General features: G+C 30.5%; 57 protein-coding genes and 1 other annotated feature (2 of these 58 cut by a window edge). Of the genes, 21 read left to right on the plus strand and 36 right to left on the minus strand.

All coding sequences use genetic code 11. From position 1 onward, the window contains the following. The 11 genes from PTZ02_RS13560 to PTZ02_RS13610 all read right to left on the minus strand — a co-directional run. Positions 1–728, minus strand: the 5' portion of a protein-coding gene (locus PTZ02_RS13560; protein WP_274228334.1) for a fatty acid desaturase family protein. Its footprint begins 292 nt before the window's first position; the window shows 728 of its 1,020 coding nt (coding positions 1–728); its start codon is at positions 726–728; the stop codon falls past the left edge of the window. 308 nt (positions 729–1,036) lie between these two features. Beyond that, positions 1,037–2,113, minus strand: a complete 1,077-nt coding sequence (locus PTZ02_RS13565) for an ABC transporter permease (protein ID WP_274228335.1) — start codon at positions 2,111–2,113, stop codon at positions 1,037–1,039. 2 nt (positions 2,114–2,115) lie between these two features. Beyond that, the gene (locus PTZ02_RS13570) at positions 2,116–3,255 is read right to left on the minus strand and encodes an ABC transporter permease (RefSeq protein WP_274228336.1); all 1,140 of its coding nucleotides are present in this window, start codon (positions 3,253–3,255) and stop codon (positions 2,116–2,118) included. Between the two features lie 2 nt (positions 3,256–3,257). Beyond that, entirely contained in the window at positions 3,258–4,202 is a 945-nt protein-coding gene (locus PTZ02_RS13575) for an ABC transporter ATP-binding protein (protein WP_274228337.1), read from the minus strand. Between the two features lie 154 nt (positions 4,203–4,356). Then, positions 4,357–5,010: a response regulator transcription factor gene (locus PTZ02_RS13580; RefSeq protein WP_274228338.1), complete on the minus strand. Its 654-nt coding sequence runs from the start codon at positions 5,008–5,010 to the stop codon at positions 4,357–4,359. Positions 5,011–5,033: 23 nt separating this feature from the next. Then, entirely contained in the window at positions 5,034–6,203 is a 1,170-nt protein-coding gene (locus PTZ02_RS13585) for a sensor histidine kinase (RefSeq protein WP_274228339.1), read from the minus strand. 135 nt (positions 6,204–6,338) lie between these two features. Next, positions 6,339–7,787 carry a MocR-like pyridoxine biosynthesis transcription factor PdxR gene (pdxR, locus tag PTZ02_RS13590; RefSeq protein ID WP_274228466.1) on the minus strand — a complete coding sequence of 483 codons (1,449 nt, stop codon included), beginning with the start codon at positions 7,785–7,787 and terminating at the stop codon, positions 6,339–6,341. Positions 7,788–7,826: 39 nt separating this feature from the next. Beyond that, positions 7,827–8,717: a D-alanine--D-alanine ligase gene (locus PTZ02_RS13595; protein WP_274228340.1), complete on the minus strand. Its 891-nt coding sequence runs from the start codon at positions 8,715–8,717 to the stop codon at positions 7,827–7,829. Positions 8,718–8,813: 96 nt separating this feature from the next. Further along, a complete protein-coding gene (tyrS, locus tag PTZ02_RS13600; protein WP_274228341.1) occupies positions 8,814–10,022 on the minus strand; it encodes a tyrosine--tRNA ligase in 1,209 nt (402 codons plus the stop codon). Positions 10,023–10,068: 46 nt separating this feature from the next. Beyond that, positions 10,069–10,350 (minus strand) — a binding site (T-box leader). A gap of 61 nt (positions 10,351–10,411) precedes the next feature. Continuing rightward, positions 10,412–11,383, minus strand: coding sequence for a 2-hydroxyacid dehydrogenase (locus tag PTZ02_RS13605; RefSeq protein ID WP_274228342.1), 972 nt, complete (start codon positions 11,381–11,383; stop codon positions 10,412–10,414). 52 nt (positions 11,384–11,435) lie between these two features. Then, a complete protein-coding gene (locus tag PTZ02_RS13610) occupies positions 11,436–12,680 on the minus strand; it encodes an MDR family MFS transporter (protein WP_274228343.1) in 1,245 nt (414 codons plus the stop codon). 211 nt (positions 12,681–12,891) lie between these two features. Here PTZ02_RS13610 and PTZ02_RS13615 point away from each other — a divergent pair, with 211 nt between their 5' ends. Together PTZ02_RS13615 and PTZ02_RS13620 are read left to right on the plus strand one after the other, a co-directional pair. Beyond that, entirely contained in the window at positions 12,892–13,461 is a 570-nt protein-coding gene (locus PTZ02_RS13615) for a sigma-70 family RNA polymerase sigma factor (RefSeq protein WP_274228344.1), read from the plus strand. Then, positions 13,454–14,497 (plus strand): DUF4179 domain-containing protein, encoded by a 1,044-nt coding sequence (locus tag PTZ02_RS13620; protein WP_274228345.1) that lies wholly within the window; start codon positions 13,454–13,456, stop codon positions 14,495–14,497. The genes PTZ02_RS13615 and PTZ02_RS13620 overlap by 8 nt, the downstream gene beginning before the upstream one ends. 32 nt (positions 14,498–14,529) lie before the next feature. Here the strand turns inward: PTZ02_RS13620 and PTZ02_RS13625 are convergent, their stop codons facing one another. Beyond that, positions 14,530–15,225 carry a cyclic nucleotide-binding domain-containing protein gene (locus PTZ02_RS13625; RefSeq protein WP_274228346.1) on the minus strand — a complete coding sequence of 232 codons (696 nt, stop codon included), beginning with the start codon at positions 15,223–15,225 and terminating at the stop codon, positions 14,530–14,532. 106 nt (positions 15,226–15,331) lie between these two features. On the opposite strand from PTZ02_RS13625, the gene PTZ02_RS13630 reads away from it, so the two are divergent. From PTZ02_RS13630 to PTZ02_RS13640, 3 genes are all read left to right on the plus strand, one after another. Then, positions 15,332–15,754, plus strand: coding sequence for a DMT family transporter (locus PTZ02_RS13630; RefSeq protein ID WP_274228347.1), 423 nt, complete (start codon positions 15,332–15,334; stop codon positions 15,752–15,754). Between the two features lie 13 nt (positions 15,755–15,767). Then, complete coding sequence (locus PTZ02_RS13635; RefSeq protein ID WP_274228348.1) at positions 15,768–16,238, plus strand: DMT family transporter; 471 nt, start codon at positions 15,768–15,770, stop codon at positions 16,236–16,238. Positions 16,239–16,400: 162 nt separating this feature from the next. Next, complete coding sequence (locus tag PTZ02_RS13640; RefSeq protein WP_274228349.1) at positions 16,401–17,351, plus strand: IS1/IS1595 family N-terminal zinc-binding domain-containing protein; 951 nt, start codon at positions 16,401–16,403, stop codon at positions 17,349–17,351. A gap of 138 nt (positions 17,352–17,489) precedes the next feature. On the opposite strand, the gene queF is transcribed toward PTZ02_RS13640, so the two are convergent. The 6 genes from queF to PTZ02_RS13670 all read right to left on the minus strand — a co-directional run bounded on the left by queF (position 17,490) and on the right by PTZ02_RS13670 (position 22,897). Next, complete coding sequence (gene queF / locus PTZ02_RS13645; protein ID WP_274228350.1) at positions 17,490–17,999, minus strand: preQ(1) synthase; 510 nt, start codon at positions 17,997–17,999, stop codon at positions 17,490–17,492. 12 nt (positions 18,000–18,011) lie between these two features. Beyond that, a complete protein-coding gene (queC, locus tag PTZ02_RS13650; protein WP_274228351.1) occupies positions 18,012–18,668 on the minus strand; it encodes a 7-cyano-7-deazaguanine synthase QueC in 657 nt (218 codons plus the stop codon). A gap of 18 nt (positions 18,669–18,686) precedes the next feature. Beyond that, a complete protein-coding gene (gene folE, locus PTZ02_RS13655) occupies positions 18,687–19,277 on the minus strand; it encodes a GTP cyclohydrolase I FolE (RefSeq protein ID WP_274228352.1) in 591 nt (196 codons plus the stop codon). A gap of 3 nt (positions 19,278–19,280) precedes the next feature. Continuing rightward, positions 19,281–19,943, minus strand: a complete 663-nt coding sequence (queE, locus tag PTZ02_RS13660) for a putative 7-carboxy-7-deazaguanine synthase QueE (RefSeq protein ID WP_274228353.1) — start codon at positions 19,941–19,943, stop codon at positions 19,281–19,283. Then, a complete protein-coding gene (locus PTZ02_RS13665) occupies positions 19,944–20,375 on the minus strand; it encodes a 6-pyruvoyl trahydropterin synthase family protein (RefSeq protein ID WP_274228354.1) in 432 nt (143 codons plus the stop codon). A gap of 506 nt (positions 20,376–20,881) precedes the next feature. Next, entirely contained in the window at positions 20,882–22,897 is a 2,016-nt protein-coding gene (locus PTZ02_RS13670) for a methyl-accepting chemotaxis protein (protein WP_274228355.1), read from the minus strand. Positions 22,898–23,247: 350 nt separating this feature from the next. Between PTZ02_RS13670 and PTZ02_RS13675 the strand changes: the two genes are divergently transcribed. The 5 genes from PTZ02_RS13675 to PTZ02_RS13695 all read left to right on the plus strand — a co-directional run bounded on the left by PTZ02_RS13675 (position 23,248) and on the right by PTZ02_RS13695 (position 28,670). Next, on the plus strand, positions 23,248–24,456 hold the full coding sequence (locus PTZ02_RS13675; protein WP_274228356.1) for an efflux RND transporter periplasmic adaptor subunit: 1,209 nt from the start codon (positions 23,248–23,250) through the stop codon (positions 24,454–24,456). Beyond that, positions 24,456–25,148, plus strand: coding sequence for an ABC transporter ATP-binding protein (locus PTZ02_RS13680; RefSeq protein WP_274228357.1), 693 nt, complete (start codon positions 24,456–24,458; stop codon positions 25,146–25,148). The genes PTZ02_RS13675 and PTZ02_RS13680 overlap by 1 nt, the downstream gene beginning before the upstream one ends. 10 nt (positions 25,149–25,158) lie before the next feature. Then, positions 25,159–26,379, plus strand: a complete 1,221-nt coding sequence (locus tag PTZ02_RS13685) for an ABC transporter permease (RefSeq protein ID WP_274228358.1) — start codon at positions 25,159–25,161, stop codon at positions 26,377–26,379. Between the two features lie 124 nt (positions 26,380–26,503). Beyond that, the gene (locus PTZ02_RS13690) at positions 26,504–27,955 is read left to right on the plus strand and encodes a sensor histidine kinase (protein WP_274228359.1); all 1,452 of its coding nucleotides are present in this window, start codon (positions 26,504–26,506) and stop codon (positions 27,953–27,955) included. A gap of 22 nt (positions 27,956–27,977) precedes the next feature. Beyond that, entirely contained in the window at positions 27,978–28,670 is a 693-nt protein-coding gene (locus tag PTZ02_RS13695) for a response regulator transcription factor (protein WP_274228360.1), read from the plus strand. 47 nt (positions 28,671–28,717) lie between these two features. On the opposite strand, the gene PTZ02_RS13700 is transcribed toward PTZ02_RS13695, so the two are convergent. Continuing rightward, the gene (locus tag PTZ02_RS13700) at positions 28,718–30,025 is read right to left on the minus strand and encodes a hemolysin family protein (RefSeq protein WP_274228361.1); all 1,308 of its coding nucleotides are present in this window, start codon (positions 30,023–30,025) and stop codon (positions 28,718–28,720) included. Between the two features lie 141 nt (positions 30,026–30,166). Beyond that, positions 30,167–31,741 (minus strand): multicopper oxidase family protein, encoded by a 1,575-nt coding sequence (locus PTZ02_RS13705; RefSeq protein WP_274228362.1) that lies wholly within the window; start codon positions 31,739–31,741, stop codon positions 30,167–30,169. Between the two features lie 131 nt (positions 31,742–31,872). On the opposite strand from PTZ02_RS13705, the gene PTZ02_RS13710 reads away from it, so the two are divergent. Next, positions 31,873–32,748 (plus strand): NAD(P)-dependent oxidoreductase, encoded by an 876-nt coding sequence (locus PTZ02_RS13710; protein ID WP_274228363.1) that lies wholly within the window; start codon positions 31,873–31,875, stop codon positions 32,746–32,748. 22 nt (positions 32,749–32,770) lie between these two features. Here the strand turns inward: PTZ02_RS13710 and PTZ02_RS13715 are convergent, their stop codons facing one another. Both PTZ02_RS13715 and PTZ02_RS13720 read right to left on the minus strand, forming a co-directional pair. Further along, positions 32,771–33,460: a response regulator transcription factor gene (locus PTZ02_RS13715; RefSeq protein ID WP_274228364.1), complete on the minus strand. Its 690-nt coding sequence runs from the start codon at positions 33,458–33,460 to the stop codon at positions 32,771–32,773. A 15-nt stretch (positions 33,461–33,475) separates the two neighbouring features. Continuing rightward, complete coding sequence (locus PTZ02_RS13720; RefSeq protein WP_274228365.1) at positions 33,476–34,663, minus strand: sensor histidine kinase; 1,188 nt, start codon at positions 34,661–34,663, stop codon at positions 33,476–33,478. Positions 34,664–34,893: 230 nt separating this feature from the next. Here PTZ02_RS13720 and PTZ02_RS13725 point away from each other — a divergent pair, with 230 nt between their 5' ends. The 4 genes from PTZ02_RS13725 to PTZ02_RS13740 all read left to right on the plus strand — a co-directional run bounded on the left by PTZ02_RS13725 (position 34,894) and on the right by PTZ02_RS13740 (position 38,169). Next, positions 34,894–35,808 carry an ABC transporter ATP-binding protein gene (locus PTZ02_RS13725; protein WP_274228366.1) on the plus strand — a complete coding sequence of 305 codons (915 nt, stop codon included), beginning with the start codon at positions 34,894–34,896 and terminating at the stop codon, positions 35,806–35,808. After that, complete coding sequence (locus tag PTZ02_RS13730; protein WP_274228367.1) at positions 35,808–36,635, plus strand: ABC transporter permease; 828 nt, start codon at positions 35,808–35,810, stop codon at positions 36,633–36,635. Before PTZ02_RS13725 ends, PTZ02_RS13730 begins: the two co-directional genes overlap by 1 nt. 350 nt (positions 36,636–36,985) lie before the next feature. Further along, on the plus strand, positions 36,986–37,285 hold the full coding sequence (locus PTZ02_RS13735) for a hypothetical protein (RefSeq protein ID WP_274228368.1): 300 nt from the start codon (positions 36,986–36,988) through the stop codon (positions 37,283–37,285). Positions 37,286–37,356: 71 nt separating this feature from the next. Then, positions 37,357–38,169: a DNRLRE domain-containing protein gene (locus tag PTZ02_RS13740; protein ID WP_274228369.1), complete on the plus strand. Its 813-nt coding sequence runs from the start codon at positions 37,357–37,359 to the stop codon at positions 38,167–38,169. A 123-nt stretch (positions 38,170–38,292) separates the two neighbouring features. Here the strand turns inward: PTZ02_RS13740 and PTZ02_RS13745 are convergent, their stop codons facing one another. The 6 genes from PTZ02_RS13745 to PTZ02_RS13770 form a co-directional block, all read right to left on the minus strand. Next, positions 38,293–40,071, minus strand: coding sequence for a tetratricopeptide repeat-containing glycosyltransferase family 2 protein (locus PTZ02_RS13745; RefSeq protein ID WP_274228370.1), 1,779 nt, complete (start codon positions 40,069–40,071; stop codon positions 38,293–38,295). Between the two features lie 96 nt (positions 40,072–40,167). Then, on the minus strand, positions 40,168–41,046 hold the full coding sequence (locus PTZ02_RS13750; RefSeq protein WP_274228371.1) for an NAD-dependent epimerase/dehydratase family protein: 879 nt from the start codon (positions 41,044–41,046) through the stop codon (positions 40,168–40,170). A gap of 23 nt (positions 41,047–41,069) precedes the next feature. Beyond that, positions 41,070–41,774, minus strand: a complete 705-nt coding sequence (locus PTZ02_RS13755) for a sugar phosphate nucleotidyltransferase (protein WP_274228372.1) — start codon at positions 41,772–41,774, stop codon at positions 41,070–41,072. A gap of 82 nt (positions 41,775–41,856) precedes the next feature. Beyond that, entirely contained in the window at positions 41,857–42,975 is a 1,119-nt protein-coding gene (locus PTZ02_RS13760; RefSeq protein WP_274228373.1) for a glycosyltransferase, read from the minus strand. A 148-nt stretch (positions 42,976–43,123) separates the two neighbouring features. Then, positions 43,124–44,167, minus strand: coding sequence for a hypothetical protein (locus PTZ02_RS13765; protein WP_274228374.1), 1,044 nt, complete (start codon positions 44,165–44,167; stop codon positions 43,124–43,126). Between the two features lie 11 nt (positions 44,168–44,178). Then, positions 44,179–45,666: an MBOAT family O-acyltransferase gene (locus PTZ02_RS13770; protein ID WP_274228375.1), complete on the minus strand. Its 1,488-nt coding sequence runs from the start codon at positions 45,664–45,666 to the stop codon at positions 44,179–44,181. 205 nt (positions 45,667–45,871) lie between these two features. Here PTZ02_RS13770 and PTZ02_RS13775 point away from each other — a divergent pair, with 205 nt between their 5' ends. The 3 genes from PTZ02_RS13775 to PTZ02_RS13785 all read left to right on the plus strand — a co-directional run bounded on the left by PTZ02_RS13775 (position 45,872) and on the right by PTZ02_RS13785 (position 48,667). Continuing rightward, a complete protein-coding gene (locus PTZ02_RS13775) occupies positions 45,872–46,456 on the plus strand; it encodes a DUF6143 family protein (protein ID WP_274228376.1) in 585 nt (194 codons plus the stop codon). A gap of 1 nt (position 46,457) precedes the next feature. Next, the gene (locus tag PTZ02_RS13780; RefSeq protein WP_274228377.1) at positions 46,458–47,027 is read left to right on the plus strand and encodes a DUF6143 family protein; all 570 of its coding nucleotides are present in this window, start codon (positions 46,458–46,460) and stop codon (positions 47,025–47,027) included. A gap of 350 nt (positions 47,028–47,377) precedes the next feature. Next, entirely contained in the window at positions 47,378–48,667 is a 1,290-nt protein-coding gene (locus PTZ02_RS13785; RefSeq protein ID WP_274228378.1) for a VTT domain-containing protein, read from the plus strand. Here PTZ02_RS13785 and PTZ02_RS13790 read toward each other — a convergent pair. Then, positions 48,626–49,129, minus strand: a complete 504-nt coding sequence (locus tag PTZ02_RS13790) for a MerR family transcriptional regulator (RefSeq protein ID WP_274228379.1) — start codon at positions 49,127–49,129, stop codon at positions 48,626–48,628. The two genes, PTZ02_RS13785 and PTZ02_RS13790, sit on opposite strands and share 42 nt — an antisense overlap. A gap of 171 nt (positions 49,130–49,300) precedes the next feature. On the opposite strand from PTZ02_RS13790, the gene PTZ02_RS13795 reads away from it, so the two are divergent. After that, positions 49,301–50,284, plus strand: a complete 984-nt coding sequence (locus PTZ02_RS13795) for an oxidoreductase (RefSeq protein WP_274228380.1) — start codon at positions 49,301–49,303, stop codon at positions 50,282–50,284. Positions 50,285–50,342: 58 nt separating this feature from the next. Here the strand turns inward: PTZ02_RS13795 and PTZ02_RS13800 are convergent, their stop codons facing one another. Beyond that, positions 50,343–50,966: an HAD family hydrolase gene (locus tag PTZ02_RS13800; RefSeq protein ID WP_274228381.1), complete on the minus strand. Its 624-nt coding sequence runs from the start codon at positions 50,964–50,966 to the stop codon at positions 50,343–50,345. A 114-nt stretch (positions 50,967–51,080) separates the two neighbouring features. Beyond that, positions 51,081–51,827, minus strand: coding sequence for an EFR1 family ferrodoxin (locus PTZ02_RS13805; RefSeq protein WP_274228382.1), 747 nt, complete (start codon positions 51,825–51,827; stop codon positions 51,081–51,083). A gap of 117 nt (positions 51,828–51,944) precedes the next feature. Here PTZ02_RS13805 and PTZ02_RS13810 point away from each other — a divergent pair, with 117 nt between their 5' ends. Continuing rightward, a complete protein-coding gene (locus PTZ02_RS13810) occupies positions 51,945–52,484 on the plus strand; it encodes a TetR/AcrR family transcriptional regulator (RefSeq protein ID WP_274228383.1) in 540 nt (179 codons plus the stop codon). Between the two features lie 51 nt (positions 52,485–52,535). On the opposite strand, the gene PTZ02_RS13815 is transcribed toward PTZ02_RS13810, so the two are convergent. The 3 genes from PTZ02_RS13815 to PTZ02_RS13825 form a co-directional block, all read right to left on the minus strand. Then, positions 52,536–53,162, minus strand: coding sequence for a flavodoxin family protein (locus PTZ02_RS13815; protein WP_274228384.1), 627 nt, complete (start codon positions 53,160–53,162; stop codon positions 52,536–52,538). A gap of 119 nt (positions 53,163–53,281) precedes the next feature. Then, positions 53,282–54,730 carry an MDR family MFS transporter gene (locus PTZ02_RS13820; RefSeq protein ID WP_274228385.1) on the minus strand — a complete coding sequence of 483 codons (1,449 nt, stop codon included), beginning with the start codon at positions 54,728–54,730 and terminating at the stop codon, positions 53,282–53,284. Between the two features lie 158 nt (positions 54,731–54,888). Further along, complete coding sequence (locus PTZ02_RS13825; protein WP_274228386.1) at positions 54,889–55,311, minus strand: pyridoxamine 5'-phosphate oxidase family protein; 423 nt, start codon at positions 55,309–55,311, stop codon at positions 54,889–54,891. A 118-nt stretch (positions 55,312–55,429) separates the two neighbouring features. Here PTZ02_RS13825 and PTZ02_RS13830 point away from each other — a divergent pair, with 118 nt between their 5' ends. Further along, positions 55,430–56,365, plus strand: coding sequence for a helix-turn-helix transcriptional regulator (locus PTZ02_RS13830; RefSeq protein WP_274228387.1), 936 nt, complete (start codon positions 55,430–55,432; stop codon positions 56,363–56,365). Positions 56,366–56,448: 83 nt separating this feature from the next. Here the strand turns inward: PTZ02_RS13830 and PTZ02_RS13835 are convergent, their stop codons facing one another. Together PTZ02_RS13835 and PTZ02_RS13840 are read right to left on the minus strand one after the other, a co-directional pair. Further along, a complete protein-coding gene (locus tag PTZ02_RS13835) occupies positions 56,449–57,534 on the minus strand; it encodes a hypothetical protein (RefSeq protein WP_274228388.1) in 1,086 nt (361 codons plus the stop codon). An 11-nt stretch (positions 57,535–57,545) separates the two neighbouring features. Further along, on the minus strand, positions 57,546–57,671 hold the end of the coding sequence (locus PTZ02_RS13840; RefSeq protein ID WP_274228389.1) for an SPFH domain-containing protein. 1,017 nt of this gene lie beyond the right edge of the window; the window shows 126 of its 1,143 coding nt (coding positions 1,018–1,143); its start codon lies beyond the right edge, outside the window — the gene reads right to left on this strand; its stop codon occupies positions 57,546–57,548.

Below are 57,671 nucleotides of genomic sequence, written 5' to 3' on the forward strand. Positions count from 1 at the left end.
TTTATATCTACTAGAGGATTTAATCTATGATTTGTTGATATATATGCCATTACTATAAAGTTTCCTATCATCGCCGGTAATAGATAAATAAATGTCCACTTAGTTACTCCTACATAAAATAATAATCCTATCCAGACTGTCCAAGGTACTATGAATTGTACCCAAAGTGTCAATTTCCCTTTTTCTTTTATATCTATAATATATTCCACAAACATTCTTGTTGAATGAATTGTAAAAGTAATGCTTAATGATATAAAGCTAAAAAGAGACCTTAATTGTAAAGGAATTTTATATATTAATATTATAAATGGTCTTTTTAAATACTTCTCTAAACTCATCCACGCATCTGGATCCTTTTCTTCGTTTTGAGTATAGGCATGATGATTCATATTATGCCACTTTACCCAAAGTTTCGGCCCAACACTAAGAGGGAAAAAAGCAATAGCACCCAAGAAATTTTTAAGCCAAACAGTTTTAACTACTGACCCATGAAGAATTTCATGTCCTAAAAATCCCATTGCTGCAAAGCTAAATCCTAGTATAATTGATATCATAAAGTTACTGATTAAATTCATCTTTGTTAAAACTATAAGTAATATTCCTGTTATTATAACTACAGCATACGCAAGCCCTCCCAATAGTCTAGTGGGAACAGTTTTAAATACCTTCTTAGGTAACTCAGGAATTATTTTACTTGCATACCAACTTATATTATGAAGATTATTCATTGTCATTTCACCTCTTGAAAATTAAAATTCCAGCTAATACTTTGATTATCAAAGTATTAACCTTTAATTATATGATAATTATTTTCAATCATTGTGTCAATAATTATTATCTATTAATATATAATATCACTTGTCTCTGTAATTTATTCCTGTTTTTTAATAACTACTAGAAAACTGTTTGCAGGAAGTGTTGATGAAACTCATCAACACTTCCTGCAAACAGTTTAGTAATACAAAAAATATCTATAACTTACTATTAAAAGAGCCAAGCCCCACATTCAATAAAAGTGTTGCTTGGCCATTATTTTTTATTCTACAAAATTCTTAACTTTAAAGGTACCTGCTGTAAACAAAACTACTGCGAATAAGATTACTACTATTGATAACCACGCATTACCTGTATTTATAGATTGTAATGCCCAATATTGTGGTGTGAATTTTGAAAAAACAGTTATACTTTTAGGCAAATATTCGATTGGCATGAAGCTTCCTCCAATAAAGCAAGTAACCGAAATAACTATTTGTAATACTGCTTGTAACATACTCTCATTCTTAATTATTCTTGATACAAATACACCAAGACTTAAGGATACTAATGATAATGCTGCTATATTAATTAATATAACTGGTGCTTCAGAAGGATCTCCTAATGAGTTTATAGTTAAGTTTGCTAGATATACAATCCCATATCCTATTGTGGCTAAAACAAACATTGCCACTAAAACTCCGCCAATTATGGTTTTTGAGGTATTTGAGGTAGTAAAGCTTCTTGATAAAATATTCTGTTTCTTAAGTCCTAAAAGTTCTATTGTTATTCCTATAGCTCCAAACAGTACAAAGCTTATTATCATATTTAGCATTACTATGTCCCCAGTTGTTTTTGCATTTTTACCAGTAACTTCTATATTAGATTTATTATAACTTAAATCTTCTAAGGAAACTTTTTGTCCACTCTTTTCAAAATTTTCTCTCAAAAGCATTTTTGTAACTATTGAATTAGCATTAAACTCAAAATTACTTTGTCCACCACTTTCTAACTTTACAGCTTGAATTTGTGGCTTTTCTCCCTTAGATATCTCCTCAGTAAAATTCTCTGGAATTTCATAGTATACTGAGATTTGTTTTTTCTTTAGTTTTTCAATTCCTTCTTCTTTAGAATATTCTTTAATCGAATTACTCTTACTATACTCCTTTATAAACTCACTTCCATAGCTTCCCTTGTCATTATTTACTATAATACTTTGATTATCACTACTTGAAAATTTATTAAAAGCATAACCTAGTGCTAAAGTCAAAGTTAGCGGTATTAAAAAGCTTACAGCAAGATTTCTTTTATTTTTTAACATTCTTTTTAGGTTGCTTTTTAGTATTATTAAGAATCTCATAACTAATCCTCCCAGCTAGTTTTAACTTTAATTGTACTGATTGCTAATAAACATACTGATAACCCGATCATTACTACTATTTGAGTTAATGCTCCACTATAGCTTCCAGTTATAGATAGTCCTTTATATGCATTTAATATAAGTGAATTAGGTGCAAAGTTAGAAAGTACTTGAAGAACTTTAACCTCCATAATGTCAGCGCTATAGAATACTCCACCAAATATCATTGGTAAGAAAATCAATATAGTCATTACTCCATTTGCAACTTTATCACTTTTAACTAATGCTATTATTGCTCCTATTACAGTAGCCTCAAGGATGCTTTGAAGGAATATTATCATTAGCAAGCATAGGTAATTTCCTGTAAATGCTGTTCCTAAAAATCTATTTATAGTTACATAAAGTATATTAATAACAAATGCCATAATTGCTGTAAAGCTTACATATCCATAGAAGTAATCTAATTTGCTATTCGGTGTGGAAAATACTCTTTTCAATATTCCCTTTTTTCTTTCATTATAGAATCCCTTAATTAATAAACTAATAAGCATAATTGAAGTGAAGCTAAATAATGATATTGTATAATATTCTCTTGAACCTAGAGTTCTATAGCCTTCTACTATCTTTTCTTTTACAGCTGGTGTATTAGAGTTCTTTTGTAAGCTCGTAATGATCTTGCTTGTCACTTGATTTTTATCCATAGGTGACAAATTAAGTTTATCAACGTTTGTTTGAATTATTTTATACTGATTTATACTTTCACTAAATTCTTTCATAAAGGTTTTTATCATTTCAGTATCACTATCTGAGCCTTTTAACTTTTGTATATTTACATCATTGAAATCCTTACTGATTGTTACTTTACACTTAAAATCATCAGTGGCATCACTATTAATAAAGTCCTTTACTTCTTTATTTTTTAGAATAGACGTTAATACTTCTCCTTCATTACTCCCTTTATCATAATTAATTTCAACCTTTATAGGCTCAAAAGCACTTTTTCCAGTAAACATATCCTCTTCCATGATTCCATAAATATATGCCATTACCATAGGGAAAAGGAAGAAAGCTATAATAATTGTCATTTTATTTGTATTAATGTAGGATAATAAGTTTCTTTTTATATGAGGAAATAATTTCATCACTATTCCTCCTTATCTCGTAAATTTTTACCTGTTAGGGTTAAAAATACTTCTTCTAAATTAGGTTCTTCTATGCCAATATTTCTTACCATAACTTTGTGCTTTGAAATAACATCAAAAAGTTCATTTAAACTAATATTATCCTTAGCTACAATCTTAATTTCCATATCATTTATATCTACTCCCTTTACAGAGTTTAGTTTTCTTATATCAAACATTAAATCTTGTATTTCTCCATCTGCTCTAATCTTTATAACCTTATCACTTACTACCATTCTCTTTAACTCATCCTTACTTCCATAAGCCAATTCCTTTCCTAAATCAAGAATCATTATATTGTCACATAATATTTCAACTTCCTCCATGTAGTGAGATGTATAAATTACGGTAGTGTTATTCTCTTTATTCATCTTCTTAACCACATCAAAAATATGATTTCTGGATTGAGGATCAACCCCTACAGTAGGCTCATCCATTATCAATATTTCTGGATGATGCATCATAGCTGCTACTATATTTAATCTTCTTTTCATTCCACCAGAATATTTTTTAACTGGTTTTTTCAAATGTTCTTTTAATGCAGCTAACTCTAATGCTTCATTTATTCTTTCTTTTAATAAGCTTCCTTTTAATCCATATAGTCCGCCCCAGTATTCAAGATTTTCTTTTGCAGTTAAGCTCTCAAAAAGAGCTATCTCTTGAGGTACTAACCCAATTTTTTGCTTAGCCTTTAAAGGATCTCTTTTGATATCATACTCTCCTACAGTAACCTCACCTTTGTCCATTTGTATAAGTCCTACAATTAAGTTTATAAGTGTAGATTTTCCTGCACCATTTGGACCTAACAACCCAAAAATCTCACCTTTTCTTATTTCAAAAGATACATTATCAAGAACTAATTTATCATTAAATCTTTTAGTCAAATTTTTCACTTCTATAGCTTTCATATTTATTACCTCCATCAATCTTATGTATTAATTATATTTTGTTTTAGCTCATTCTCCTATTAGCCTAGGTCATTAAGTACGATGACTTAAGTCATTTTGTTCAATGAAAAAAGCATGCCCATTGGCATGCCATTTTACATATTTCAAATTATTACTAGACAAGATTATTTTTAAATGCAAATATAGCTATTTGTGTCCTATCTCTCAAGGATAATTTTGATAGTATGGTAGTAATATTATTTTTAATAGTTCCTTCAGTTAAATACATGACTTCTCCAATTTCTTTATTAGATAATCCTTTGGCTATCTCTACAATTATTTGAATCTCTCTATCTGTAAGACAGGTAGTCTTCTTTAACTCATCTATGTTCTTTTCACCTTCTATTTTTTCCTCTTTAACTACAAGCTTTGAAACAATATCTGGGTGAACTACTACATTGCCTCCATATACAGCTTTAATTCCACCATATATAAGATCATACGAACTATCCTTAAGCAAATAACCAGATGCTCCATTCTTAAGAGCTTCCTCTATATATTCGCTATCTTTAAAAGTTGTTAGCATAAGTATCTTTGTCTTATCACATACTTCTTTTATTAGCTTAGTTCCTAGCACTCCATCACATACTTCCATTCTTATATCCATTAATACTACATCTACATCATTATCTCTGCAAAATTCAAAGGCTTCTTTTCCATTTTCACATAAAGTGACTACTTCTATATCTTCATAGGTTGAAAGTATTATTTTTAAACCTTCCCTTATTAATTTTTCATCATCTACAATTATTATTTTTATCTTATTCATATTTAAACTTCTCCCCAAAATAGTTATACTTCATCTAAGCTAAGCTTCGATTTTTCCATTGTCACAATAAGTTCAAAACCTTTATCTTCATTTGTATGATATTCCAAGGTTCCCGCCCATGCTGTAACTCTTTCCTTAATACTTCTAAGTCCTACACCTGGTACTACTTCCTTTGAACCAATACCATTGTCCTTTAAATGAAGCCTTAATCCATCTTCCAAGAAATTTAAAAATATTCTAACTTCAGTAGCTTTCCCATGCCTAATAGAATTTGAAAGGAATTCTTGTATAATTCTATATATAACCATAGTTTGATCTGCATTTAGCTTCCATACTTTATTTGAAACTCTAAATTTTACGTTCACTGAAGTTAACTTTTCAAAGTTCTTAATCATCTCTGAAATAGCTACAATACCTTCATATTCTTCTAATTCTCTTGGTTTCATAGCCCTTACTGCGCCTCTAACTCTTGCCATACTTTCTTTTGCAAATTCTCCAAGATTATTAGCCATTTGTGACGCTTCATCGCCATTAACTTTTGCTATTTTCTCTATTGCTCCAAGTTGAATTATAATAGTTGAAAGAGCGTGTCCCACATTGTCATGAATTTCTCTAGATATTCTATTCCGTTCTCTTAATAAAGTGATTTCCTCAATAGTATTCACATAAGATTCTAATTCCTTGTTAGCCTTCTTAAGTTCTTCATCTTTTTTTCTTAGCCTGTCATACAAATCCTGAGCTTCGACCTTTCTTTCCTCTTCATCCTTAATTCTGACTAATAGAACAATAATTGGAGCTACGCCTACAACCCAATATACTATTGAGTCAATGTTTTTTGTATATACTAACATTAATGAAATAACAAATACAAAAATATATGAAAATATGCTATTAAACTCATATATTATATCCATTAAAATTAAGATGAAAACTATACTGCCATAGCTTCCTGAGAAATTAAACAAATAATATGCCATTATAATTTCCAACATAAATGATGGTATTGAGTACGCTAGCTTCTTCGGAAATATAAAATATCTTAACTGATTGTTAATTATAAAAAACAATATGATAACTATATGATTTATTCCAAGCTTATTACTATTTTCTCTTATAAAAGAAAATAAGAATATTAGTATGTATCCATATCTTAAGAAAAGCATATACTTCTCTTTGTTTAGCTTTTCGAACATATATCCTCCCAATTTGCTATTATTTAAACTTATGAATTATTTTTCCTCTTATTATATACTTTAACATCAAATTACTATTTATTGCAAAAAAAGTTAATAAAAAGAGAGGCCTTAAATTGCCTCTTCCTAAAACATCTATTTATCTTCTAAAATTTCTTTTATAGTCTCTCCTATTATCCTAATTCCCTTTTCTATATCCTCCATGCTAACTCTAGAAAAACCTATTCTTAACGTTTCTGTCCCCTTATTATCCGTATAAAAAATATCACCTGCAGTAAATACTACCCCTTTTTTATAACACGCCTCTAGGACTCTTCTTGAATTAACACCTTTTAACTTTACGAAGATGTGAAGTCCACCTTCTCCCATAATATATTCATATGGGACGTATTCTTTTATTTTATCAAGAGTAAAATTATATTTTTCTCTATAGTGTCTTCTTACCTTTTTCACATACTTTCTAAAAGAATCGCTTATCATATAATTATAAAATATCCCTTGATCTAAAAAAGAAGTATGAATATTTCTTGTTCTTTTAACACTTTCTAAAGTGCTTATAAGCTTCTTATCCGCTAGAATCCAACCTAATCTCAAACCTGGAAATAGGATTTTAGAAAAACTTCCTATATAAATGACTCCATTTCCGTTGCTGCATAAGCTAGCTATTGGAGGAACATGAGAACTTGAATATAAAAGTTCCTCGTTAAAACCATCTTCTACTATTGGAACAGAGTATTCTTGGAAAAGCTCAAATACTTCCTTTCTCCTTTCACCCTTCATTACTATCCCAGTTGGATTATGGTAAGAAGGTATAATATATGCAAGCTTAGGAGGATTACTTCTTAATTCTTCTCTTAATTTATCTATATTAATTCCTTCCTCATCCATATCTACACCAACAATATCAAGCTCCCGTGCTCTCATTATCTTTAAAGCTGTATTATGAGTAGGATTCTCACAAAGAATTCTATCACCTGGTACTGTTAGCGAATTAATTACTATATCAAAACCCTCAGTAAAGCCATTTGTTATTAAGATTTCTTTCCCCTTTGTATTAACACCTTTGTTCTCCATATATTTCATTAGATATTCAATGAGAGCCTTATATCCTCTTGCATATCCATAATTTAATAATTTCTCACCTTCAAGGGACCATGCATTTAAAAAGGCTCTTTTAAATTCATCTAAATCAAATAAGCTTTCATCCGGTGCTATGCTCTTAAAAGAGATCATCCCTTTTTCCCAAGGAATCTCTGTTTTAATGATATCTAGTTCTTCACAGGTGTGGGCATAGCCATTAACCTTTGACTCCCAATCTATATTAAAGCTCTTTTCTGCTACTTTTTTATTAGATGTTACAAAGGTACCTTTTCCTTTAGTACTTTTTATTTTTCCCTCACTTTCTAGTATCTCATAAGCAGTTACTACAGTACTTCTGCTTACCCCCAATATACTACTTAATTCTCTTGTGGAGGGCAGTTTACTTCCATTTTGAAGAATTCCTTTTTCAATATTTTCTTTTATATGATTTTCTATTTGAATATAAATAGCCTCTTCTTTATTAAATTCAAAGGATGAAAAAATCAAATACAAACACCTCTTATACTCTAGGTTTTTTATCACTTACAAGGAGTATTCAATAATCTTATCTAATAACTCACTATACTCCATATTTACCCCTTTTGCACTTTTAGGGAATAATGAATTCTTCGTCATTCCTGGCAAAGTATTTAATTCCAATACATAAGGAATACCATCACTTACTATAATATCAATTCTAACATAAGCCTTGCAATTAAAAATATCCCAGCACTTTTCCCCAATTTCTTTCATCTTATTCTGCAAATCCTCAGTCAATTCTGCTATAGCTTTTTCAGAGCCTCCATCTGTATACTTAGAATTATAGTCATAAAACTCTCCACTAGCTTTTATTGATAGTATTGGAAATATCTCTCCATTTAAAACAGGTATAGTATATTCATTTCCCGGCAAATATTTTTCTACCATAACTTCTTTATCAAACTTTAATGCTTCAGTGATTGCTCTTTCAAGTTCCTGATTATTCTTCGCTAAGAAAGTTCCAACACTAGAACCACCACCATTAGGTTTAACTACAATTGGGTAACCAAGTTCTTTTATTTTTTCCAAGTCAAAAGGTTTATCTTTTCTTACTAAAACTTCTGGTGCAACTGCTATGCCCTCACTCTTTAGTATCCTTTTGGTTTGCTTTTTATCCATACATAAAGCACTGGTTAAAATACCGCAGCCAGAGTAAGGCATATTTATACTTTCAAGTATAGCTTGAACTGCTCCATCCTCGCCAAAAGCTCCATGTAAGGCAATAAAAATAAAGTCCATCCCTTTAACCTTCTCAATCAATTCCTCTTTTGCATCTATAACAATAGGGAATACCTCATATTTATTTCTATCTAAATATTCCACTATACCTTTTCCAGAATGTAATGAAACTTCTCTTTCTGAAGAAACTCCACCCATTAATACTCCTATTTTCATATATATCCCTCCTTTTTCTAATATTATTATATTAATCTCAGAAGGGATATTTAACGTCCACCAATTAAGGAGTTTTGTAAACAAGTGGTAAGGTTCTTATTGTACTCTCTTAAGCTTTAAAAAAATCTTCTTTCCAATTTGTATAATTGCTTCATCCTTTATATCAATGGAATTAATATTATTTATTTTATCGTTATTAACTTTTATTCCTCCTTGTTCCACTAGTCTTTTTACTTCCTTTTTACTTTTTATAATTTCATTATCTACTAGAATTTCAGCTAAATTTATTTCCTCTAATGTCACTTCTATCACATCAATGTCTTCTGGTATTTCTCTTTTTTGAAAAACTATCTTAAATCTCGCTTCTCCTTTTTGAGCACCTTCTTCCCCATGATATAGTTTTACTATTTCTTTTGCTAAAGACATCTTTATATCTCTTGGATTCACAGTTCCCTTTTCTAGTTTCACTTTTATATCACTTATCACATCTGGATGTATATCAGTAACTAGTTCAAAGTACTTGATTATTAGCGAGTCTGGAATTCTCATAGCTTTTTCAAACATTATTTCTGGTGCTTCATCAATACCTATATAATTTCCTAAACTTTTGCTCATTTTCTCTTTTCCATCTGTACCCTCTAATAGTGGCATAAATATTGTTGCTTGAGGTTCTTCTCCATAATGCTTCTGTAGCATCCTACCCATTAGGACATTAAATCTTTGATCAGTTCCTCCTAATTCAATATCTGACTTTAATTCTAATGAATCATACCCTTGCATCAATGGATAAAAGAATTCATGTATTGATATTGGCATATTACTTTCATATCTCTTTTTAAAATCTTCTCTTTCAAGCATTCTTGCAACTGTAGTTGTTGCAGCAAGATTAATTACATCTTGAAAGTTTAACTTTGATAACCACTCGCTGTTAAATCTCACTTCTGTTTTATCTTTATCTAATATCTTAAATATTTGTTCTTCATAAGTTTTGGCATTCTCTAGAACCTCCTCTCTAGTAAGGGCTTTTCTAGTTTTTGATTTTCCTGTAGGATCGCCAATCATACCAGTAAAATCACCTATAACTATAATTGCCTTATGTCCTAAATCTTGAATTTGCTTTATTTTTCTAAGAACTACTGTATGCCCTAAGTGTATATCTGGTGCACTTGGATCAAGCCCTAACTTTACAATAATTTGCCGTTTCTCTTTATTTGCTTTTAGTAACTTACTTTTAAGCTCCTCTAATCCTATTATCTCATCTGCCCCTTTCTCAATAATTTTTAATTGTTCTTCTAAATCATTCATTATATTTATACCTCCTTAAAATAAAAAAAGCTCTCATCCTTTATTAACAAAGGACGAGAGCATTACTCACGTGTTACCACCTAAATTCATTACTATTTCACAATAGTAACCTCTTCAAGTACGCCAATTATAAATTGGTTATACTCTAGCACTATAACGGGTGCAAAATCCGGAAACTGCCTACTAGATTTCTAGAGCTTTTAAAACCCTCTATCTTTCGGAGTACTGCTCAGAGATGTATTCACATTAACTTATCTTGCCCCTCTCACCTACCGGGAACTCTCTTTAAGACTCTGCTTATGCTACTCTTTCTCCTCAACGCTTTCATTTATGAATTTATATAATTCTATACCAAATTAAATTGCTTGTAAATACATTATTTAACTTTTCTATTTAAGCTCAGGAACTACATTAGGAGGTACTTCTCCTTGCACTCCCTTAACTAGGTTCTTAACTGCTACTTCAAACATATCTCTTCTAGTTTCTTCAACTGCAGAACCAATATGCGGAAGAGTTATCACGTTATTCATCTTTAGTAATGGATTATCCTTTTCTACTGGTTCTATTTCAAAAACATCTAATCCAGCCCCCAGTATTTTCTTATTTTCTAGAGCTTCTATTAATGCTTTCTCATTTATAGTTTGCCCTCTTGAGGCATTTATAAATATTGATGATTTTTTCATCAAATCAAATTCTCTGTAACTTATAAGTTCCTTAGTTTCCTTTGTAAGAGGTGTCATAAGCACTATAAAATCAGAAGTTTTTAATAGCTCATCAAATTCACAATATCTTACACCTAAGTTTTTTTCAACACCTAACTTTCTATTCCTATTATAGTAGATAACATCCATATCAAAGCCTAATTTTCCTCTTTTAGCAACAGCTTCTCCTATTCTACCCATTCCAATTATCCCTAAGGTTCTGTGATGTACATTTACTCCAAATAAATCATCATCCTCTTGAGGTTTCCACTCTCCATTTTTTACATATCTATCTAACTCAGGAATTCTTCGTGCTGAAGAAATAATAAGTCCAAATATTAAGTCTGCCACTGTATCATCTAATACATTTGGAGTATGAGTTCCAATAACTCCTCTTTTTTTCATAACTTCTAAATCAAAATTATTATAACCAACTGAAATATTGCTAACTATTTTTAACTTAGGTGCGCGATTTAATAATTCCTCATCAATCTTTGTCCCAACAGTTAATAACCCTTCTTTATCAGAAAGTCTATCTAATAATTCTTCTCTAGTTATCTCTAAATCCGAATCCCAAGTCTCTAAATCACAGTATTTTTCTAGATATTCTTTATTTTCATCTAGTATCTTTCTTGCTATAAAAACTTTTGGCTTATCCATCTTTATCCTCCTAGTTATATATGCTTTATTATAAGCTTATCGGAATACTTTGTTAATTAATTTCCTCTACAGCTTTATTTTTATTATCAGCAAATTCTAATCCAAACATAGAAATAGTTCCTATTATTGCTACAGATGCAATTACTACCCAAGAGCTCATAATGCTATGTGTCTCCATGAAGTTTCCCATTATCATTGGTCCAAAAGCAAAACCTGCTCCAGATATAATTGGTAATACTGAGCTTATCCTTCCTCTATGTGAAGCTGGTGTATGATTGGCCACAAATGCTCCATTATTTATAGCTATAAGTATTTCTCCAATTGTCATTAAAAATACTCCAAAGAAGAATAATGGCAATGCTTTTATAAATCCAAATAATCCAAAGGATAGTGCATATAATGCCCCTCCTATTGCCATAGTTTTAATTGGATTCAGTTTCTTTGTAATAGCTGTTAATAATGGAGTAAATGCTATAACTACAACTCCATTTAGGCCACCCATTAGTCCATAAATTCTAGCTCCATCTTGCCCTAAAATGTTTCCCATTTGTATAGGAAGTGCAAAACCCCATTGAGAATATGCAAAAGAATAAGCTAGCATTATTAAAGAGAATATAAGTAATATAGGTCTTTGTAATAGAACACTAATTGCAGATCCCTCAACATGGCTTTCTAGTGTCTGCTCTTCTTGAACGTTAACTTCTTCTTTTTTAATCATTGTCTCTTTTATAAATATTACAAAAAGACATAAAGAAATTAATGTTGTTACTGCATCCCCAATGAAAACAAAAGTTAAGAATTTTTTATATAACATACCACCTATAATAGGTCCTATTGCAAATCCTAGATTAAAACCCATATATAATAGTGAATATGCTGCCTGTCTGTTTTCTGGTGTTGTAAGATCAGCATTTAATGCATCATAGGCCGGTTGAGATATTGCATAGAAGCACGATGCTAATATAATAATATAAGTCATAAAAATTGAAGGTTTCATAAACCCGCAGGAAATATATGCTGCTGCACCTAATAATTGAAATAATATAATAACCCTTCTACGGCCAATTGTATCTGCAAGTTTTCCTCCAAGCATTAAACACGGTACCTGACATACTGCAAGTAATGTAGCAAATCCTCCTGCTTGTCCACTAGACATACCTATCTTTTGTGTTAATATTAATGCCAACAATGGAAAAACAAAAGAACCCATGCTGTTAACCATTCTCCCAATGAATAAAATATACATCTCTTTGGGCAGCCCCCTATATTGTTTAAACATATTTTCTAAAAATTTCATTTTATCCCCCATCTATCCTTAATAAAAAGAATATAAAATATTTATCATTCATAAACACTTAAATTATACAGTTATTTACCATGTATTTCAAATTCATGTAAATTATAATATAATTAATTAAATTTTATTATGTTGAAACTTTTTACACACTCAGTATCTCTAATATGTGTAACATCGATGTTTAAATATATTTTTGATTTAAAGGAGTACTATGGAAAACTTAATTGAGCTTAACGTTAAAGAAACTAATAAAAATGCTCTTGAGCTAAAACTTATAAAAAAAGCAGTTAAGGGAGATTCTTCTGCATTTATTGAAACTATGAAAGTTTACAAAGGCTATCTTTATAGAACTGCCTATGCTTATGTTAAGAGTGAAGAAGGTGCTTTAGAAGTTTTGCATGAATGTACTTATAATGCATTTCTTAACATAAAAACTCTAAGAAACGCACAATACTTTAAAACATGGATTACTAGAATATTGATTAATACAGCTATTAAGTACTTAAGAAGAAATGAGAATATTTCATATATTAATGACACAATGGTACTTAAAGAACCAACATCAAATGTTTCCATAGAGGAAAAACTCGATTTGTATAATGCCATTGATTTGCTTAGAGAAAATTATAAAACTGTTATAATCCTTAAATATTTCAATGATTTATCCATAGAGGAGATTTCTTCTATTATGGATATACCTCAGAATACAGTTAAGACTTATCTAAGAAGATCAAAAGATAATTTAAGTAAAATATTGATGGAGGGATACTTAGATGATTAATGAAAATTTTAATAATATACAAGTACCTGATGGTATAGATTCAACTATAGAAAATGCTGTTTTAAAAGCAGTTAATGATAAAAAGTTAAGAAAACCTAAAAAGATTAAAATTGCTTCCATTGCTGTTTCGGCAAGCTTTGCCGTATTATTTACCCTTGGTTATAGTAACCCTGCTTTTGCTGCAAAACTCCCTATAGTAGGAAGCGTTTTTGAATCTATCGAAAAAAATATATATTTCCCTGGAAACTATTCCGAATATTCTACTTCTGTAAATAAATCCGCAGTTTCTAATGGAATTAAAATAACCATGTCAGACATTCTTTGCGATGGTCAGTCACTATATGTAACCTATAAAATAGAAAGTCCAACCAAGTTTAAATATACTTCTTGGGGCGACAAACCACTCACAATGAATCAACTAATGACTTCTGAAGCATATAAAAAAGTTAGTTTTTCAAACAAAGAATTAGATGATTCTGGATTTGCAGGACTTGAGGGGAAATTCCTAGACGAAAATACCTTTATAGGAATGGAGAAATATAATTTAGATTCTTTAGGTACGGATATACCAGACAATTTTGATTTTCAAGTAAAACTAACTACTGTAGGAACTCACGGATTAAATATGAATGATAAAGATCAATATTTTGATGGTACATGGGCATTTAAAGTTCCTGTTAAGGTGGATAAATCTCTTATAAAGAATATAACTATTTCTGATGCTGAAGCAAATGGTCAAAAGATTCAATCCATTTCTACTACTCCATTTCAGCTAATGATTAAAACTTCTCATCCAAAAAATGATGCTGGAACTTTTAATGATATCAGAGTATATGATGATAAAGGAAATGAATTTAGACCTGATAGTGGCAGAATCGAAGATGGTATAGAAACATCTTTATTCGCTGCTCCAAGTAAAGATACTAAGAGTATTAGGATTATAATTTATAAAGGAACTCTTAAGGAAGCCAGTTCTAATAATCCTAAAAATTTAAAAGATTTAATATTATTAGATAAAACTGTTCCACTAAACTAAATTATAAAAAGCCAGGCTCATATGCCTGGCTTTTATTTATATACATCAGAAGAAAGACTCTCTAAAAGTTTTTCATTTATCACTTCATAATAAGTATTCTTCTTTTTTATTACTCCCTTATTACACAAAATATTTAAAGTTCTAAGTAAATGCCTATAACTTGTTCCTAAAAGCTCAGCTATTTCTGTAAGATTTTCTTGAAATTTAAGTACCTCTTCTCCATCTATATTGGCTTTTTCTTTAGTCTCTAATATATATCTAGCAAGCCTATTTTCTAGCGGATAAAGCAAATTAACTGAACTCTTTTTAGAGGAAACATGTAATTTTTCACTTAAGGATTCGCAGGCAAATCTTAAGAAATTCACATCATTTAATAGCTCATCCTTTGCTTTATTTAGAGGGATTCTTATGCAATAAGTATCTGATATAATCTGTACATTTGTGGATGCCCCTATAGAGTAAAATAATTCTAGGTCACCAAGTACTGCAAAATCTTCACAGAAGCTAAGTAGCAAAGATTTTCCGTTACTTAGTGTAGTAAACACTTTTGCTTTTCCTGATATAAATAGATATATACTTGTGAATTCCTCTCCTTCTCTACAAATATATTCCCCTTTTGTAAAGAGTATAAGCTCCATGTATCGTCTCATATCTTTAGAAAATATTTTATTAATTTTATATTTATGAATTAACTTATCTAATTTTTTTATGTCTTCTATTTTTATCATCATTTACTTCCTTAATGAAAATATTCTTTCTTTTAATATGACATATGTCCTACTTATTTTCAATAATACCATGATAAATTAAAGTTATAAATTAAGGAGGAACAATATGAATAATTTATACGCTACATTATTTGGCATCCTAGCATCTATAATGATTCTTTTTAATGGAACCTTGGGGAATCTGACTGGAAACTATACTTCAAGTGTAATTATACACTTAGTTGGACTTATCTCTATTTGCATTATTCTTTTAGTTAACAAAGCAAAGTTTAAACTTCAAAAAAGCACTCCCCTATATCTTTATTGCGCTGGAGTTATTGGAGTATTTACTGTACTTTTTAATAACGTAAGTGTTTTAAATCTTGGTGTTGCTTTAACTTTAGCTTTAGGATTGTTAGGACAATCCTTAACTTCAATAATATTTGACCATTTTGGTTTTATGGGTACCAATGTCGTGAAGTTTGAAAAGAAAAAAATTATTGGATTTATAATTATTGCTTTAGGAATATTTATAATGACAGTTTATTAATGGAGGTTTTTTTATGCTATATATAATTCTTTCAGTTTTGGCTGGAGTTTCTATAGTTCTCTCAAGAGTCATAAACTCAAATTTATCCAAAAAAATTGGCCTTTTTCAAGGAACTTTTTTCAACTACTTAACTGGATTAAGCTTTTCAGTAATTATACTAGTTATTAGTAAAGATGGCTTTAATACAAATGCTATTTTCTCAGGAAATATTCCCTTCCAAGCCTATCTTGGAGGTTTTTTAGGAGTGCTATTTGTTGCTTTTTCAAGCTATATAACGCCTAAAATGTCTGCTTTTTATTTAACATTATTTACATTCGTAGGGCAATTACTTGGAGGAATAGTCATTGATTACTTCTCATTAAATATATTATCTATGGGAAAAATTATAGGCGGTGTCTTAGTTCTTATAGGACTTTCCTATAACTTGTTTATAGACAAGAAAGCTGAATCTGATGTAATTGCTGGTACAAGCTCTGCAGAATAATATGTGCGTATTATCACCAGTTCCTTTTTATACAAATGTGTTTGCATTAAGTGTTGATGGTGCTTCCCTTATAAATTTATACAAGCTAAAAATATGCTTTATTGATTAACCTCATCGATCTATGTCAAGAATTCAAATAGATGATTTTAGGAGATGATTTATTTGAATCACTTGGCTACATATTTCAGAAGAATGTTTCTAAAAGCTGAAGACATTTTTACTAAAGTCCAAATTGATGAAATCATGAAAAGTATTAAGCCTAACTATCCCCATGAATGTCCTAGATGTAATAGTAAATGTATAAATAGAAACGGCAAAACAAAACTTAAAAGGCAACGATATATTTGTAAAGCCTGCGGAAAGAGCTTTTCAGAGACAACTGGTTCTCCATTTATGTATAGCAAGAAACCTCTAGAAACTTGGATAAAATATATATTTTGCATTAAAGAAAACCTACCTCTTAGAGATACTTCAAGGTTACTTGGAATTAACTTAAGCACAAGCTTCTTCTGGAGACATAAAATCTTAAGCGTCGTTGGTGCGGAATTAGAAAGTCCATTTCTCTCAAATGTTATAGAATTACACGAACTAAAATTGAAAGAAAATTTCAAAGGAAATCATTCAAGAAAACTACTACCTCCACTTAATGAAAGAGATTCCATATTAATATTAAGTTCTAAGGATTCATTTAACAATTCACTCTTTAAACCCTCATGTAAAAATGTAGTTACAAGAGAGGTTTTAGATGATATTCTTGTTCCCATTATTAAGAATGGTACAATTCTTGGAACACCAAGGAACCCTTTGTACATTAAGTTTGCAAAAGATAATAATCTTAAACTTTCAATGTATGGAAGTCTTTCATATTTGAGGGATGGAGTAAATTTGGGTAATGCTAAAAAACAATCTATAGATTTCAAGCGTTTCTTATATGTTTATTCTGGCGTAGCTAGTAAGTATTTAAGTTACTATATTAACTTATTTATTTTAAAATCTATCGATGCTGAAAATTTAGTAAAAGAAATATTTAATAAGCTTTTATTTGGTCTAAGGCAGCTGAAAATTAATTGTTTTGATAAGGTTCAATATAGTGGTGCCTTGAAGGCTTCTTAAAATGTTGGTGATGGTTTTGAATCTAAATTTATCAACACTTAACGCGAACAGAATTGTATAAAGCAAAGCAAGAGAAAATAATAGCATAAATAAAGAACCCCTGAAATTACAAATAATTATCAGAGATTCTAAATTTAGTTATCTATTATCTATTTTTTCTGGGTACATATCATGTTGGAATAGACGATTCTTAGCCATTTCTTCAAACATTGTACCTTTTTTGCCATAATTGCAATATGGATCTATGCTTATTCCACCTCTTGGTGTGAACTTGCCCCAAACTTCAATGTACTTTGGATCCATTATCTTAATTAAATCTTTCATTATTATGTTTACGCAGTCCTCATGGAAATCTCCGTGATTTCTGAAGCTAAACAAATATAACTTTAAGGCTTTGCTCTCCACCATCTTTTGACCAGGTATATAGCTTATATATATTGTTGCAAAATCTGGTTGACCAGTCATAGGACAAAGACTTGTGAACTCTGGGCAATTAAACTTTACAAAATAATCATTGTCTGGATGTTTATTATCAAATACTTCTAAAATACTTGGATCATATTGTGTTTTATATTTTGTACCTTGATTTCCTAGTAAACTAATTCCTTCTAGTTCTTCTTTACTTCTGCCTTCAAATTGCTTTTCCATAAATCAAGCCTCCTACTTATTTTTTGAATTTAAATAATCATCTAAGCCTCTTTTTCTAAGCTTACAAGATGGACATTCTCCGCAACCATCTCCAATTATTCCATTGTAGCAAGTTAATGTTTTTTCTCTTATATATTCTAATGCTCCCATTTCATCTGCCATCTTCCAAGTTTCTTCTTTATTAATCCACATAATTGGAGTGTGAATTACAAATTGATAATCCATTGCAAGATTTAAGGTTACATTTAATGACTTGATAAAGATATCTCTACAATCTGGATATCCACTAAAATCTGTTTCACATACTCCTGTAATTAAATTACGTGCACCCTTTTGCTTTGCAAAAACTGCTGCAAAGGTTAAAAATAACATGTTCCTTCCATCCACAAAAGTAGTAGGAAGTTCTCCTTCTTCTCCTGCTTTTATTTCAATATCACTTCTAGTTAATGCATTTGGAGCTAACTGTCCTAATAACTTCATATCTAAGATATGGTGCTCTACCTCTAGTTCCTTTGCTATGTTTTTTGCACATTCAAGCTCTAAAGAATGTTTTTGATTGTAATCAAAAGAAACTGCAATTACCTCTTTAAAATGCTTCTTTGCCCAAAATAAACAGGTTGTGGAATCTTGTCCACCACTAAAAACTACTACTGCTTTCTCATTTCTCATCTTCTCTTATCTCCTTCACTAAAGTAATAATAAAAATTCTTGTCTTAAACTATCCTTTTTATCAAATTCTCCTCTAAATACTGTGGTTTTAGTAACTGACCCTGGCTTTTTAACTCCTCTTGAAGTCATACAGCTATGCTCACCTTCTACAATTACTGCAATATCCTTAGAATCTGTAGCCATTTCAATAACATCTGCAATATCCATAGCTATTCTTTCTTGAAGCTGAAGTCTTTTTCCAACCATCTCAGCAATTCTTGCAATTTTACTAAGTCCAATTACCTTTTCATTTGGTATATATCCAACTGACACTTTCATATTGTACATAAGGGCTATGTGATGCTCACAGTAACTAAATATAGGAATATCTTTTACAATAACCATATTTTTATGCTTCTCAAGAGCAAAATCCTCTTCCTCAAATGTAACTCCAAACTTTTCAGCTATCTCTTCATTGGAATAAAGCATTCCTTCAAAAACTTCCTCAAACATTTTTGCCACTCTCTTTGGAGTATCCTTTAATCCTTCTCTGTCAGGATTATCTCCTAGGGCAATAAGAATTTCTCTTATATTTTTCTCAATAGACTTCTTATCTATTTCCTTCTTCATATTCTAAACCCCCCTAGTTTCTGGTGACCATATTATCTTATGTAATTGAATTTGTAACCTTATGTTATTCATTTTATGTTCTTTCATAAACTCGACTATTTCTACTGGCTTAATTTTTGTAGTTATCGGACTAAAATAAACTAAACAACTTTCAATTAATTTATATTTCTCTACTACTTCTCTAGCTTTTTCTAGATCTTCCATTGATTCAATAACAAATTTGCATACGTCTATATTTCTAAGATTTTCATAATTCTTAGTATCCATCTTTTGTTCCATTTTACTACTTGGCAATTTATAATCTAAAATAAAAATTACATTATCTATTTTTTCATATTTGTAAACTGGCATTGAGCCATTTGTTTCTATATGAATTAACAATTCTTTATCCTTTGATAAAAAATATATAAGTTCTTCTATGCCTTCTTGAATTAATGGTTCTCCCCCTGTCAGGGTAACATTTTTAGCTCCATTATCTTTTATAAATTGGTAGATATCTTCTTTAGTTAAAGCTTCCCCTTTTACAGACTTAGGAATGGAATAAGCTGTATCACACCATAAACATGCAAGATTACATCCTCCGAATCTTATAAATGTTGCAAGCTCTCCAGCAGTTGGCCCTTCTCCATCAATTGATAAGAACTTTTCAATTACGTTATATACCATCTACTCATCCTCCCTATAAATACAGCTATTAGTAGGAGTTTCAAAAAGTTCAACTTCGTAAATATCTATTCCTTTTTCCTTTATCTTATTAAAAATATCTCTAGACATTTCTTCAGCCGTAGGTCTATATGGTACTAAGAAGTATTCAAAATTTTGTGGTGTTCCTTCTAAACGCTTGATTAAATCCCTACCAATTTCATCGTCTTCTATGATTAACTTGTGATCGAATAAATCGTGAATCTCCTTAAGTGCTACCTTTATATAATTGAAATCTTCAACCATTGCACGATTTGTTCCAGATTCCTTTAACTTATTACCCTTAACTTTTATAACTAATCTATATCTATGTCCATGTATATTGGCACACTTGCCATTGTATCCTCCCAAATAATGCGATGAATCAAATCCAATTTCACTTTTTAAAATAAACATAAAATCCTCCAAATTTTAATTTTTACAAATAAAAAAGGGCGCAAGGGCGCCCAAATAATATGCACAAAAAAAAGAGAAAACACCTACTTCATACAATAGTATGAGGAGAGCTTTCCCACTTTAAACACGTCAAAAATAACTATTTTGTTCATATAAATAGTAATCGCCTAGTTTTATTTTACGACAGGAAGCTTACGAACTGTCCTATTTAGTTTTAAATTAGTTATACCAGAAAATTCATAATTAATCAACGGTATAAATTAACATATAAAAAATCGTCAAGGCGATTATGAGCCGTCGATTTTTTCCTCGCATCTGCCTTTCCAAACGCATGTGAGGAAAAACTGGCAGGCGACTAATTCTATTTTTTACTCTTTAGGGGAAATCCATAATTTTTTTATAGGAAATTTATAATGTTATCCTCCACCTTAAAATAATATAAATTCCTAAAGAGTAAAAAAATATGGGGGCCAATAAATTATGACCCCAATAATTATTTAGTAAGATTAAATATTAAACTTATCTATAGCTTCTTCTAATTTCTTTGCTAAAGAACTTAAACTATTTGTATTTGCTTCAATTTCTTCCATAGCACTTAGTTGTTCTTCAGTTGATGCAGCTACTTCTTGAGTTGATGCAGCTGATTCTTCTGATGCAGCAGCTATATTTGTAATTACATTTACAATTTCATCTTTCCTGCTGTCCATTATATGGCCATATCTATCAATTTCATTCATTTTAGAACTTAATTCTTGTATTAAGCCTGAGATCTTTTTAAATAATTCTCCAGTTTCCTGTACAGCTTCATTTTGCTCATTTACAACTTTTTCTGCAAATCTCATCATATCTACTGCAGTTTTAGCTTGTTTCTGAACCTCATAAATTAATGCACTTATCTCATTAGCTGATTCTGAAGATTGCTCTGATAATGTTCTAACTTCATCAGCTACTACTGCAAAGCCTTTACCTGCTTCACCAGCTCTTGCTGCTTCTATTGCTGCATTTAATGCTAGGAGATTTGTTTGTTCTGCTATTTGTCCTATTGCCTCAATAATAGCTCCTATCTTATTAGCACTATCATTTACGTCATCGATAGTAGCGCTAACCTCCTTAGTCGCCTTATTATTTTCTTTTGTCTTTTCCATTAACACATTTACAGCTTCTAAGCCTTTGTCACTTGTTGTTTGCGCATTTACAGAAATATTTTTCATTTCAGAAGTTGCAGTACCTACAAGCTCGATATTTTCTGCTAATTCATTCACTTTAGCTGCTCCGCTTTCAGTTTGTCTTGCTTGATCTTCTGCTGTTTTAGATATTTCTTCTACCGCATTTGCAACTTCATCAGTAGCTGTAGCCACTTGAGTCGCAGTATTAGACAATGCATCTGATGAGCTAACTATAACATCATTAGAATCCTTAATTTCTTTAATTAATCCGCTAATGCTATCAACCATTTCATTAAAGCCATTAGCTATTTGACCAAATTCATCATTTCTATCTAATATCTTTCCATCTATAGGTGCATCCTTTAAATTTCCACCAGCAGCTAAGCTAATTTTCTTTTTAATATTAACTAATGGGTTTGTTATATATTGAGCTAATTTATATGATACATATACTGCCAATAATAATATGAAAAATACTATTGATACTATTGTCCATATTAATGAAGTAACCCCTTTATTAGCTGCAGAAGAATCCATTTCTACTACAAGCCCCCAGTTTGCTATTTCAATTGGTTCATATGCTGCTAGAACTTTCGTTCCATTATTATCATACTCAACAGTTCCTTGTTGTTTTTTAATAACATTTTGAACTGGTAATAACTTTGAATAGTCAGAAGTTTTTTCTACTAAACTTTTATCTTTATGTGCAATAACTTTCCCTGTTTTATCTACTATGAACGCCTGTCCATCATGTCCTTTCATTGCATCTGTAACAATATCACTAAATTTATCAAGACTCATATTTGCATTCAATACACCAATAACTTTATTATCTTTTTTTACAGGTGCATAGCAAACAACTATTGGCTTATTAGTTGATTTTGAAATTAATACATCTGAAAAACCAGATTGACCATTCATTCCAGCTTTAAAGTAATCTCTATCAGATCTATCTCCTAATTTATCCTTACCTAAGGAATTATACACTTGCATCCCGTTAGGACCAACAATTCCTGCATCTGAGAATATCGGATTTTCTTTAAGCAGTTCTTTCACATAAGCATCAGCTTTATCAAAATCCATGGATTGTACACTCTCAGAACTTGCAACAATATTTACAACACCTAGTGCCTTTTCTAGTGCGGCATTACTCTGCCCAATTATTAAATCAGCATTCATTAATTGAGTATCAGAAACATTACTTTTAACTTGCATAACATTTTTCACACCTAAATATCCATTAGATGCTACAAGTGGTATCAATGTTAATGCAATTATTAATAAAGTAACTTTAAGCCTAAAGCTTTGTTCTTTAACATTTACATTCATGTTGATTTTTAGCTTTTTTCCTTCCATGAATCTTACCCCCACATAATTATTGTTAAACTTTTGTCTAATATTTTTTTCGACAAAAATTCTGCTTTCTTTACATATTCCTACAAATATATGTAAATAATATTATTTCCCTTATTAAATTATCAATTTGAAAATTACACCCTTTAACTAATATATTTTTTTAATTTCAACTGTTAAACCTAGAATTCTTATAGGTTTACGGTTATTTTACAACCCTTTTATATTGCATTTTATAAATATTTTATTATTAGTTTAGAAATATTTAATAATTGCTTTAAATATCATTTATACTTACCTCTTACAATATAACTATGGTTTTAAAACAGAAAAATTTTGGAGGTTTTTATTATATGAAAAAGAAATTAATTACTTGGATTATCATTGTAGTTGTTGTTGGTGGAATAATAACTGTTGGTACCTTAGGAAGAAAAAATAAGAATAATTTAGTAAGTGTAAAAACATCAACAGCCTCTCAAGGAGAAATTAAGGCTTATCTTTCAACTACAGCTACTATAAAATCAAAGAATAGTAAAGATTATTTTCCTATTCAAGGACAAGTTAAGAAAGTAAATGTAAAAGTAGGTGACTCCGTTACAAAGGGACAAGTTTTAGCTGAGTTTGATGTGGCTGACCCAAATGCAGCCGTTAAACAAGCACAATTAGCATATGATAATGCTGTACTTACTAAACAAAACCAAATAAATAGCAATAATGATGCTAAGAACAGCATTGCAGATATTGATAACCAGATTTCAAATATTGATAAACAAATAGAAACATTAAAAAACAATCCTTCACAAGCTGCTCAAGTTACTCAGCTAGAAAATCAAAAAGCAACACTAATGAATAAAAAAGACTCATTAAAGGTTCCATTTTCAAATGAACAATTAAAACAATCAGATAATAATATAGCTCTTCAAAAAATATCTTTAGATACTGCTAATGCTAATCTTTCAAAGAGCAAAAATACAATTGTTGCTGATTTTGATGGAGTAGTAACTGCTGTAAACCTAACTGAAGGTGCCACTTCTTCAATGGCTACTCAACCAGCTATTACTATACAGGATGTTAATAATTTGAAAGCTGTTATGTCTGTAGGCAAATATGATGCTTCTAAAATTAAAATAGGACAAGATGCTGTAATTAAGAATGGTCAATCAGAATTAAAAGGAAAGGTATCTTTCATAGCTCCTACAGCTGAAAAAACTGCTTCTCCTACTGGATCTGATACTACTCTAAATGTAGAAATTGACATCACAGATAAACCTGACGGATTAAGGATCGACTTCGATACTGATGTTGATGTGCTATTAGGTAAAGTCAATAATGTTATTAAAGTTCCTGCCGAAAGTATTGTTACTGATAAAACTGGTAAAACTTTTATATACACAGTAGCGAATAATAAGGTTGTTGAAAAAGATGTAACTCTTGGTCTTCAATCAGATATGGAAGCTCAAATAGTTAACGGTGTACAAGATGGTGACAAGGTTATATTAAATCCAAGTGGGGATATAAAAACAGGTGAACTAGTTAAAGATTCTACAGGAGATGGTAAATAATGATTGAAATCAAAGATGTGGTTAAAAGCTATGTTAATGGTGAAATTAACTTCAAAGCATTAAAAGGTATTGATTTAAAGATTGAAAAAGGAGAATTCACCTCTATAATGGGTCCTTCTGGTTCTGGGAAATCAACTATGATGAACATATTAGGCTGCTTAGATAGATTAGATGAAGGTTCTTATATTCTCAATGGAAAAAATGTTTCTAATTTAACTGATAATGAACTAGCTTTTATTAGAAATAAAGAAATTGGCTTCGTATTTCAAGCATTTAATCTACTACCGAGAATGACTATTTTAGAAAATGTCGAGCTACCTATGGCATATGCCGGAGTACCACTAAAAGAAAGAAGAGAAAAAGCTCTATCAGCATTAGATAAGGTTGGACTAATTGATAGAATAAAACATAAGCCTAATGAGATTTCTGGAGGTCAGAAACAAAGAGTTGCAATTGCTCGTGCTATTGTTAACACACCTGCTGTAATTATGGCAGACGAACCTACTGGAAATCTAGATACTAAGTCCTCAGTTGAAATAATGAAGATTTTTCAAGACTTAAACAATGAAGGTGCCACAATAATAATGGTTACCCATGAACCTGACATAGCAAACCATACTAAAAGAGTTGTTAGATTTAGAGATGGTCAAATAGTTGATGATTATGAAGTAAAGGATAGAATTATTCTATAAGGGTGCACGTATGAATATATTAGCTAATTTAGTAGAAAACTTTAAAATGGCCTTAGATAGCATTATTTCAAATAAAATGCGCTCCTTTCTCACAATGCTTGGGATAATCATAGGCATAAGTTCAGTTATAACCATAGTTTCACTTGGACAAGGTGGGCAAAACTCCATAACAGGTGAATTTGAAAAGTTTGGTTCCTCAACAGTAAATGTATCTATTGATTCTTCAAAGGCAGAACAAAGTGATCGTATTACTTATGAAGATATTAAGCAAATTAAAAACAAGGTAGATACTGTAAAATATGTTGCTCCTTTCGTTTCAAAATCTGGTGTCGCAATCTCTGATACTGAAAATAAAAGAGCAAACATTACTGGAACAAATACTGATGGTTTAACTATTCAGAATTTAGAATTTTTGTATGGAAGGTCATTTAATGAAAGAGAATATTCTGAAGGTAAAAATGTTGTAATAATAGATGAGATAGCTGCTAAAGCTTTATTTGGCTATAGTGATGCTACTGGAAAAACAATAAAAATAGGTTCATCACAATCTCCTATAAAGGCAACCATAATAGGGGTAACTTCTTCTCCTATGGCTTCTTTTGGTGGGATGAATAACCAAAGACCTGCAATGGTTTATGTTCCTGCTACTTTGCTTCAAAATATGTATTCTAATGAATTTTCAATTGATAGAATTAGTGTTATGGCAACTGATAAAAATTCAACTGAAGATGCTGGAATAGGTGCTAAAAACATACTGGAAAGCAGACATAATAATAGAGGTAAAGATATGTATATAGCAGAGAATGCTATTAGCCAAATAGACCAAATTAATAATGTACTTGGAATTTTCACAGCATTTATTGGAGCTGTTGCTGCTATATCTCTTATTGTAGGTGGAATAGGTGTTATGAATATAATGTTAGTATCAGTAACTGAAAGAACAAGAGAAATAGGTATAAGAAAAGCTATTGGTGCTACCACAGGTGCAATTCTACTTCAATTCTTAACTGAATCAGTAATAATATCACTTTTGGGTGGAATCATAGGCATGATAATTGGAATTGCAGGCGCATATGGAATAGGTCAGTTTGCTAATATTACTCCTTCGTTGTCTCCAATTGTTATTATAGGTGCAATATTATTCTCCTCTGCAGTTGGTATATTCTTTGGAATTTACCCAGCTAGAAAAGCTGCTAGCTTAGACCCTATAGATGCACTACGATATGAATAACCCTTTGTCTTTAATTGTATATACCCTTGTGATAATATAAATATAATATTTACTTAAAACTTAATGAGCAAGTCTATCTAGTCTTGCTCATTTTTCTAAGCAACTTGAATGGAGGAAGCTTACAATGTCTATTAAGTCACGATTAAAATTTAGCTACGTAGCTATGCTACTTATACCTTTTATTCTTATAATATTTATTAGTAATGTTTTTGTATCTTATACTACTGAAAGTTCAAAGTATAACTTAAGTGGTAATACTGCAATAAACAGTGCAGCTATATTTGGTAAGATCATTTCATCAAATACTAAGCTTTTGAAAAAGGTAAATAATCAACTTCTTGATAATCCGGATAAATTCTTAGATAAAGACTACCTTCTTCAACTAGAAAGAAGCGTTGATTTTAATTATTCAGGAATAATCGTTAGGAAAAATGATGAAATAGTATATTCTTCTGACTATATAAAAGATATTATAAATAGCCCATCATTACCTCCATTTAAATCAGATGTAATTAACAAGAGCAATAAAGACATACACATTTTGAGTCAGCAAGATTTTTATTTTAAAGATGGCAGCCAAGGAAGTTTATTTTATGTTGTGAACATGGACGATTTTAAAGATATGCTTGCTCGAAATGCTATTATTGTAGTAGTTTCCGCACTAATTATTCTAATTCTTACTAATGGAATATTAACCTATCTTACATCTAAAAGTATACTTATTCCTTTAAAGGAACTAGAGAATGCAGCAAATAAAATAAAACTAGGTGACTTAGATTATAAGATAAATATTTCCACTAAGGATGAAATAGGCGAAGTAGGAAATTCCTTTGAAGAAATGCGCATGCAACTTAAAGAATCACTCGAATTACAGAACCAATACGAGGAAAATAGAAAAGAGCTAATCTCAAGTATATCTCATGATTTAAAAACTCCTATTACATCCATAAAGGGGTACATTGAAGGAATACGAGATGGAGTTGCAGATACTCCTGAAAAAATGAATAAATATATTACAACTATATATACTAAAGCAACTTATATGGATAGCTTAATTAATGATTTATTTCTATTCTCTAAGCTTGATTTAGGAAGAGAAGCTTTTAACTTTCAAATGGTTGATATACGAAATTATATAAATGATTGTGTTGAAGAAATTAATTTCGATCTTGACCATTCCTTAATTGATTTAACTTCCAAAGTTCCTAAGACTCCAATCTTAGTAAATATTGATGTTCATCAAGTTAAGAGAACAATTATGAATATAGTTGGGAACTCTATAAAATATAAATCTAATGAAAAGTTATTAATAGACATAATTGTAACGGAAAACTCTGATTATGCTGTTATTGAAATAAGAGATAACGGCAAAGGAATCGATACAGAAGCCTTACCTTATATTTTTGACAGATTCTATAGAGCAGATTCCTCTAGAGAAACTTCTATTGGCGGAAGTGGACTAGGCCTCGCTATAGCAAAAAAAATAATAGAAGAACATGAAGGTTCTATATGGGCTGAAAGCACCCCTGATAAAGGTACCTCTATCTTCTTTTCCTTAAAAAAGTATGAACAATAAACTTATTTAAATGGAGGTCACTATGAAAAAGATATTAATAATAGAGGATGATATAAGTATTGCTGAATTAGAAATGGACTATCTTGAGATAAATGGATTTCAGGTTGAAATAGAAAATAACGGAGCTAAAGGACTTATAAAGGCTGAAAATGAAGATTATGATTTAATAATTTTAGATTTAATGCTTCCAAATATAAGTGGTTTTGAAATATGCAAGAAAATTAGAGCTAAAAAAGAGGTTCCTATTATCATAGTATCTGCAAAAAAAGAAGATGTTGATAAAATGCGTGGTTTGGGCTTAGGAGCAGATGATTATATGACTAAGCCTTTTAGTCCTACTGAACTAATCGCAAGAGTAAAAGCTCATATTGCAAGATATGAAAGATTGATAGATAAAGATAAGGTATCAAATAAAGATATAATTGAAATTAGAGGTATATCAATTGCAAAGCCCTCTAGAAAGGTATATATAAATGGAAAGGAAGTTGAATTTACATCTAAAGAATTCGATTTGCTACTTCTTTTAATAAGCAACCCTGATAGAGTTTTTTCAAAAGAAGAACTATTTGAAAGAATATGGGGGCTCGATGCAATAGGTGGAATCGCTACAGTAACGGTGCATATTAGAAAAATCAGAGAGAAAATTGAGTTTAACCCATCTGACCCAGAGTATATAGAGACTATATGGGGTGTTGGCTATAGATTTGGGAAATAATAATAACTCTTTTAGTCCTTAGTTATATAGACTAAAAGAGTTTTTTATTATTCAGTAACTTCTCCTGCAGATACTTTCTTAATTAAAATAGAACTTACCCTTCTATTATCACATTCTGTTACTATAAAATCGTACCCTTTTAAAGTTACCTTAAGGTTAACCTCAGGATATGAATCTAATTGAGAAAATACCCATCCGCCAATAGTATCAATATTTTCTTCATTAATCTCAGTTCCTAATAAATCATTGATATCTTCAATCAATACTTTCCCATCAACTAGATAGCTATCCTCTTCTATTTTTATTATTTCATCACTTTCTTCGTCAAATTCATCTTGAATTTCTCCAACAATCTCTTCAAGAATGTCTTCTATGGTTATTAGTCCTGCTGTTCCTCCATACTCATCTATAATAATTGCCATTTGTTCTTTTTCTTTCTGAAACATTTTAAACAAAACACTTATAGACATGGATTCAGGGACAAATTTTATCTCCCGTATAATGCTCTCTATATCTTCACTCTTTCCTTCTATTTTCTGCTTATATAAATCCTTGATATGTATAAATCCTATAACATTATCCTTACTGTCTCTACAGGCAGGATATCTAGTTAATTGTTCTTCTAAACATGTTTGTATTATCTCCTCAAATGAGTCTTCCAAGAAAATGCAAGCCATATCAGTACGTGGTATCATTATTTCCTTAACAGTTTTCTCTGAAAAATCAAATATATTATCTAGAAAAGTTAACTCTGTTTTATCTATTAGTCCATGCTTATAACTTTCTTCTACTAATATTTTTATCTCCTCATCTGTATGAGCAGCCTCATGTTCATGAACTTGAGAGATTCCAAATATTTTTAATACTAAAGTAGTGCTGTGGTTAAATGCCCACATAATTGGGTAGCTGATTTTATAGAACATAATTAGTGGAAATGCAGTATGCATTGCTATACTTTCCGCACTAATAATAGCTAGAGATTTAGGTGCAAGTTCTCCAAGAACTATATGAAAACCAGTTATTATTGCAAATCCAAGTATAAATGAAATTGAGTGAACTGTAACTTCTGATAAGTTAAATAACTTAAATAAAGGTGCTAACATTTCTGCAACTGCAGGCTCCCCTACCCAGCCTAAACCTAGCGATGCTAAAGTTATTCCAAGCTGACACGCTGATAAATAAGAATTAAGATCATTTACTACCTTTTGAGTATCTTTTGCTTTTTTATCCCCTTCTAAAACTAAGGTATCTATTCTTGATTTTCTTACCTTCACCATGGCAAATTCCGTTGCAACAAAAAAGCCATTCATAGCTACTAATAAAAGTACAACTATGATATTAAATAAAATAATCATGTACTTTTCCCCTTCCATAGTGAGATTATATTAAGATAGATTATATCATATTTATTAACCCTCATAATTATATATTATCTCATAAATTTAAATATTATATTAATAGAGGATAAAGTTTTAACTTTATCCTCTTAAATTGTTTTAATCTTTATTTTTATCACAAACTTTTTTTACTACTTTATATGGTCTCATCATATCATGATCCTCATGCTCTAAAATATGACAATGCCATGGATATACTCCTAAATATCCTTCAAATCTTGCTATAATCGATGTGATTTCACCTGGATTAGCCCTTACTGTATCTTTCCATCCTCTCTCATTTGAATCTGGATATCTAGCTGGTCCTGTATATCTTATTTCTCCTGTTGCATTATAGTATGCTAAATCATAAGGTCGCCTCTCTAATATCTGGAATTTTACTAGGTGTAAATGAATCGGATGGGTATCAACAGTTGTATTTATAAATCTCCATATCTCTATACTATTGATTACAGGTGTTTCAGTAATTGGATCATTCCAGTTCTGCCCAGTTAAAAGAAGCAATAGCCTGCCATATTCATCTGTACTTTCTTCAAGTGTAAGATTTCTTATCTTACGTGCACACTCAGGGTCCAGTCTCTCAACTTCAGCTAATCTTTGTGGAATAGTGTTATTTTTATAATTCTTAACAATATTACCAACTCTAAACTCCATAACATTGGCAGTTGTATTAGGATCTGGATCTTGACCCATTGGGAATGGTGTTGGCGCACTGTTGGATAGTATAAACTCTAAATCATCAAGACCTGTGAAATCTACTAATAAATCTGCTCTCTCTGCTGGAGCTAAAGTTAATTCCATTAAATGAACTGGCCTCTCTAGCAATCCTTGATCTGTTCCTATCTGCACAATATGAGGAACCTTGCCATTGACAGAGTTAAATTTAAGGGTATAAAATCTCGAATTAGATCCATTTAACAATCTAATTCTATATAATCTTGGTTCAACGTCACAATAAGGCCAAACCTTTCCATTTGCTAATATTGTGTCCCCAAAGAATTCTGGAACTATTGATGGATATACATCTGGAACTGGTGGAGTTGGTTCCGCTGGATAGTATAAACTTCCATCCTCATTAAAACTTCTATCTTGAATAACTATTGGAATTTCATAATCCCCTTTTGGAAGATTGAGAGATAACTCCTGTTTATCACGTATCATATAAAATCCAGCAAGTCCTGCATAAACATTCAAGCGTGTTATTCCTAAAGCATGATCATGATACCATAAGCAAGTAGCCCGCTGATTATTGGGATACAAATAAGTTTTTCTTTCGAAATCCGGTCCAACCTCTTTAAAGCCATTAGTAAACCAAGCTTCTGGGAAACCATCACTTTCTGGAGAAACCTTTCCTCCATGAAGATGAACAACAGTCCTAACGTGTGGATTAGGTGGCTCAGCACCGTGTATTGTTGTATCTACAGGTAACAAGTGTCTATTAATTGGAAGTTCGTTTGTCCACTTAACTAATATTGGATTATCCTTTATTACCTCAATAGTTGGCCCTGGATAGCTTCCATCATATCCCCATAGTTCAGTAGGTGGTAAATCTCTGTGAAGACTTTGCTTTATTACCTCCATAGGGACTTCATAATACTCTAACCTATCAACTGATCCTTTTGGTTTTAATACTCTAGGTCTTGGGAGTTCATCTACAAACTTTTCTAGTTGCATACTATTTCCTCCTCATTAGTTTGAACGTAAAATTCACATATTTTATTTTAATATAATATATGTTCACATTCCCCTAATGTTTATTTTTAGTATAATTAGAATAAGATTAATTTTTAGAGGAGGATTTCACTATGTTAAATGAAAATATAAAAATTGGCTTTATAGGCACTGGTGTTATGGGGGCATCTATGGCTTCAAATATATTAAAAGGTGGTTATGAGGTTTTGGTTTATAATAGAACCAAAGAAAAAGCTATGAATTTAGTAAAGAATGGCGCTAAATGGATGGATTCTGTTGCTGAACTTTCCTCTGCTTCTGATGTTATTATAACTATAGTTGGATATCCTAAAGATGTTGAAGAAGTTTATTTATCTGAAGATGGGATCCTCAATAATGCAAAAAAGAATAGCTATATAATCGACATGACCACTTCAAAACCATCTCTAGCAAAGAAAATATATGAAGCTGCAAATGAAAAGGGGATTTTTGCTCTTGATGCTCCTGTATCTGGAGGAGATGTTGGTGCTAAAAATGGAACTCTTTCTATAATGGTAGGTGGTGACTCTGGAGCATTTAATAATTTAAAGCCTATTTTTGAATTAATGGGAGAGAATATTGTGCTTCAAGGACCTGCTGGTGCTGGTCAACATACAAAGCTATCAAATCAAATTGCTATAGCAGGAAGCATTATGGGTGTGTGCGAGGCTTTATCTTATGCTAAAAAGTCAGGTTTAAATATAGAAAATGTATTAAAATCCATTGGTTCTGGAGGTGCTGCTAGTTGGCAACTAAATGCTTATGCCCCAAGAATAATTAAAGGAGACTATGCTCCAGGCTTTTATATAAAACACTTTGTTAAAGATCTTGGAATTGCAATTGAAGAAGCAACCACTATAGGATTAGAAACTCCTACAATTAATTTATGCAAATCTCTCTATGATAAGCTTATAAATCAAGGAAAAGAAGATTTAGGCACACAAGCTTTATATCAATTATATCTAGATTAAAAAAAGCGACTAAGTCGCTTTTTTATATTTTAAATCTATATCCTGTACCCCATAAGGTTTCAATAAATTCTGGATTTGATGGATCCTTCTCTATCTTTTTTCTTATCTTTTGTATATGTACTGGTATTGTTGCAGTATCTCCATAATACTCATCTCCCCAGATTCTATCAAAGATATGCTCCTTTGTGAATACAACATTAGGATTTGAGGCAAGAAGTAATAGAATAGCATATTCCTTAGAAGTCATTTGAACCTCTTTTCCATAAACAAATATTCTATGAGAAGATGTATTTATCTCTAGCCCTCTGTGAGTTATCAGTTCTGGTTCAGCGACACTAGTACCCTTTAATCTCTCATACCTATTAATATGTGATTTAACTCTTGCTGTTAGTTCTGCTGGACTAAAAGGTTTAGTTAAATAATCATCAGCTCCAAAATCTAGTCCTCTTATTTTATCTATATCTTCTGTTCTTGCTGAAACAACTAGTATTGGTATCTCAAATCTTTTTCTTATCTCCTTAATTATTTCATAACCATCCTTACCAGGAAGCATTAAATCAACAATTATAACATCATAAATGCCCTGCATTGCTAGCTTTAATCCTTCAATTCCATCATTAACTATTTCAACCTTATATCCATTTAACTGCAAGTAATCTCTTTCCATTTCTGCAATATTTATATCATCTTCAATAATTAATATCTGTTTCATAGCTATTTCTCCTCTCTAATTAGTTTTTATAGGAAGTTTAATAGTAAAACAAGTACCTACGCCTTTTTCACTTGAGGCAGTAATTTCCCCACCATGTGCTTCAACTAACTCTTTAGCTATTGCAAGCCCTAACCCGGTACTCATTAAATCTTTAGTTCTAGCATAGTCTACTCTATAAAATCTATCAAATATATACGGAAGCTTATCTTCTGGTATACCTTCACCATTGTCTAATATATCTATAAATACAAATTCCTTATTACCATATAGTTTTACATTAATCTTTAGGTTATTTTCTGATGCATATTTCACTGAATTTCCAATTATATTTTTAAACACTTGATGTATTCTTTTTCGGTCAATATTAACATAATATTTATCTTGAATTTCATCTCTATACGTAAAATCTATATTTCTCTCCTCAAGCTCAAAACCAAATTCCCCCATTAAGTCTTCCATAAAGGCATTTACATTAATGGATTCTAATTGAAGATCTAACTTTTGCATATCTAACTTAGAAAATAAAAACAAATCATCTATTAGCTTATTCATATATCCTGCATTACTATATATTATTTGATGATACTTCTCTATTGTCTCTTTAGGCAAATCATTTCTATCTGTCATAGTTTCAATATATCCTTGAATAGATGTTATTGGAGTTTTTAAATCATGTGAAATATTTGCTATTAGAAGTTTTCTATTTTCCTCATACTCCTGCTTTAATCTTTCACCATCCTGCAATTTCTTAGCCATCTTGTTAAAAGAATCAATAAGCACATTTACTTCATTGCTTGCATCAGAGTCAACATAAACTTCATAATTCCCTTTTGCGATTTCCTCTACCCCTGTCTTTAACCTGCTTATAGGTTTAAGAATTCTCTTCTCCAAGCTAACAAGGAAAAGTAATTGCATAATTCCTCCTAACCCAATTATTGTAGCTACAGTAATGCCTATAGATTTCATACCAAAATTTCTAAATAAAATATAGCATATAAAAAGATTAAATATTATTATAAGCGGCCTGGTTAGTTTAATGTGTCTATGATACCACTGAAAATCATTTCTTCCTCTATATAGCTCATGTATCTTCCTTTGAAATTCTCTTTCTAATCTATGCTTTTCTATGTGTCTTCTTCTTACTTCTCTCACATGTTTATTCCATCTATCAAAATTATCGTTATATTCATTCCTATTACTCATATTTACCCCCGTAAATCACTATCAAATATATTAAGTTTATTTTATATATAAATAATAAAAATATCTTAAAGCATTTATAAAGATTTTATAAAATCCTTATGCTACTTTCAATCAAATTCTGTTTAAAAACTTTTTATACTTCTTTATAAAAACTTTAAATTTGTTTTAAATTGATTTTAAAATTTACCATTATTATTATCCTGTAAACAGAACAACAGGAGGTTACAAATATGTCAAACATTATTGATGTTAAAAATTTTACTAAGAAATATGGAGATTTTACTGCTGTAGATAATATTTCATTTAATGTGGAAGAAGGATCTATATTTGCTTTTCTTGGTCCAAATGGTGCTGGGAAAAGTACTACCATTAATACTCTTTGTACAATAATAAATAAAACTGATGGGACTTTAAATATTAATGGTTATGAAGTATCTAAACATAAAGATAAAGTTAGAAATGATATAGGAATAGTTTTTCAAGAGTCCGCTCTTGATGGAAAATTAACTGTTGAAGAAAACTTAAAGTTTCACTGTGAATTTTATAATGTTCCTAAGAATGATATTAAAAACAGAATTGATTTTGTATTAGATTTAGTAGATCTTAAGGATTGGAGAAAAGCACCTGTAAATAGTCTTTCTGGTGGTATGAAAAGAAGAGTTGAAATAGCTAGAGGATTGGTTCACTACCCAAAAGTTTTATTTCTAGACGAACCAACAACAGGACTTGACCCTCAAACAAGGGCAAATATATGGGACTATATTTATAAACTTCAAAAGCAAAAAAATATAACCATATTCTTAACAACTCACTACATGGATGAAGCTGAAATTTGTGATAAAGTTGCTATTATGGATCACGGAAGGATTGTAGCCTTTGATACGCCTTCAAATCTAAAAAAACAATACACTGGTAGTATCACTAAGCTTGAAGTGTTACAAACTTATTTATTAATTGAACATCTAAACGCACATTCTATTAAGTATAAACAAGAAGATAATGTATTTACTATTAATTCAAATGATACTAATGAAATTATAGAATTAATTACTAAGTTTAAAGATATAATTGTAGATTTTGAAACTACAAAAGGAACTTTAAATGATGTATTCTTAGCTATTACTGGAAAGGAGATCAGAGAATAATGCGTGGAATGATTGCAATTTTAAAAAGAAACTTAACTAACTTTACAAGAGACAGGCTAAGATTATTCTTTTCTATATTTATGTCTTTGTTTTTCCTATTTATATTCTCATTCTTAATGAAATCTAGCACTGTAGGTGTTGAACAACCTTTAAACTATTTAATATCTGGAATTATAATTATGACTGTTTTCCAAGCAGCCTTAAGTAATTCAACTAATATAATCGAAGATATCTCTATGGGCTTTATGAAAGAAATTATAGTTTCGCCTATACCTAGATGGCAGATATCAATTGGACAAGTTCTTTCTTCTACAACAATAGCTGTGATTCAAGGTATACTAGTAGTTGTTGTCGCCTTATTCATGGGGCTTAACATAGATTTCTTGCAATTTGCCGAGATGGTTGGAGTTATGTTATTAGTAGGGGTAACCTTCAGTTCAATTGGAGTATTCTTAGCTAGTGTTGCAAAAAGTTCGACTACTTTCCAAATAATGATTACTGCCTTTACTATGCCATTAACCTTTTTATCTGGAGCTTATATCCCAACAACTGTTATGCCAAAATTACTTAGACCTTTTGTCTACATAAATCCATTAACATATACAACCTCAATATTTAGATATATTACCTTGAAAATGCAAAACCTATCTTCAGCTGAGCTAGTAAAAGAGGGTGTGTCCTTTAACATTAACGGATTTATAATCGAACCTTATATGGGATTATTCATTATCTTGTTTATGGGCTTAATATTCTTTGTTCTTTGTGTACTTCAATTTAACAAAGCTGATTTTTCAAAAGTTAAGGTCTTTGATCCTCATAAACAATAGATTCACTCTTTATACAAATCTGTTTGCTATAAGTGTTGATGAAGGATGTATAAATAAAGTTTATTTTTATATCTCATAGATTAAATAATTTAGAGCCTAGTTATCGTAAGATAATTAGGCTCTAATGTTATATGTAATTTTCTATCTAATCTATATTTAATATTTGAGAAGATTTTTCTGCAGAGATTCTCCTTTTATAAATAAATTTACCATCATTTGCATATTTATTAATGTTATCAATTTACTCTTAGATAATCATTAACTTAATATATATGAATATGTAACCTTTTATATACAATTTCATACACTAATATAGGATAAAAAATAATAAACTAAGGAGATGTGTTTTTATGGCATTAACTGTTAACTTTGATGCTCCTAAGTCAGCATCAAGCCGTGTTGTTACAGCTTCTGGAACTGTTGCTGCTGGTTCAATTGGTCATCTAAAAATAACTTTAAATGTTACTACAGGAGCAACTATTAACCGTTCATTTTATAGAGATATAGACTATGATAATTCAGCTGCTACAGGTGTAATGACTATTACAAATGTTCCTTATACCTTAACAATTACTCCAAAGATTCTTACAACAGAAACTGTTAATGAAACTACTGGCGTACTAAGATCATGGTCCTATACTGAACCATAAACCATTAAACTTAGCATGGAGGCATAAATACCTCCATGCATTATCCTATAAATAGAAAGGAGGTACGAAGTTTGCCAAATTTGCTAATCCCAGCTACTAAGAGTCTAACTGTTACGAATAGAGTTCCTAATGGAAATATAAATGAAGATACAATTCTTGTGGGTAACGACGGGGAATATATTTATATTAGTTATCTATTCTTTGATATTTCAGCTATACCTAAAGATTCAGTGATTTGTAATGTAGATTTGATTTTATTTAAGTCTGATAATTTTTATAATAGTAGAACTGCTTTATTTATAAGCCCTTTAAAGGACTTCTTTAGCACCTATACCACCTTTAATAATCGCCCTGAAGTAAACACAGTTATACGAGGAACTTTTTATCCATTAACCTCCAAGGTTGCCATTACAGCTAATTTGACATATTTTGTATCATATTGGCTAAAGAATAGGATGCCTAATACTTGCATAGCATTGTACTCCAAAGAAAGTAACATTGTTTGCAAATTTGGATCAGCAATATCTAAAGACTCCTATCTTATCACTTTTCTTAATGTAACAATTAGCCAAGCCTCCTACTCTAACAAAAGAAATATAATTGGTTGTTTAAGTCCAACACCTAATCCTCAACCTCATAGCTTAGAATATGTTGATGTAACTGGTGAAGTAGCTGCTCAATCAGTATATGCCTCTGTTGTAAATGTTCAGGTAACAAGAAGCGGTACTGGAACTAAAGATAATTACTATGTTTCTCATATATATGACAATTCCTCAAGTCTTTCTTCTTTGTCAGTAAATGCGACTTACACTGTAGCTATAGTCCCACCAATACAACCTGGTGATACTGTAGAAGGCACTGTGTTCGGCTCATACAAAGAATAGAGTGCAATTTCCTTCTAAGTAGTCAGGCATCAATAAGAAGAGGTGCTCAGTCAAAACTATAGCAATATCTATAAGAGACTCGCACCTTTTTGCTATTTTATATAAGAGCGTACTTCATAAAGATTAACTCATTAGCATATCTAATCCTACTCTATCATATACTTCAAATTCTTTTATTGATCTAAGTATTTCTTTTTTCCCTAATTCAACAAATCCTTGATTATAATATAATTTCCCAAGTTCAAGTAAAGCTACTTTATTACTTATCAAATTTAATAAATTTACTGCTTTTTTAAGTTCTTCATATCTATCATTAATGAGTAATACCTCACAAATTTCTAAAATCATTTCAAGAGATTCTTTCTCATTTTCATCATTAGATATTTCTGAAGCTTCCTCCCCCTTAAAAATATTCAAACACTGTGAATATACTTTTATAAATTTTTTATTATAATCTGACAAAGTTTCATAATTAACACTGTTGATTAAACTTAAAGCCTTCTCATAATTATTGGTTAATATACTACTTAAGACTTTATGAACTAAAAAGTATACATAAGTATCACTTTTTCCATTCATATTCTCCATGTTTATGCATTCCTCAAATGCCCCTGTTCTTACAAGACATCTTGCTTTGAGAATAATCATATCATCTGTAAAAACTCCTGTTTGTTCATATTTAATTATATATTCTAAGGCTGTTTTATAAAGTCCTTGAGAATAGAACAACTCTGCCATAACTTTATCAGCTTCAGTATAATTATCTAAATGCTTCTCAAGTATTTTTTTAAATTCATCTACTGGTGTATTTTTATTTTTTAATATAAATCCAATTGAATATATAGGACTGATAAAATCAACATTTATAGCCTTTTCATAATAATTATATGCAGTCTCATAGTCCTTTAAATTAAAATATACATTCCCTAATTCATAATAAGCCTTAAAGTCTCCTACTCCCAATATGCATCTATATTGAATAGGTGCCTCCCCTAATTCAACGCATTTCTCTAACTCCCTAATTTGCTTAATTGGCATATTCATATCCTTGTAAACTAATGACCTTAAAAAATATAATTCTGTAAACTTAGGATAATGCTCTATTCCAATATTTATAAACTTTAAGGTTGTCTCATAATCTTTAATTTTACAATTTTCAAAAGCTATCCTAAATATCAACAAATAGCTATATCCTTTTCGGGGATCAAATTTTTCATAAGATTTATAATAATGCTGTAAAGCTTTTTCTGAATCATCTAGTCTAGCATATTCAGTTCCTAGATTAAAATGGGCAAATGCATTATTGGGATCTTTTCTTATTTGTTCTTCTAAGAGAGTTATATTTCTATCTTTCTTATTCTTTGAGTATATGCTTTTATTTAGATAACCGTAATGATAAACCTTTATATCCCTGCACATTACACCATATTTTTTTTCTGAATATATTAATTGATTATGAATTTCTCCTTCATAATGCGTTCCTTGATTGTTTTTAAACAACCTTGGATTTAAATTTATACTTATAGAAGTTTTATCAATTGAGTCCCCATAATAACTTAAGGTTTCAAAGAAATAAATGGTGTCTTCGTTTAACGAACTTTCTAATAATTTCTTTAGGACTTCTATAGAGTCATTACTTAATTCCTCATCTGCATCAAGAATTAGTATCCAATCTTTAGTGGCATATTTTAATGATTCATTTCTGGCATCACTAAAGCTATTATTCCATTTATAATAATGTATCTTTGCATTAAAATTTTTAGCAATGGCTACTGTTCTATCTGAAGACCCTGTGTCTACAACTATAACTTCATCTACAATATCCTTGACACTTTCTAAACAGGTTGCTAAATACTCCTCTTCATCCTTAACAATCATACATAAGCTTACTTCATTACTCACGCCATAACCCTCCTAAGCTGCTTATACTAACATTCATACGTATATTATTATGATATGTAAGACTATCACAGAAGTTCTTTAGCTTCTAATCTTAGGTTAGATATTTAGTAGTTTATTGCTTATTTCTCGATCAATTATCTTCTTTATCCCCTCTAAAAAAGAATACTTAGGATACCAGTTTAACTCTCTATTAGCTTTTGTTATATCAGCTACTACATCGTTCATTTCATTTTTTCTTTGACCATCCTCACAGATTACTTTCTTCTCAATATTTAATATTTCTAGGACGACTTCAATTACTTGCCTCACACTAATTGAATAACCACTCCCAATATTATATACAGAATAATTTTTATTTTTATTATTTATAGTTAAAAGTATTGCATCAACTATATCCTCTAAATAAATATAATCTCTTTTAGGCGATAAATCTTTAACTTTTATTTCATTACTATATAGAGCTTGATCGATTATATGTGGAATTAGAAATTTTTTATTTTGCCCTATTCCATATATATTGAAAGGACGTATAATACTTATATTTACATTAAATTCCCTTGAATAAAACTCACACAATTGCTCTGCTATATACTTAGAATGCGCATAAGGATTATTCGGGGATATAGCCAAAGATTCTGAGATAGGCATGGTTTTAGGTTGTCCGTAGATATATGAACTAATAAATGTTAAATCAATGTTATATTCCTTACATATTTCTAATATATTTAAAGTTCCAAAAGAATTAACCTTATAGAACTCTTCTGGATGAGTCCAACTTTCTGGAACAAATGTTTTTGCTGCCAAATGAAAAATATGACTTATCTTTTCAAAATTAAAACTTCTTAAAGTTTCTATACTTGTAACATCTCCATTTGAAGAGTTTAACTCCAAAACATCATATTTTAGTTCTATTAACTTTTCTTTCAATCTTCTCCCAACAAATCCATTTGATCCTGTTACTACTACCTGATTCAAATGAACCACCTTCTTTTCTATACTTATTGAATAGAATCTTTACCTATTTTCGTGAACATCTCAATTGCCTTCTCATAATCATCTGGTCTTCCAATATCTAACCAATATCCATCAAATTCAAAGCTATATATTCTATCACTATTTTGAATCATATCTAATACTAGAGAATCAAGCCCATATGGAATCCCTTTCTTTACATACTCTAAAACTTCTGGTTCAAACACGTAAATCCCCATACTTACGTCATAGTTATATTCTGGTTTTTCTATAAAACCAGTAATAAGTCTATCACGATTAAAGCTTAAAACTCCAAAATCAATCTTTGAGAATCTTTTATTTGTAGCTATCGTAGCTTTTGCTCTTCTTTTTCTGTGAAACCCTATTAGTTTATTAAAATCTATATCCGTAAGTATATCTCCATTCATTACAATAAAGGTTTCATTTAAATCTTCTATAAACGCCAATGGTCCAATTGTACTTAGTGGCTTTTCTTCATAAATAAAATCTATAGGTATTCCAAATCTTGAGCCATTACCAACATAAGCCTCAATAAGATTCCCAAGATACCCTAATGTTATAGTTATTCTATCGAAACCTGCCTTCTTCAACTTCAAAATTACAAATTCTAATATTGCTATATCTCCAATTGGCATAAGCGGTTTGGGAATTACAGTTGTATATGGTTTAAGTCTCTCGCCTCTCCCTCCAGCCATTATTATTGCTCTCATGAGTTCACCTCTTTATATATTATAAATATCCGTCTTATAGTACTTCATGTTCTCTATACACTTCTAAAATATTTGTAGTTCCTTATTCCTTATAAACATTTCTCCATGTATCTATTACTTTTTTCCATGAAGTCATATTCCAAATTTTTTCCTTATTTTCTTCACAATTGACTATTAACTTTTCTAAATTCTCAATGGCATATATTACTTTCTCACCCACGTCTTCAACTCTATTCACTTCTAGTAAATAAACATCTTTATTTTTAAATATTTCATATGGTAACCAGCTACCTGTTATTACTACATTCCCAGCATAAAGATACTCTTGCATAGACCCACTTAACTGATCCGTTGTTTGTACATGGATCATAATATCCGAAATTACTCTAAGCTTTGCTACATCTTCGTCACTTAAAAATTCATCTAGAATCATATACTTTAATCCAGATTCACAAAGTTTCTCACTTACCTTGTTAACTATATCCCCATCCCCATATGTCATAGGAAATAGGAAATAGCACCTATCCGGTAGTTTGTCTTTTATTCTTATTAATGACTCAATTAATAAAATATGATTTTGTGCAGGTGACGCATTATGCCCGCAAGTTATTATTATAGAATTTTGTGGACATTTTAGTTCTTTCTTAATCTTGTCCTTACCTTCTTTCATAAAACGCTTAATGTAATCTAATTGTATAAGTCCAAATCTACATACAGAAAGTTTTTGACTATATCTATTATTATAAAAGTTATCAAATTCTTTTAATGTATCTCCATTTCCAAAATTAATATTGTCTGCTACTTCTATTATTTTTTCTTGATACTTTTTGTCTTCACTTATTGTTCTATAAAAATCACTTCCCCAAACTGTTACAATTAGCTTAGTACATTTTTCCCTAATTTCATTAAATACTTGTCCATAAAATGGTGCTAAAAAATGAATATGAATAATATCATACACTTTAATGTCTCTAAGTATATCCTTCATTTCATTTAGACTTTTATAGATAAAAACTTCATTTAAACTGTCACTTATCTTATCCCTTCTATAATTCTCATCCATAGTTAATAAATCAAATTCAATATCAAGACTAGCCTTTAAATTTATTAAAAAATTTTTAGTATATACAGAAAAAAAGTGACATATTACTAAACATTTTTTTTTATTGTTCTTGTATATTATACTTTTAGAGCTTTGCATTTTTTCTTCTCCTATAGTCTCAGAACATTATGACTTAATATATTATATTTATCTAAAAATGAATTGTGCTTATTTTACTTATCTCTGCAATAAAAGAATCCTACTCTAAAGAAACTTTTAAAGTAGGATTTTTATAATATTAGCTATATTATTTTTTCTGCTCCATAGCAGCTACATTAGTCTCGGAATAGCGTTTATAATCTGAATTCCATTTTGCATACCTTATATCACTACGATGATCTACTAAGTTATAATTTTCTTTTAAGAACTCTCCTAAATTAGTAGTTACTTTATTTGCTCCCCAAATATTTAAATGCCCTTCATTATTCATATCTGTTTTAAAGTTAAAACCTATTTCCTCAAATTTATCGCAGTAATTTATAAACGTTATATTATTATCTTTCGCAATCTCTGACACCTTGTTAAACATCTTAGCTGGTTCCTTATTCCAATTATTACTCCCTGCAGTACTATCATAGTCATAAGGAGCATTTGTAAATATAAGCTTGAATCCTTCTTTCTTGGATAAATCTATAATTTTATATAAATATCTTTCTGTCTTTGGTGGAATAGTCCCTATTTCCTTAGTACATGTATACCCTTTTCTATTTTCACCATACATTTCATTACCAGCAGAAAATCCTTTGGCATAATAAGAACTTCCAATGTTAAAACTAAAATCTTGTTCATTTAGTTCTTTCCATCTATTGTGGTACTTAATCATCGGAAAAAGAAAGCTAGCCCACTGATCTTTAGGCGTGGTATTAATAATAGCTTCCATTTTATTTTGTGATAATCTCATACTATCTAGGACATACCTAACATATCCTTCACTTCCAAATTCATCAGTCGCTCCTAAGTAATACAAATCAACTACAACAATAGGATTTTTATGTTTCTTTAATACTTCTTTTAATAAATAATATGTAACATCTATTGGCTGGCCTCCAGTTCCATAATTGAAACTGCTTATTCCATACTTACTCCACAATATATTAGGATCAATACCCCCATTCATGTGGCTTGAACCTAGTAAAACAACATCATACTGATCATCAGTGTTTTCATACAATCCTTGAATCAACTTGCTCCTATGATCTATCTTAATAACAAATATAGAATTTAGAATAGAAATAACAATTGCTAATAAAATACAAAAAATTGAACCCTTTATAATTGCTTTTCTAATCATTAATATCCCTCCTAAAACTGGGAATAGATAAACTGTTGTGGATTATACCCTTCTCCATAAACTCCAAAAATTAATATAAAAATAATACAGCTAAAGTATACAGCCCACCTAAATACTGTATTTTGCTCTGCCAATTTAACTCTCAAGCTCCCTTTTGCTTGCATTACATTTATAATTAATACAATTGCTATACCAAGTATTGATATTAAGAAATCCTTTGAGTCTATGCCTAATTTACTGATAGAGTCAGCTGAAAGCATCCATGGATTAAAACAAATCATATTTCTAATCATAATTTTTGCTGCATTAAATGAACTTGCTCTAAAAAATATCCATGCAAAATTCACTAATGCAAATGTTACTAATACTTGAAGTAGTTTATAGCTAAACACCTCTGTTCGCACCTTGCATATGCTAGTGAGCTTGATTTTCATTGGTTTAAACATATCTCCTAATACTTGATAAGTTCCGTGAAGTGCACCCCAAATTATAAAATTTATGGCAGCACCATGCCATAATCCACTTAATAGAAAAACTATCATTATATTTATATATGTCCTTAACTTACCTCGTCTATTTCCCCCTAATGGTATATATAAATAATCCTTAAACCATGCACTTAATGAGACGTGCCATCTCCTCCAAAAATCTTTTATAGAGCGCGAAAAGTATGGTTGCTTGAAGTTGTTTTTTAATCTAAAACCCATTACTTCTGCTGCACCAATTGCTATATCTGAATAAGATGAAAAGTCGCAGTATATCTGAAAAGTGAAAAATACTGTAGCTATAATTGTTTGAAATCCTTTATAATTCGCAGGATTGTTATATACAGTGTTTACTAAAATAGCTAATCTATCTGCTACAAACAATTTTTGAAAGAACCCCCATAACATTAAGAGCAATCCATTTTTCACCCTATCATAGTCAAAATAATGGTTTTCATTAAATTGATTTAATAGATTTTTAGACTTCCCTATTGGTCCTGCAACTAATTGAGGAAAAAATGATACAAATAAAGCATATTTACCTAAACTTTTTTCAACTTTTACGTCTCCCCTGTAAACATCCATGGTATAACTTAGTGCTTGAAGAGTATAGAAGGATATACCTAATGGCAATAGAAAATCAAAGGTTGGAGTTACTATTGATATATTAAATATAGATAATACCCTTTTTATATTGAAGTTAAAAAAATTATAATATTTAAATAAAAATAACACTCCTAAATTGCTTATAAAGCTCGTAAAAACCCACATCTTTTTTATAGTTATGGATTTTTTTTCATCACACATTTTGTCTGCATTTTCTATTAATATTCCACTTAAATATGTAACTATTGTTGAAACCCCTAATAGTAATACATACTTAGGATTCCAACACATATAGAAATAATAACTAGTTATCAATAGCCATACCCATCTGATTTTTAAAGGTATTATAAAGTAAATAACAACAACAATAGGAAAAAATATCAGAAAACTTATTGAATTAAATATCAAAACAATATTCCTCCTTAAGTACTCGATTGTTTTCACATATCTAATATTCCTAATATGGTAATTTTTATACTAAATTCAAGTGATTTCATTTCTCTCCTCAAGTGTTTCTTTCTACTTATATATCTCACAAATCCTAAATATTTTACATATTATATTAGATGAGGGTTTTCCAAAATCTAATATTTTAATGGGAGATGTGATCAAAGTGGAAGACTGTGATAATTATAAGAACCCAATTATTTTGCCTAATCCGATAACACAAGTTGCTAGTATGGCCAACCCTTTATTTTTATCTCTTCAAGGCAAATACTTTGTAGGATATGCTGATAATATGAATTTTGAAAGTGAGAATATTGCATGGGCTGGCTTAATTAATCCACCTAACTCCGGAGTAAATCTTTTTGCTTTCGTTTGGACAGTTACAAATATTGGAGAAGCCCCACTAATAGCTCGAGTGTGGGCTAATGCTACTCCTCCTAGTACCCCAACAAAATCAGAATTAGTTACCCCTGCTAATACTGCAATTCGTCCATTACCTAAGCCCAGAATACTATTATTTCAAGGAAATAATGCAATGGGTGAACCTGAGGATGGAAAGAATATATATGTAAAAGAGGTTAACCCTGAGGTTACAATTGCAAGTGATGAAAATGGCAGATTGATATTCCCTCCTGGCGGATCATTAATAGTTACCATTTCCTATCCAAAAGGAACAATCGGTACTGGAATGGGGCGTGTTGCCTTTGGATGGAGTGAAGAAAAAATAAATGATAATAGGAGGTGCCAATAGAATGGACATCTGTAATAAGTTTCAAAATTCAATTGTTTTACCTAATCCTATAACTCAAGTGGCAAGCATGCCCTACGACTTATATCAATCAATTCAAGGGAACTTTTTCTTAGGTTCTACAGATGAATTGCATTTTGGAAATGGAACTAGTGCATGGGCTGGTTTATTTAATCCTTTTAATTCTAACGTAAATTTATTCGTTTATTCTTGGGAAGTAGCCAACACTGGAGATTCTCCAATAAGGGCTCAAATATGGTTTAATAGTTACCCAACAGGTCAGCCGATGCATGTTTTAACTGTCACTCCTGGCAATACAGCTCTATGTCCACTTCCAAAACCAAGGGTAAAGTTTCTTCAAGCTACTAACGTAACTAGTGAACCTGAGGATGGTGTCAAAGCCTTTGTTAGAAGAGCTCCTGCAAATACAACAGTTGGTGATGTAGAGTTTGGAAAATTTATATTTTCTCCTGGTGGATCTTTCTTAATTGAATTATCTGATCCTGAAGCACCTAATGAACCTGCCAAAGCAATTGTTTCCTATACCTGGTTTGAAGAAAAAATTAACTGCTAATTTAAATGAAGATGGGAGGATGTTCGCTCATTCTTATAAATGAGAAGCATCCTTTTTTTACTATGTTGTCTTTTAGAACAGATAATCCCCTCTTTGACACCTCTTATTCACAAATAGTAAAATTGTATTATAGAGCATTTGTAGTTTTTCCAATTCTCATATTGAATTGGAGGTAGATTATAAAAAGTGAATTAGAAAAAATGATTTCTTGATGTTACCAAATATCTGCATTTTATTATCCTAATTAATGTTTAATTATTTTCTAATAATATTTTAATCTTTATGTAAGATAATAATTGAGAAGAACTGACTTATATATATTTAAAGCGCATAATTAAGGATGTGATACTTTGCACACTGTATTAGAATTAATTAACCAATATGGATATATAATTTTATTTTTTGCTTTAATTTTAGAATTAATTGCTTTTCCTTTGCCTGGAGAACTTATAATGACCTATTGTGGATTTCTTATCTACGACTCTAGAATGAACTGGCTTTTAAGCATATTGGTAGCATCTTCTGGCGCAGCTTTAGGAATAACAATTTCATACTTTGCTGGAACTAAACTTGGGATTAGTTTTTTTAAAAAATATGGTTCCTATATTCATCTTGGGCCTGAAAGACTAGAAAAAACCTCATCATGGTTTAATTCCTATGGGAATAGATTATTGATTTTTGCTTACTTTATTCCTGGAGTTAGGCATATAACTGGCTACTTTTCAGGAATAACACAAATATCTTATAAAAAATTTTCTATTAATGCGTATCTTGGAGCACTAATATGGGCATCTACTTTTATTTCCTTAGGTAAATTTCTAGGTCCTAATTGGGATAAGTTCCATGGCTATATATCAAGATATCTACTCATAGGCAGCTTAGTTATACTAATTATTTTAGTTATTATTTATTCTTATAAGAATCATAAAAATCAAATAATAGAATTCACCTATAAGTATCTAACTAAAGCTTTGACTACATTTCATTCTCTAGGAAGAATAAAGGTTACTATAGTCTTTATCTCTGCAGCTTTTTTAGGTTTTTTTGCTCTTTTAATTGGATTAATTCAAGACTACTTAGCTAATGAACTTGAACAATTTGATAGAATTACTTCTTATTTAGTAAGTGTAATTTTCGATGAGAATTGGAGCTTCTTACTAGATTTGATAAGCAACTTAACTTCTTTTAAGGTGCTAATTCCATTAATGATATTTATGCTTATATTTATTACTCGAAAAGGGGTTGACCCATTTCTTGAGATACGATTTTTAACCATTGTAGTTTTGGGTGGAGAGGCTTATCAATTCATCCTACGATATATCTTTAAGCGTATAAGTCCATCACCAAATTTATTAGGAACTATTCAATATAGTTTTCCTAGCAAAGAGTCTTTAATGGCGATCATTACTTACTCTTTTGTAACCTTTATACTAATACGCCACTCTAAAAAAACTTGGATTAATACAGTACTGGTTTTAATAACCATATCAATTTGTATTTTATCTGGTCTTAATCCATTATTTTTTCATACTGAATATCCCAGTGATGTTTATGCTGGATACATCTTCGGTGGAGTATGGCTCACTTTAAATATTATTCTACTTGAAATATATAGAATAATGCCAAAAGTACAGCCTTAAAAAGATAATGAAAAGGCCATCTAGAGTTAATGATTCTAGATAGCTTTTATCTTTTAATAAATAACTATTTGTTTTTTTATTTAAAATCTGTTTCAATTCATCCCTAGTGATTTTCTCATCATAATAATCTAACTTCAAGTCTACTAAATTAAGAAGTTCATTATACTTTTTTAATTGTTCTTCTATTACCTTTTTTTGATCAAGTATTATCTTGCGTCTTTCTGATATAGTATCCTCACCTTGAGCACAAAGATCAGCATATTTTTTTATATAAGCAATAGACATTCCTGTTGCTCTCATGCAATCTATAGTTTGAATCCATCCTAAATCATCCTCTGTATATAATCTTCTACCACTCTCATTGCGTTTAACTGATGGGATTAACCCTTCCTTTTCGTAGTACCTTAATGTATAAGGTGATATATTGAACTTTTGGGACACTTCTTTTATTGAGTAACTCATATCCACACCCCTTTATAGAATATTCTTTGTTTTAATTAAAATATAGTACTCATTATAAAGGTTATTATAATTTAAAATCAACTTTTGAAAAATTCTATTGACTTAGAGTGCACTCTAAGAAATATACTTGTGTCATAATGATAAATTTAATTTATGGAGAGGATGAATACTATGGATAAAACCATTCAATCACCAATACACTCCGAGTATAACTTTTATACAACTGCAAAAGAAGTTATAAGCGGAATAACCTTGCAAGGTAAGGTTGCTATTGTTACAGGAGGATACTCCGGTATTGGGTTAGAAACAGCTAAAATCTTAGCGGAAGCCGGGGCTAAAGTTATAGTCCCTGCAAGAAGAATTGAAAAAGCTAAAGAAGCAGTAAAAGGGATTGAAAATATTAAACTAGAAACCTTAGATCTTATGGACCCTAATTCTATTGATGCCTTTGCTGAAAGATTTTTAGCCTCTAGAGAAAATTTAGATATTCTAATAAACAGTGCAGGAATAATGGCACCTCCACTAATGAGAGATAAAAGAGGATACGAGTCTCAATTTGCCACTAATCATCTTGGACACTTTCATCTAACTGCTAAACTTTGGCCAGCTTTGAAGAAAGCTGGAAATGCAAGAGTTATTGCTGTATCGTCTAGAGCTCAACGCTTAGGAGGGGTTAATTTCGAAGATCCAAACTTTCAAATTACCGAATATGATAAATGGAAGGCTTATGCTCAATCTAAATCAGCAAATGTACTTTTTGCTGTAGAGCTTGATAGACTAGGTAAAGAGTATGGAGTAAGAACATTTGCAGTCCATCCTGGATTAATTCCAACTACTGATTTAGGACGATTTTCTGAAGACAAGAAAGTTGCTCCAAGACAAATAGAAAATAGCAACAAAAAACCTGATGAAAATAAAAATGCTGATGCGTTTAAAAATATTGAGCAAGGAGCAGCCACCAGTATTTGGTGTGCAACTAATCCTAATCTTGAAGGAATGGGCGGAGTTTACTGTGAAGACTGCGATATAGCCGAAGCTGTTCCAGCGGATAGCTTGAAAGGAAATGGGGTACGTCCATGGGCTATAGATTCTGAACTAGCTAAAAAGTTATGGAAGCTTAGTGAAAATCTTACTGGTGTTAAATTTAACATATAACCTAATATAGCTTTAAAGAAAAAGAAGAATCTAAAATAAATAGATTCTTCTTTTTGCCTTATATAAACATTAATAAATCCTGAAAACTATCAATAACATAATCGTATTCTTCAACGTCCCCAAAACCATACCTTGCATAAACAAAAGGAATCCCTGCAACTTTTGTTGCCTTTAAGTCTCCTTCAGTATCTCCAACATATACTGGCTCTTTTAAATTATTTCTTTCCATTATTAATTTAATGTTTTCCCCTTTATTTAAACCAGTGTTGCCTGAACTCTCATGATCCTTAAAGTACTTCTCAAGGCCATGATATTTATAGAATGCTTCAATATATCCACATTGACAATTGCTTACAATAAACAAATTATACTTCTTTGATAACTTTTCTAATATTTCCTCTACTTTATCATATAAGATTGCTCCATTCTCCTCCAAATGCTCACATTCTCTTTTGCAGCAATCTTCCATTATTTCAGTCCTCTTATTATTATCAAGGTATGGAAATAGCTTTTTCCCCACATCTTCTACAGTTAATCCCATTATGCCTTTCATATCCTCAATAGTTAATTTGTTTGTTACCTCATCATATTTATCTAAAGTTCTATTCCAACAATCTATAATACTTTCTGTAGAGTCCCATATGGTTCCATCCAAATCAAAGATAATGCTATCTAATTTCATGTTTCCTCCTATTTAAAAAGCTTCCATGAATCTATTATTCCATAATATCTTTAATTATAGCATAACTCTTTTTAATATATTCATACACATATTTGTCCTTAAGATTATTTAATACTAATTATTTGCATTTATTATTTCTTTTAGAGTGACATTTTGATTAATAAATCTTGCTGTACCTTTTTCCTTTTTAAGTCTTATGGCTCTTTGTGGACAATTATGTGCACAAGCTAAGCATTGCTGGCAATTATTATTAAATACAGGCTTTCCATTTACTTTAATATTATCTACAGGACATACCTTTTCACAGGTTTTACACCCATTACAACTACTTTCTACAATAAAATTCTTTTGAAATTCGTTATCGCTAGTCAAGTTCTTAGTTAATTTTCTAACCCCTTCAGCTATAATAGAATGTTTTTTTACATACGTTTTTCCTTCATTAATATCTTTAATTATTCTATTTAAATTTTCTTCTATATTCTTCTTAGGCTCCTTCTGTTTTTGTTTCTCCATATCAAATCCAGGAAGATAATTATCAACCATTAGTAGTTCATCAATATATGAAAATTCTATTCCATTTCTTTTGCCAATTTCAAATAAATGTCTTGATGCTGATCCTGCATACATTCCATAAGTAGCTACTCCAAAAATGTAACTACTTTTTAATTTAGCTTTACTTAAAAACTTTTCTACAATTTTAGGTACTCCACCACTATAAACTGGAAAAACTATACCTATCTTTTCGTCTTCGAAGTCAAATTTTCCTTCCTTCATTAACTTTGGAATAGAATAATACTCATCTCCTATTCTCTTTGCTACATATAAGTTATTTCCTGATGCTGTAAAATATAATATTTTCATTATATCCCCCTTATTTCACCGTTACATTTGTAACATCACTTTTTGTATAGTATAATGTAGCTATAAAAACTTTTCAATAGCATACACACGAAACGTTACAAAAGAAGGGATATTGTTATGGCAAATAAAAAAAGTAACATACAGAATAAGTTAACCAAGGAAAGTATTTTTACTGCTCTTATGATTCTAATGGAAAACAAGCCTTTTAATGAGATTTCTATAACTGAAATAACAAAAAAGGCTGGTGTATCACGAATGGCCTTTTATAGAAATTATACTATTAAAGAAGACATTATTAATATTTACATAGAAGAACTGTTTCAAGAGTACTTTAATGAGATAAAACCACATGAAGAAAAATTTAACTACGAAAATGTTCGATTATATTTTTCGTACTTTAGAAAACATGATAAGTTGATTTCTAACTTGATTAAGTCAAATTTATCTAATATGCTCCTTGAAAAATGTATAGAATCTTTTTATGTTCTATCTCAAGATATTTCATGTAATAGATCTTATCCTCCTGAAAAACAGAAACTTTGGATTGCACTTTTAGTAGGTGGACTATACAATGTATTAATTGAATGGGCAAAAGATGGCATGAAACAAAGTGATGAATATATGGCTCAAACAGTATGTGAATTTATGAACGAGTAATTATAAAAAAGCAATCAGTATAATATTGAATTATGCTGATTGCTTGCTATATTAACGTATGAAATTAGTACCTTGTCTTGGTTCTCTTTCTGGTAACTTAACTCCATTTTCTTTTCCTGCTTGTATACACTTTAAGATCCAAGCCATATTTCTACCTAATGTTCTCATTGTCTGCATACCTTCTAAATCTTGAACCACTTCCTCTGGTGTATTTCCATGAACCATATTCCAATACTGAGAAGATACCACAGGCATATTAGATATAGTAAAATATTTATTTAATTGATCAAAAGCTGCAGTTGATCCTCCACGGCGACAACTTACAATCGCAGCTCCGGGCTTATTTTCAAAGCAATTTCCTGCATAAAACACTCTATCTAAGAAAGATGTAATTAATCCTGACGGAGCTGCATAATGAACAGGGGATCCAAATATAAGTCCATCGGCTTCCTTAATCTTCTCTAACGCAATATTTACAGTGTCATCATTAAACACACATTTCCCATCACCATTTCTACGACATCCGCCACATGCCATACAGCCACGTATAGGTTGACCTCCAACATGGAAAATTTCTGTTTCTATATTTTCTTTTTCTAGTTCCTTCGCCACTTCACTTAACGCAGTATAAGTACAGCCTTTAGCTTTTGGACTTCCATTAATAAGTAATACCTTCATTTTATTCACCTCATATAATATAAATACTATCTATCTTTATTATAAATATAATAACTAGTATAAAGAAAGTAAGCACTTTTCTGTAACATAGTAACTAAATAGAAAGTAATATAATATTCTTATATTTCTTTAACTTCTTTAGGTATTATAGCTGTTAAAGCTAATGACACCACACTTATTGCTATAAATATAATAAATAAAACATGTAATGAACTACTTAAAGAAAGCTTTACTTGCTCCATAGTTACTGCACCATTAGTAGAAACTAACTTATAAAGGTTACTAGGGTCCACCCCGCTTATTCCACGATTAGTAAAATATTTAACTATGTACAAGTTAAATATGCTTCCAAATACACTTACACCTATTGTTTGTCCTATTGTTCTAAGCAATGAATTTGCAGCTGTCGCAGCACCTCTTTTATTATATTCCACTGATTCTTGTATAACGATGGTAAGTATAGTAAATGCTCCACCGAAACCAAAACCCATTATAGTTGCATATATTATTACCAATAATAATGATGAATTAATGCCTAGAGTAGGTAGTAATATAGTACTAATTAATAATATTACATTAGATATAAATATTACTACTTTTGCTCCATATTTTATTATTAATTTTCCTAGTACTACTGAAGCTATAAGCCAAGATACTGACATTGGTGCAAGTGCCAAACCTGATATTTTAGCATCAAATCCTAATATATTTTGAATATAAATAGGCATATAAACATTTGCTCCTATAAGTACTGCTGAAGCTAGAAAACTTATTAAATTCACTAATGTAGTAGTTTTTGTAAATATATCAAAAGGAATAATTGGTTCCTTTGCTTTTCTTTCAACCCTATAAAAAATCACTAAAAGAACAACTGTCAATATCATAGATATAATGATAAACACGTTATAATTAACGTTTATTTTTTCACCTGATAAGAAGATATTTAAAAATATAACCATAGCTAATGATAATGTAATAATTCCAGCAAAATCTATATCATGCTTTTTCTTTTCAAAGTTTTCTTTTAAGTTCCTTTGAAGAAGTATTATTGATAATATACCAAACGGCAGGTTTATAAAGAATATCCAGTGCCAAGATAAAGTATCTATTAATACCCCTCCTAGGAAAGGACCTAATAGACTCGCAATCCCCCATACTGTTCCTATGCTTCCTTGAACCTTTGGCCTTTCTTCTAATGTAAATACATCTCCTACTATTGTATATGTTACAGTAAATATCGCTCCTGCTCCTAACCCTTGAATTGCACGAAATGCTATTAGCATATACATGCTCTGTGATAACCCACACAATGAACTTCCAACTAAAAATATTATTATTCCAATTGTAAGCATATTTTTTCTTCCATATAGATCTGATAACTTACCGTATATCGGTGTAGAAATTGCAGATGTTAATAAATATACTGAAAAAACTAAACTAATAATTTCAAATCCCTGTAAGTCTTTTACTATAGTTGGAATAGCTGTGGTGACAACTGTTCCTTCTACTGCACCTAAAAACATTGCTACCATTAATGCTATTACTATACTTCTCTTTTTCGAATTCATTCCTTATATTCCTTCCTTATTTATAATCCTTAACTTTAAGTATAAATTATACCCTATAATTTAATACATAACAATTAACTCAGCTTTCACTTAGATAAATTAAAATGAGAAAGCTGAGTTTCTTATTAATTGAACTTAAAACCCTTATTATTAAAATATTATAATGTTACTTTACCAGTTTTATTTGGTCCTAATATAACATTGGCCTCATTAAATTTAATTTCATAAAAATCTAGAATATGTCCTGAACTTGAGATTAGTCCTTCTTGCTCAGGGAATTTTTTTATAATTATGGACTTTATTTTATCAACGTCTCCCTCACACTTATTTACAGTGGCATCTGCAACCCTTATTACCTCACTTGTCCCATCTGGAATTGTAGTAAATGAAACCTTTTTATTTTTCTCTAATTCAATAGTTTTTTGAGTTCCTTTGAAAGTTAGAAAATAAATGACTCCTTGATTTTGAGCATCATAGCTATATGATAAAATTCTAACATTAGGTAAATTGTCTTTTGAAGTTGCTAGCGCAATATTTTTACTTTCTTCCATCAGTCTATTAAATTCCTTTAAAAAATCCATTTTCATTCTCCTTTTGTATATAAATTTTCTACCCATTTATACTAACACATGAAACCATGACAACTATATGTCATGGTTATGTGCTATAATTAAAAAAAATTATTTTAGGGTGATGTAATTGAAAATAGACAGATTAATATCCATTGTTATGATTCTACTTGAACGCAAAAAAATTAGTGCCACAAAGCTAGCAGAAATGTTTGAAGTTACTCCAAGAACAATATATAGAGATATTGAAACAATAAATATTGCTGGTATCCCAATTGTCACTTATCCTGGAGTTAATGGTGGTATAGGGATTATGGAACAATATAAAATAGAAAAAAAGCTCTTTACTATTTCAGATATTCAGGCATTGCTAATTGGACTTGGAAACATTCACTCCTCTATTAAAAGTGAAGATATCCTTAATACAATTGCAAAAGTAAAGGGATTAATTCCAGAAGAACAAATTAGTGATATTGAATTAAAATCAAATCAAATTAGTATTGATCATTCCCCATGGTTCGGAAATAAAAAAGTAACCCTTAATGTTGAGGAAGTTAAAACTGCTCTTAATGAAAATAGGCTTGTATCTTTTGAATATTCAGACCAAGAAGGGGAAAAAAGTAAGCGGAAAGTTGAGCCTTATAGATTAATCTTAAAAAATTCAAACTGGTACTTACAATGTTACTGCACTACTAGAGAAGATTTCCGTATTTTTAGGTTATCTCGTGTTTCCTCCCTAGAAGTTCTTGAGGAAACTTTTATACCGAGGGAATTTGATTATAGACCTTTAGAGGTTTCAAAAGATGTAGAGAAAATGTACATAACCATAAAACTTCTCATAGACAAATCACTAGTAAATTTAATGAAAGACTTTGCTGGTGAAGAAAATGTTAAACCTTCTGGAGATAATAAATTTACTGTTTACTTGAAATTTATTGAAGATGATTATTGGTATAACATGTTGCTTCGAATGGGAGATAAATGTGAATGTTTAGAGCCTGAACATGTTCGTCTAGAATTAATTAGAAGAATTAAAAATATGCTAAGAGTTTATGAATTAAATTGATAATCTACCTACTAATATAGATATCTCATATAAATATAAAAACAGGCTAATAAATAACCTGTTTTTATATTAAATGAACTATTTTACTTATAATGTCTTAAAATGAAATATCCGATTGCTATAAGGCAAGCCATTCCCAAAAGGAGCTTTATTAAGCTTGTAGGCGCATCTCCTTGTACCTCTCCAGTCTGTCCATTTATAATATACCTATACACCTTATTTTTATATGTATATGAAGAAATCCAAACTGGAACTAGAATATGCTTAAACTTTATATCATTATAGCTTGTTGATATATTAATATTTCCTATCTTTTCGCCTTTATTATTCTCTTTTATGTACGACATTATATCTTCATCAACCCCTCTTTTTGCATTTTCCCATCCTTCTTTTAGTCCAATGCTATACTTCTCAGCTGCAAAACCTGAAAGAAATTTAGGGTCATATGCAACAAGCTCTTCCAAATGGAAGGGTTCTAGCTCCTTCATGAGCTTCTCATCTATTTGTTTAGATGCGTTTATTAGGATATCATCATAATACTTAGAATATTTGCCATTGTTAGTTTTCCATATCATCTTTTTTACTGTTCTTTTTTTAGTATTACCCTCAACCACATAATTCTCAGTAATATGATGATTATTGCCTACTTCAATGGAGTAATCTGAAATAGTATCAACGTCATATGTCCAAAAAGGAATATATATTCCATTCATCTTATCATTCTTATAGCTGGTTCTTAAGGCTTCAGGCGCGTATGGTCTTTTCTTTATCCACTCAGAAAACATTTCATTTGCCTTTTTATCTGAAATCTTAAAAGGAATTAGTGACTCAGGAGCTATTCCTATAGTTCCTTCATTTTTAACCGTATATGCTGAACCACAAAAAGAACATTTAGTTGCAACTTCTAGACTATTAAATACAACTTCACTGCCACAGCTTGTACATTGAACTACTTTGGTTTCACTCCCCCAATCTTTTGATGACAGATCCTCTGCTGTTTTAAAATCATATTCTCTAATGTGCTTATCTTGAGGTAATACCTCTTGACTATTATTACAATATTCACATTTTAATGTTTGCGATTCTGGATCAAATTTCATGTTTGCTCCGCATCCTTGACAAACATAATTATGAACTTCACTAATATTTTGACGTGAGTTATTTTCCATATCGTTTCCTCCTAATTAATCTTTTCTCCACATTCAGAACAAAATTTAACTCCTAAGGGTACCTTTTTGCCGCACTTACCACATACTGTTTCTCTATTCTGCGGAGTACCACATATTGGACAAAACTTCATACTTTC

Source organism: Clostridium sp. 'White wine YQ', assembly GCF_028728205.1.
Lineage (GTDB): Bacteria > Bacillota > Clostridia > Clostridiales > Clostridiaceae > Clostridium_T.

What these genes read in the sequence shown, in the direction of transcription:
- PTZ02_RS13795 (WP_274228380.1), top strand. Translation starts at nt 49,301, where the DNA reads ATGGATAAAACCATTCAATCACCAATACACTCCGAGTATAACTTTTAT.
- PTZ02_RS13680 (WP_274228357.1), top strand. Translation starts at nt 24,456, where the DNA reads ATGATTGAAATCAAAGATGTGGTTAAAAGCTATGTTAATGGTGAAATT.
- PTZ02_RS13700 (WP_274228361.1), bottom strand. Translation starts at nt 30,025, where the DNA reads ATGATTATTTTATTTAATATCATAGTTGTACTTTTATTAGTAGCTATG.
- PTZ02_RS13760 (WP_274228373.1), bottom strand. Translation starts at nt 42,975, where the DNA reads ATGCAAAGCTCTAAAAGTATAATATACAAGAACAATAAAAAAAAATGT.
- PTZ02_RS13625 (WP_274228346.1), bottom strand. Translation starts at nt 15,225, where the DNA reads ATGATAAAAATAGAAGACATAAAAAAATTAGATAAGTTAATTCATAAA.
- PTZ02_RS13585 (WP_274228339.1), bottom strand. Translation starts at nt 6,203, where the DNA reads ATGTTCGAAAAGCTAAACAAAGAGAAGTATATGCTTTTCTTAAGATAT.
- PTZ02_RS13705 (WP_274228362.1), bottom strand. Translation starts at nt 31,741, where the DNA reads ATGCAACTAGAAAAGTTTGTAGATGAACTCCCAAGACCTAGAGTATTA.
- PTZ02_RS13710 (WP_274228363.1), top strand. Translation starts at nt 31,873, where the DNA reads ATGTTAAATGAAAATATAAAAATTGGCTTTATAGGCACTGGTGTTATG.
- PTZ02_RS13570 (WP_274228336.1), bottom strand. Translation starts at nt 3,255, where the DNA reads ATGAAATTATTTCCTCATATAAAAAGAAACTTATTATCCTACATTAAT.
- PTZ02_RS13815 (WP_274228384.1), bottom strand. Translation starts at nt 53,162, where the DNA reads ATGAAGGTATTACTTATTAATGGAAGTCCAAAAGCTAAAGGCTGTACT.
- PTZ02_RS13565 (WP_274228335.1), bottom strand. Translation starts at nt 2,113, where the DNA reads ATGAGATTCTTAATAATACTAAAAAGCAACCTAAAAAGAATGTTAAAA.
- PTZ02_RS13805 (WP_274228382.1), bottom strand. Translation starts at nt 51,827, where the DNA reads ATGAAAATATTATATTTTACAGCATCAGGAAATAACTTATATGTAGCA.
- PTZ02_RS13735 (WP_274228368.1), top strand. Translation starts at nt 36,986, where the DNA reads ATGGCATTAACTGTTAACTTTGATGCTCCTAAGTCAGCATCAAGCCGT.
- PTZ02_RS13610 (WP_274228343.1), bottom strand. Translation starts at nt 12,680, where the DNA reads ATGAAATTTTTAGAAAATATGTTTAAACAATATAGGGGGCTGCCCAAA.
- PTZ02_RS13725 (WP_274228366.1), top strand. Translation starts at nt 34,894, where the DNA reads ATGTCAAACATTATTGATGTTAAAAATTTTACTAAGAAATATGGAGAT.
- PTZ02_RS13755 (WP_274228372.1), bottom strand. Translation starts at nt 41,774, where the DNA reads ATGAGAGCAATAATAATGGCTGGAGGGAGAGGCGAGAGACTTAAACCA.
- PTZ02_RS13605 (WP_274228342.1), bottom strand. Translation starts at nt 11,383, where the DNA reads ATGGATAAGCCAAAAGTTTTTATAGCAAGAAAGATACTAGATGAAAAT.
- PTZ02_RS13835 (WP_274228388.1), bottom strand. Translation starts at nt 57,534, where the DNA reads ATGGAAAATAACTCACGTCAAAATATTAGTGAAGTTCATAATTATGTT.
- PTZ02_RS13580 (WP_274228338.1), bottom strand. Translation starts at nt 5,010, where the DNA reads ATGAATAAGATAAAAATAATAATTGTAGATGATGAAAAATTAATAAGG.
- PTZ02_RS13695 (WP_274228360.1), top strand. Translation starts at nt 27,978, where the DNA reads ATGAAAAAGATATTAATAATAGAGGATGATATAAGTATTGCTGAATTA.
- PTZ02_RS13615 (WP_274228344.1), top strand. Translation starts at nt 12,892, where the DNA reads ATGGAAAACTTAATTGAGCTTAACGTTAAAGAAACTAATAAAAATGCT.
- PTZ02_RS13780 (WP_274228377.1), top strand. Translation starts at nt 46,458, where the DNA reads ATGGACATCTGTAATAAGTTTCAAAATTCAATTGTTTTACCTAATCCT.
- PTZ02_RS13675 (WP_274228356.1), top strand. Translation starts at nt 23,248, where the DNA reads ATGAAAAAGAAATTAATTACTTGGATTATCATTGTAGTTGTTGTTGGT.
- PTZ02_RS13690 (WP_274228359.1), top strand. Translation starts at nt 26,504, where the DNA reads ATGTCTATTAAGTCACGATTAAAATTTAGCTACGTAGCTATGCTACTT.
- PTZ02_RS13630 (WP_274228347.1), top strand. Translation starts at nt 15,332, where the DNA reads ATGAATAATTTATACGCTACATTATTTGGCATCCTAGCATCTATAATG.
- PTZ02_RS13820 (WP_274228385.1), bottom strand. Translation starts at nt 54,730, where the DNA reads ATGAATTCGAAAAAGAGAAGTATAGTAATAGCATTAATGGTAGCAATG.
- tyrS (WP_274228341.1), bottom strand. Translation starts at nt 10,022, where the DNA reads ATGAATGATTTAGAAGAACAATTAAAAATTATTGAGAAAGGGGCAGAT.
- PTZ02_RS13685 (WP_274228358.1), top strand. Translation starts at nt 25,159, where the DNA reads ATGAATATATTAGCTAATTTAGTAGAAAACTTTAAAATGGCCTTAGAT.
- PTZ02_RS13665 (WP_274228354.1), bottom strand. Translation starts at nt 20,375, where the DNA reads ATGTTTATTTTAAAAAGTGAAATTGGATTTGATTCATCGCATTATTTG.
- queE (WP_274228353.1), bottom strand. Translation starts at nt 19,943, where the DNA reads ATGGTATATAACGTAATTGAAAAGTTCTTATCAATTGATGGAGAAGGG.
- PTZ02_RS13730 (WP_274228367.1), top strand. Translation starts at nt 35,808, where the DNA reads ATGCGTGGAATGATTGCAATTTTAAAAAGAAACTTAACTAACTTTACA.
- queF (WP_274228350.1), bottom strand. Translation starts at nt 17,999, where the DNA reads ATGGAAAAGCAATTTGAAGGCAGAAGTAAAGAAGAACTAGAAGGAATT.
- PTZ02_RS13635 (WP_274228348.1), top strand. Translation starts at nt 15,768, where the DNA reads ATGCTATATATAATTCTTTCAGTTTTGGCTGGAGTTTCTATAGTTCTC.
- PTZ02_RS13810 (WP_274228383.1), top strand. Translation starts at nt 51,945, where the DNA reads ATGGCAAATAAAAAAAGTAACATACAGAATAAGTTAACCAAGGAAAGT.
- folE (WP_274228352.1), bottom strand. Translation starts at nt 19,277, where the DNA reads ATGAAGAAGGAAATAGATAAGAAGTCTATTGAGAAAAATATAAGAGAA.
- PTZ02_RS13670 (WP_274228355.1), bottom strand. Translation starts at nt 22,897, where the DNA reads ATGGAAGGAAAAAAGCTAAAAATCAACATGAATGTAAATGTTAAAGAA.
- PTZ02_RS13720 (WP_274228365.1), bottom strand. Translation starts at nt 34,663, where the DNA reads ATGAGTAATAGGAATGAATATAACGATAATTTTGATAGATGGAATAAA.
- PTZ02_RS13765 (WP_274228374.1), bottom strand. Translation starts at nt 44,167, where the DNA reads ATGATTAGAAAAGCAATTATAAAGGGTTCAATTTTTTGTATTTTATTA.
- PTZ02_RS13575 (WP_274228337.1), bottom strand. Translation starts at nt 4,202, where the DNA reads ATGAAAGCTATAGAAGTGAAAAATTTGACTAAAAGATTTAATGATAAA.
- queC (WP_274228351.1), bottom strand. Translation starts at nt 18,668, where the DNA reads ATGAGAAATGAGAAAGCAGTAGTAGTTTTTAGTGGTGGACAAGATTCC.
- PTZ02_RS13800 (WP_274228381.1), bottom strand. Translation starts at nt 50,966, where the DNA reads ATGAAATTAGATAGCATTATCTTTGATTTGGATGGAACCATATGGGAC.
- PTZ02_RS13715 (WP_274228364.1), bottom strand. Translation starts at nt 33,460, where the DNA reads ATGAAACAGATATTAATTATTGAAGATGATATAAATATTGCAGAAATG.
- PTZ02_RS13620 (WP_274228345.1), top strand. Translation starts at nt 13,454, where the DNA reads ATGATTAATGAAAATTTTAATAATATACAAGTACCTGATGGTATAGAT.
- PTZ02_RS13595 (WP_274228340.1), bottom strand. Translation starts at nt 8,717, where the DNA reads ATGAAAATAGGAGTATTAATGGGTGGAGTTTCTTCAGAAAGAGAAGTT.
- PTZ02_RS13790 (WP_274228379.1), bottom strand. Translation starts at nt 49,129, where the DNA reads ATGAGTTACTCAATAAAAGAAGTGTCCCAAAAGTTCAATATATCACCT.
- PTZ02_RS13825 (WP_274228386.1), bottom strand. Translation starts at nt 55,311, where the DNA reads ATGGATTTTTTAAAGGAATTTAATAGACTGATGGAAGAAAGTAAAAAT.